Origin of the sequence: Streptomyces sp. NPDC093795, from assembly GCF_044764665.1 — a bacterium.
Classification (GTDB): domain Bacteria; phylum Actinomycetota; class Actinomycetes; order Streptomycetales; family Streptomycetaceae; genus Streptomyces.
The window spans coordinates 111510-168122 of sequence record NZ_JBIWIO010000004.1; the positions used below are offsets into that span (position 1 = coordinate 111510).

Annotated in this window: 48 protein-coding genes and 1 riboswitch (1 of these 49 cut by a window edge); of the genes, 30 read left to right on the plus strand and 18 right to left on the minus strand. The window is 73.5% G+C overall.

Annotated elements, in window-relative coordinates; genetic code table 11:
- Positions 1-145: 145 nt before the first annotated feature.
- The 4 genes from ACIRB7_RS12795 to ACIRB7_RS12810 all read left to right on the plus strand — a co-directional run bounded on the left by ACIRB7_RS12795 (position 146) and on the right by ACIRB7_RS12810 (position 7505).
- Positions 146-1993: an HSP90 family protein gene (locus tag ACIRB7_RS12795; protein ID WP_403596512.1), complete on the plus strand. Its 1848-nt coding sequence runs from the start codon at positions 146-148 to the stop codon at positions 1991-1993.
- Positions 1994-1995: 2 nt separating this feature from the next.
- Positions 1996-4932, plus strand: coding sequence for a hypothetical protein (locus ACIRB7_RS12800; RefSeq protein WP_403596515.1), 2937 nt, complete (start codon positions 1996-1998; stop codon positions 4930-4932).
- Positions 4933-5051: 119 nt separating this feature from the next.
- The gene (locus tag ACIRB7_RS12805; RefSeq protein WP_403596518.1) at positions 5052-5963 is read left to right on the plus strand and encodes a hypothetical protein; all 912 of its coding nucleotides are present in this window, start codon (positions 5052-5054) and stop codon (positions 5961-5963) included.
- Between the two features lie 165 nt (positions 5964-6128).
- The gene (locus ACIRB7_RS12810; RefSeq protein WP_403596520.1) at positions 6129-7505 is read left to right on the plus strand and encodes a tannase/feruloyl esterase family alpha/beta hydrolase; all 1377 of its coding nucleotides are present in this window, start codon (positions 6129-6131) and stop codon (positions 7503-7505) included.
- Positions 7506-7536: 31 nt separating this feature from the next.
- Here ACIRB7_RS12810 and ACIRB7_RS12815 read toward each other — a convergent pair whose 3' ends face one another.
- Positions 7537-8082 (minus strand): MOSC domain-containing protein, encoded by a 546-nt coding sequence (locus ACIRB7_RS12815; RefSeq protein WP_403596523.1) that lies wholly within the window; start codon positions 8080-8082, stop codon positions 7537-7539.
- 85 nt (positions 8083-8167) lie between these two features.
- On the minus strand, positions 8168-9256 hold the full coding sequence (locus tag ACIRB7_RS12820) for a fatty acid desaturase family protein (protein ID WP_403596525.1): 1089 nt from the start codon (positions 9254-9256) through the stop codon (positions 8168-8170).
- A 342-nt stretch (positions 9257-9598) separates the two neighbouring features.
- Between ACIRB7_RS12820 and ACIRB7_RS12825 the strand changes: the two genes are divergently transcribed.
- The gene (locus ACIRB7_RS12825) at positions 9599-12652 is read left to right on the plus strand and encodes a DEAD/DEAH box helicase (RefSeq protein ID WP_403596528.1); all 3054 of its coding nucleotides are present in this window, start codon (positions 9599-9601) and stop codon (positions 12650-12652) included.
- The gene (locus ACIRB7_RS12830) at positions 12649-14112 is read left to right on the plus strand and encodes an SWF or SNF family helicase (RefSeq protein WP_403596531.1); all 1464 of its coding nucleotides are present in this window, start codon (positions 12649-12651) and stop codon (positions 14110-14112) included. The genes ACIRB7_RS12825 and ACIRB7_RS12830 overlap by 4 nt, the downstream gene beginning before the upstream one ends.
- Here ACIRB7_RS12830 and ACIRB7_RS12835 read toward each other — a convergent pair.
- Both ACIRB7_RS12835 and ACIRB7_RS12840 read right to left on the minus strand, forming a co-directional pair.
- The gene (locus tag ACIRB7_RS12835) at positions 14093-15151 is read right to left on the minus strand and encodes a hypothetical protein (protein ID WP_403596533.1); all 1059 of its coding nucleotides are present in this window, start codon (positions 15149-15151) and stop codon (positions 14093-14095) included. The genes ACIRB7_RS12830 and ACIRB7_RS12835 overlap by 20 nt on opposite strands.
- Before the next feature lie 141 nt (positions 15152-15292).
- Complete coding sequence (locus ACIRB7_RS12840; RefSeq protein ID WP_403596536.1) at positions 15293-16147, minus strand: bifunctional 5,10-methylenetetrahydrofolate dehydrogenase/5,10-methenyltetrahydrofolate cyclohydrolase; 855 nt, start codon at positions 16145-16147, stop codon at positions 15293-15295.
- A gap of 28 nt (positions 16148-16175) precedes the next feature.
- Positions 16176-16283: riboswitch (ZMP/ZTP riboswitch) on the minus strand.
- A 269-nt stretch (positions 16284-16552) separates the two neighbouring features.
- Between ACIRB7_RS12840 and ACIRB7_RS12845 the strand changes: the two genes are divergently transcribed.
- Both ACIRB7_RS12845 and ACIRB7_RS12850 read left to right on the plus strand, forming a co-directional pair.
- A complete protein-coding gene (locus ACIRB7_RS12845) occupies positions 16553-17782 on the plus strand; it encodes a cytochrome P450 (protein ID WP_403596538.1) in 1230 nt (409 codons plus the stop codon).
- 5 nt (positions 17783-17787) lie between these two features.
- Positions 17788-18000, plus strand: a complete 213-nt coding sequence (locus ACIRB7_RS12850) for a ferredoxin (protein WP_403596541.1) — start codon at positions 17788-17790, stop codon at positions 17998-18000.
- Positions 18001-18041: 41 nt separating this feature from the next.
- Here ACIRB7_RS12850 and ACIRB7_RS12855 read toward each other — a convergent pair whose 3' ends face one another.
- From ACIRB7_RS12855 to ACIRB7_RS12870, 4 genes are all read right to left on the minus strand, one after another.
- Positions 18042-18377: an EamA family transporter gene (locus ACIRB7_RS12855; protein WP_403597655.1), complete on the minus strand. Its 336-nt coding sequence runs from the start codon at positions 18375-18377 to the stop codon at positions 18042-18044.
- A gap of 75 nt (positions 18378-18452) precedes the next feature.
- The gene (locus ACIRB7_RS12860) at positions 18453-19097 is read right to left on the minus strand and encodes an alpha-ketoglutarate-dependent dioxygenase AlkB (RefSeq protein ID WP_403596544.1); all 645 of its coding nucleotides are present in this window, start codon (positions 19095-19097) and stop codon (positions 18453-18455) included.
- A gap of 130 nt (positions 19098-19227) precedes the next feature.
- Positions 19228-20121: an SDR family oxidoreductase gene (locus tag ACIRB7_RS12865; RefSeq protein ID WP_403596546.1), complete on the minus strand. Its 894-nt coding sequence runs from the start codon at positions 20119-20121 to the stop codon at positions 19228-19230.
- A gap of 68 nt (positions 20122-20189) precedes the next feature.
- Positions 20190-20816 carry a flavodoxin family protein gene (locus tag ACIRB7_RS12870; protein WP_403596549.1) on the minus strand — a complete coding sequence of 209 codons (627 nt, stop codon included), beginning with the start codon at positions 20814-20816 and terminating at the stop codon, positions 20190-20192.
- A 229-nt stretch (positions 20817-21045) separates the two neighbouring features.
- Between ACIRB7_RS12870 and ACIRB7_RS12875 the strand changes: the two genes are divergently transcribed.
- The gene (locus tag ACIRB7_RS12875; protein WP_403596552.1) at positions 21046-22101 is read left to right on the plus strand and encodes an iron-containing redox enzyme family protein; all 1056 of its coding nucleotides are present in this window, start codon (positions 21046-21048) and stop codon (positions 22099-22101) included.
- 2 nt (positions 22102-22103) lie between these two features.
- The gene (locus ACIRB7_RS12880) at positions 22104-22589 is read left to right on the plus strand and encodes a flavin reductase family protein (protein WP_403596554.1); all 486 of its coding nucleotides are present in this window, start codon (positions 22104-22106) and stop codon (positions 22587-22589) included.
- A gap of 129 nt (positions 22590-22718) precedes the next feature.
- On the opposite strand, the gene ppk2 is transcribed toward ACIRB7_RS12880, so the two are convergent.
- Positions 22719-23738, minus strand: coding sequence for a polyphosphate kinase 2 (gene ppk2, locus ACIRB7_RS12885; protein WP_403597658.1), 1020 nt, complete (start codon positions 23736-23738; stop codon positions 22719-22721).
- Between the two features lie 116 nt (positions 23739-23854).
- Between ppk2 and ACIRB7_RS12890 the strand changes: the two genes are divergently transcribed.
- The gene (locus ACIRB7_RS12890) at positions 23855-24292 is read left to right on the plus strand and encodes a VOC family protein (protein WP_403596557.1); all 438 of its coding nucleotides are present in this window, start codon (positions 23855-23857) and stop codon (positions 24290-24292) included.
- A gap of 124 nt (positions 24293-24416) precedes the next feature.
- Here ACIRB7_RS12890 and ACIRB7_RS12895 read toward each other — a convergent pair whose 3' ends face one another.
- Entirely contained in the window at positions 24417-24611 is a 195-nt protein-coding gene (locus tag ACIRB7_RS12895; protein WP_351215515.1) for a CsbD family protein, read from the minus strand.
- 187 nt (positions 24612-24798) lie between these two features.
- On the opposite strand from ACIRB7_RS12895, the gene ACIRB7_RS12900 reads away from it, so the two are divergent.
- Positions 24799-25062, plus strand: a complete 264-nt coding sequence (locus ACIRB7_RS12900; protein ID WP_403596560.1) for a DUF6479 family protein — start codon at positions 24799-24801, stop codon at positions 25060-25062.
- Between the two features lie 36 nt (positions 25063-25098).
- Here ACIRB7_RS12900 and ACIRB7_RS12905 read toward each other — a convergent pair whose 3' ends face one another.
- The gene (locus tag ACIRB7_RS12905; protein ID WP_403596563.1) at positions 25099-28869 is read right to left on the minus strand and encodes a DUF4132 domain-containing protein; all 3771 of its coding nucleotides are present in this window, start codon (positions 28867-28869) and stop codon (positions 25099-25101) included.
- Positions 28870-29068: 199 nt separating this feature from the next.
- On the opposite strand from ACIRB7_RS12905, the gene ACIRB7_RS12910 reads away from it, so the two are divergent.
- Complete coding sequence (locus tag ACIRB7_RS12910) at positions 29069-29998, plus strand: TIGR03564 family F420-dependent LLM class oxidoreductase (RefSeq protein ID WP_403596566.1); 930 nt, start codon at positions 29069-29071, stop codon at positions 29996-29998.
- Between the two features lie 50 nt (positions 29999-30048).
- Here ACIRB7_RS12910 and ACIRB7_RS12915 read toward each other — a convergent pair whose 3' ends face one another.
- Complete coding sequence (locus ACIRB7_RS12915) at positions 30049-31242, minus strand: MFS transporter (protein WP_403596568.1); 1194 nt, start codon at positions 31240-31242, stop codon at positions 30049-30051.
- Positions 31243-31523: 281 nt separating this feature from the next.
- On the opposite strand from ACIRB7_RS12915, the gene ACIRB7_RS12920 reads away from it, so the two are divergent.
- Genes ACIRB7_RS12920 through ACIRB7_RS12945 form a run of 6 tightly spaced genes read left to right on the plus strand, consistent with a single transcriptional unit; the run spans position 31524 to position 36971 of the window.
- Positions 31524-33164, plus strand: a complete 1641-nt coding sequence (locus ACIRB7_RS12920; RefSeq protein WP_403596571.1) for an ATP-binding protein — start codon at positions 31524-31526, stop codon at positions 33162-33164.
- On the plus strand, positions 33161-33562 hold the full coding sequence (locus ACIRB7_RS12925; RefSeq protein ID WP_351215526.1) for a roadblock/LC7 domain-containing protein: 402 nt from the start codon (positions 33161-33163) through the stop codon (positions 33560-33562). Before ACIRB7_RS12920 ends, ACIRB7_RS12925 begins: the two co-directional genes overlap by 4 nt.
- Positions 33559-33912, plus strand: coding sequence for a DUF742 domain-containing protein (locus ACIRB7_RS12930; protein ID WP_351215528.1), 354 nt, complete (start codon positions 33559-33561; stop codon positions 33910-33912). Before ACIRB7_RS12925 ends, ACIRB7_RS12930 begins: the two co-directional genes overlap by 4 nt.
- The gene (locus tag ACIRB7_RS12935; RefSeq protein ID WP_403596574.1) at positions 33893-34504 is read left to right on the plus strand and encodes a GTP-binding protein; all 612 of its coding nucleotides are present in this window, start codon (positions 33893-33895) and stop codon (positions 34502-34504) included. The genes ACIRB7_RS12930 and ACIRB7_RS12935 overlap by 20 nt, the downstream gene beginning before the upstream one ends.
- A complete protein-coding gene (locus tag ACIRB7_RS12940; protein ID WP_403596577.1) occupies positions 34501-35730 on the plus strand; it encodes a cytochrome P450 in 1230 nt (409 codons plus the stop codon). The genes ACIRB7_RS12935 and ACIRB7_RS12940 overlap by 4 nt, the downstream gene beginning before the upstream one ends.
- Complete coding sequence (locus ACIRB7_RS12945; RefSeq protein WP_403596579.1) at positions 35727-36971, plus strand: cytochrome P450; 1245 nt, start codon at positions 35727-35729, stop codon at positions 36969-36971. The genes ACIRB7_RS12940 and ACIRB7_RS12945 overlap by 4 nt, the downstream gene beginning before the upstream one ends.
- Before the next feature lie 59 nt (positions 36972-37030).
- On the opposite strand, the gene ACIRB7_RS12950 is transcribed toward ACIRB7_RS12945, so the two are convergent.
- From ACIRB7_RS12950 to ACIRB7_RS12960, 3 genes are all read right to left on the minus strand, one after another.
- Positions 37031-37777, minus strand: coding sequence for a hypothetical protein (locus ACIRB7_RS12950; protein WP_403596582.1), 747 nt, complete (start codon positions 37775-37777; stop codon positions 37031-37033).
- A gap of 69 nt (positions 37778-37846) precedes the next feature.
- Positions 37847-38230: an FhaA domain-containing protein gene (locus ACIRB7_RS12955; RefSeq protein ID WP_403596585.1), complete on the minus strand. Its 384-nt coding sequence runs from the start codon at positions 38228-38230 to the stop codon at positions 37847-37849.
- A 53-nt stretch (positions 38231-38283) separates the two neighbouring features.
- A complete protein-coding gene (locus tag ACIRB7_RS12960) occupies positions 38284-38430 on the minus strand; it encodes a hypothetical protein (protein WP_351906808.1) in 147 nt (48 codons plus the stop codon).
- 103 nt (positions 38431-38533) lie between these two features.
- Here ACIRB7_RS12960 and ACIRB7_RS12965 point away from each other — a divergent pair, with 103 nt between their 5' ends.
- Positions 38534-39214, plus strand: a complete 681-nt coding sequence (locus ACIRB7_RS12965; RefSeq protein ID WP_403596588.1) for a hypothetical protein — start codon at positions 38534-38536, stop codon at positions 39212-39214.
- A gap of 98 nt (positions 39215-39312) precedes the next feature.
- Complete coding sequence (locus tag ACIRB7_RS12970; RefSeq protein WP_403596591.1) at positions 39313-39579, plus strand: DUF4235 domain-containing protein; 267 nt, start codon at positions 39313-39315, stop codon at positions 39577-39579.
- Positions 39580-39783: 204 nt separating this feature from the next.
- On the opposite strand, the gene ACIRB7_RS12975 is transcribed toward ACIRB7_RS12970, so the two are convergent.
- Entirely contained in the window at positions 39784-40881 is a 1098-nt protein-coding gene (locus tag ACIRB7_RS12975; protein WP_403596593.1) for a glutamate--cysteine ligase, read from the minus strand.
- 206 nt (positions 40882-41087) lie between these two features.
- Here ACIRB7_RS12975 and ACIRB7_RS12980 point away from each other — a divergent pair, with 206 nt between their 5' ends.
- Positions 41088-41726, plus strand: a complete 639-nt coding sequence (locus ACIRB7_RS12980; RefSeq protein ID WP_403596595.1) for a TOPRIM nucleotidyl transferase/hydrolase domain-containing protein — start codon at positions 41088-41090, stop codon at positions 41724-41726.
- Here the strand turns inward: ACIRB7_RS12980 and ACIRB7_RS12985 are convergent.
- Complete coding sequence (locus ACIRB7_RS12985) at positions 41696-42322, minus strand: TetR/AcrR family transcriptional regulator (protein ID WP_403596598.1); 627 nt, start codon at positions 42320-42322, stop codon at positions 41696-41698. The genes ACIRB7_RS12980 and ACIRB7_RS12985 overlap by 31 nt on opposite strands.
- Before the next feature lie 111 nt (positions 42323-42433).
- On the opposite strand from ACIRB7_RS12985, the gene ACIRB7_RS12990 reads away from it, so the two are divergent.
- The 4 genes from ACIRB7_RS12990 (at position 42434) to ACIRB7_RS13005 (ending at position 47091) form a co-directional block, all read left to right on the plus strand.
- Entirely contained in the window at positions 42434-43087 is a 654-nt protein-coding gene (locus ACIRB7_RS12990; protein ID WP_403596601.1) for a CatB-related O-acetyltransferase, read from the plus strand.
- A gap of 68 nt (positions 43088-43155) precedes the next feature.
- A complete protein-coding gene (locus ACIRB7_RS12995) occupies positions 43156-44352 on the plus strand; it encodes a macrolide family glycosyltransferase (RefSeq protein ID WP_403596604.1) in 1197 nt (398 codons plus the stop codon).
- 120 nt (positions 44353-44472) lie between these two features.
- Entirely contained in the window at positions 44473-45672 is a 1200-nt protein-coding gene (locus tag ACIRB7_RS13000) for a serine hydrolase domain-containing protein (protein ID WP_403596607.1), read from the plus strand.
- Between the two features lie 504 nt (positions 45673-46176).
- A complete protein-coding gene (locus tag ACIRB7_RS13005; RefSeq protein WP_403596610.1) occupies positions 46177-47091 on the plus strand; it encodes a S1 family peptidase in 915 nt (304 codons plus the stop codon).
- Positions 47092-47408: 317 nt separating this feature from the next.
- Here the strand turns inward: ACIRB7_RS13005 and ACIRB7_RS13010 are convergent, their stop codons facing one another.
- Entirely contained in the window at positions 47409-48887 is a 1479-nt protein-coding gene (locus ACIRB7_RS13010) for a glutamate--cysteine ligase (RefSeq protein WP_403596613.1), read from the minus strand.
- A 126-nt stretch (positions 48888-49013) separates the two neighbouring features.
- Between ACIRB7_RS13010 and ACIRB7_RS13015 the strand changes: the two genes are divergently transcribed.
- The 4 genes from ACIRB7_RS13015 to ACIRB7_RS13030 all read left to right on the plus strand — a co-directional run.
- Positions 49014-51146: a DUF4139 domain-containing protein gene (locus tag ACIRB7_RS13015; protein ID WP_403596616.1), complete on the plus strand. Its 2133-nt coding sequence runs from the start codon at positions 49014-49016 to the stop codon at positions 51144-51146.
- A gap of 8 nt (positions 51147-51154) precedes the next feature.
- Positions 51155-52717 carry a mucoidy inhibitor MuiA family protein gene (locus ACIRB7_RS13020; protein WP_403596619.1) on the plus strand — a complete coding sequence of 521 codons (1563 nt, stop codon included), beginning with the start codon at positions 51155-51157 and terminating at the stop codon, positions 52715-52717.
- 249 nt (positions 52718-52966) lie between these two features.
- Positions 52967-55156, plus strand: a complete 2190-nt coding sequence (katG, locus tag ACIRB7_RS13025) for a catalase/peroxidase HPI (protein WP_403596622.1) — start codon at positions 52967-52969, stop codon at positions 55154-55156.
- 208 nt (positions 55157-55364) lie between these two features.
- Positions 55365-56613: the 5' portion of a SpoIIE family protein phosphatase gene (locus ACIRB7_RS13030; protein WP_403596625.1), read on the plus strand. It continues 1070 nt past the right edge of the window; 1249 of the gene's 2319 nt are visible here — the first part of the coding sequence; its start codon is at positions 55365-55367; its stop codon lies off the right edge, out of view.

The window sequence follows — 56613 nt, forward strand, 5'->3', positions numbered from 1 at the left end:
GTGGCCCGGTGTCTAAGTGGGGCTATCGCTCAACCCGTCACCCCGCCCCCCCCCCCCCCCCCCCGGGGCCCCCCCCCCCCCCCCCCCCCCCCCCCCCCCCCAGATCCGCCCGCGCCCTGCCGCCTCTCCCACCCCGGACTGCCCCATGACTCTGCCCGACACCGCTGCCGACCCGGCCGGCGCCGACCGCACCTTCCAGGTGGATCTGCGCGGCCTCGTCGACCTCCTCTCCCACCACCTCTACTCCAGCCCTCGGGTCTACCTGCGCGAACTCCTGCAGAACGCGGTGGACGCGCTGACCGCCCGGCACGGCCTCGAACCGGGCACCCCCGCCGACTCCTTCGGCATCCGCGTGTACGCCGACGGCTCGGTGGTACGCGTCGAGGACGACGGCGTCGGTCTCACCGAGGCCGACGTGCACACCTTCCTCGCCACGATCGGCCGCAGCAGCAAGCGTGCGGAGCAGGTGGCGGAGCAACGCGCCGACTTCATCGGCCAGTTCGGCATCGGTCTGCTCTCCTGCTTCCTGGTGGCGGACGAGATCCACGTCCTGAGCCGCTCCGCCCGGACCCCCGACGCGCCGGCCGTCGAGTGGCGGGGCCGCGGCGACGGCAGCTACACCGTCCGCACCCTGCCCGCTTCCGCCCGGCCGCGGCCCGGCACCACCGTCACGCTGACGCCGCGCGCCGACGCGGGCGAGTGGACCCGGCCCGCGCAGGTGCACACGCTGGCGCGGCACTTCGGTTCCCTGCTGCGCCACCCGGTGACCTTCGACGACGGATCGGGCGGTCCGGACAGACCCGTCAACCCCGAGCCCGCACCGTGGACGCGTACGTACCCCACGCCGGGATCCCGCTCGCGCGCCCTGGCCGCGTACGGCACCGAGGTCTTCGGCTTCACACCCCTGGACACCATCGAGCTGGACCTGCCGGCCGTGGGCCTGAAGGGCATCGCGTGCGTGCTGCCCGAGGCGGTGCCGGCCGGGCGCCGCCACGGTCACCGCGTGCACGTCAAGGGCATGCTGCTGTCCGAGCAGGCCGAGGAGATCCTGCCCGAGTGGGCGTTCTTCGTCCGTTGTGTCGTCGACGCCGAGAGCCTGCGCCCAACGGCGTCCCGCGAGTCCCTGTACGAGGACGACACGCTCGCCGCCGTCCGCGACGCCCTCGCCGAGCGCCTGCGCGCGTGGATCGCCCGGGCCGCCGCCAGCGACCCCGACCTGCTCGCCCGCTTCCTCCAGGCCCACCATCTGGCCGTGAAGTCGCTCGCGGTGCACGACGACGAGATCCTGCGGATGCTGCTGCCCTGGCTGCCGTTCGAGACCACCGACGGGCACACCACTCTGGACGAGTTCGCGCGCACCCACCGCACGGTGCTCGTGACGTCGAGCGTGGAGGAGTTCCGGCAGGTCGCGGCGATCGCCTCGGCCGCCGGGCTCGGCGTCGTCAACGGCGGTTACACCTACGACCGTGAACTGGTCCACCGGCTGCCGGAGATCCGGCCGGAGGTGAGCGTCGCCGACCTCGACCCGGCGACTCTCACCGCCCATCTCGACCCTGTCGACCGGGAGACGGAACTGTCCGCGGCGGCGTACCTCGCCCTGGCGCGCGACGCCCTCGCCGTCTTCGACTGCGATGTCGCGCTGCGCACCTTCCAGCCCGCCTCCGCTCCCGCCCTCCTCGTCGACAGCCGCGAGGCCCGGCACGAGCGCACCCGCTCCCAGCTCGCCCGTGAGCAGGAGGGCGGTCTGTGGGGGGACATCCTCGGCGCCCTGCGCCAGGAGGCCCCGCGGGCGCAGCTGATCCTCAACCAGCTCAACCCGCTGGTCCGTACCGCCGTCGGCATCGACGAGCCCGAGCTGGCCCGCACCAGCGCCGAGGCCCTCTACGGGCAGGCCGCGCTGCTGTCCCGGCGACCGCTCAGGCCCGCCGAGTCGAGCCTCATCAACCGCTCCTTCCTCGACCTCCTCGCCCACGCCCTCCGCAAGGACAGCTGACGATGCCGACCGCACCCCATCCCCAGAACGCCGACGAGCTGTACCAGGCGCTCCGCGCGAACGACCGGCTCCCCTACGGCCGCACCCGCACCGTCACCGCCGAGGAACTGGTCGACACCGCCGAGCAGTTCGCGGATCCCGTGCCGCTCGTCCACGCGCTGCTCGAACTCCAGGAGGCGTACACCTACGGCTCCGAGCCCCGGAAGTCTCCCGTCGTCTTCGCCCGCCTGCTCACCCTCTTCGACGAGCAGCCCGACGTCTTCGACGAGCATCTGCGCCACATGCTGTTCTGGCGGTTCAAGTGGGTGGCCAACGCTCTGCGCGCGCTGCCCGAGGTCCCGCTGGCCGGCCTGCGCCAGTGGCTGACCGAGATGCGTGAGCGGTACGAGAAGGCCGGCCTCGGCCTCCAGCCCTACTACGGTCAGGCGTACCAGCTCGCCGCCCACCGCGGTGAGGACACGACCGTCGCCTACGAGCTGTGGGCGGGCCGGACCCGCACCCGGCTGAGCGACTGCGAGGCCTGCGAGATCTGCGAGCGCGCCCTCCACCACCTCGCGGGGGGCGACGACGAACGGGCGCTGCGCGCCTGGGAGCCGGTACTCGCAGGGAAGGAGTCCTGCCAGGAGGAGCCGGCCCGCTCCGTCTCGTACGCGCTGCTGCCCCTGCTGCGCACCGGCGGCACCGACCGGGCCCGCGAGCTGCACCTCGCCGGTTACCGCGCCTGCCGCCGCAACCCCTCGATGTCCGGGGAGGTCGGCCGGCACCTGGAGTTCTGCGCGCTGACCGGCAACGAGGCACGCGGCCTGGAACTGCTCGCGGAGAACCGGAACCTGTTCGACGAGGTCGCCTCGCCCCTGGACCAGCTCGACTTCCTCACCGGCGTCGAGGTCCTCCTGCGGCGTGTCGAGGCCCTCGGTCACGGCGAGCTGCCCGCCGCCGGATACCCGGGCCGCACCTGGACGGTGACCGGCCTGCGCGCCGAGGTGGGGGGCCGCGCCGACGACCTCGCCGCCCGTTTCGACGCGCGGAACGGCACCACGGCCCACGCCGACCGTCGCAGGGCCCGCCTCGACCGTGCCCCGCTCCTGGACGCGCTGGAACTGACCCTGCGTACCCGCGGCCTGGACGAGGTGGCCCTGGCCGCCCCCGTCGCCGCGCCCGCCCCACGCACGACCGCCGCCGAGCCCGAATCGCTGTCCGAACTCATCGTCCGGGCCAGGGCACTGGACGCGCAGGGCCACCCGGACGCGCGGGCCTGCTGGGAGCGCCTGCGTACCCTCGCCAGCGCCCGTGGATACGTCCACCCCGACGACCCGGCCGTCGGGCCGCTCGTACGGCTGCGCGCCGATCTGCTGGCCGACGAGGCGAGCCGGGCGGGCGACGACGAGGACTACGCTCTCGCCGCCGACCTGCACGAGGAGGCCGCGGGCCTGTACGAGGACGCGGGGGAGCCGGGTGACGCGGCGGTCTCCCGCGCCTCGGCCCTGCTCGCCTCCGCCGAGATCCCCGCGGAGGGCGCCGAGGAACCCGAGGCCAAGGTGGCCGCGCTCACCGCCGCCCACGAGGCCCTGGTCCGCCTGCACGAGGAGACGCCGGGCATCGCGCCGTACCAGGAGGCCCGTCTGCTGCGCGTACGGTCGACCGCGCTCGGCCTGCGCCTGCAGGCGTCGGGCAGCGAGGAGCACGTCGCGCCGGTCTTCGCCGAGGTGGACGCGCTGCACGCGTTCGCCACCCGGCACGACGTCGGCGGACAGGTCTCCGGCGCCCTGCTGATACGAGCCAGTACCTTCGCCCTCTCCGGCGACCTGCCCGCCGCGGTCACCGAGATCGACGGCCTCCTCGACCGGCTGAAGGCGCACGGCCCCGCCTGGCACCTGCCCCGTACGCTCGGGCTGCGCGGCCGGCTCCAGCTCGGCCTGCGGGACGCCGAGGCCGCGCGCGCGGACCTGGCCGAGGGCCTGCGCCTGGCCGCCGACTGGCCGGACGACGTGGTCGACACCGGCCGTCTCCACTCCGACCTGGCCGAGGCCTGCATGCACCTGGACCGCCCGGACGAGGCACTGCGGCACCTGACACGCTCCGCGGAGCTGGGGCTTCGCCGGGGCGACCGGACGGACGCGTTCTGCGCCTACGGCAACGCGGCCCAGCTCAGCCTGGACCTCGGCCGGATCGAGGACTGCATCGCCCTGCTCGACTCCCTCCTGGCCGAACCGGACGTCGCCGCCGGAGAGGTGGACGACCGGCTCGTCGCCCAGCTGCGCCTGACGCGCGCCCGTGCGCTGCACGCGGGGGAGGACCTCAAGGCCGCCACGGCGGAGTTCGTCGCTCTCGCCGCCGAGTCGGCCGGCTGGGACGACGACCCGGGGAGCCACGCCATGATCGCCGGGGAGACGGCCGTACTCCTCGGCGAGTCGGGCGACTTCGGCCGGGCCCGTGGGGCCGCGGACCAGGCGCTCGCCGCCCACGCCCGGGCCCCGCGCTACGAGCAGCTCAGCAACTGCCTGCGCGAACTGGCCCGCCTCCAGTGCCAGCAGCGGGGTCCCGAGGGGCTGCCGGACGCCCTCGCCTTCCTCGCCGACGCGGGCAAGGTCGCCGACGAGGCCCGTGCCACCGGCTACGAGGCCCGCGGCCGTTCCCTGGACACCGCCCTGGCCTACGAGTACGGGCGGGTGAACGCCTACGCCGGTGAGCACGAGGACGCCCTGACCGCCCTGGAGAAGGCCCTCGCCCTGCTCGGCGAGCCGGGGCCGGAGAACGACCGGGCGGGCGAGTGGGCCGAGTGCGTGCGGCTCGCGAGCGCCGTGGAGGGCGTCTCCCTGGAACGCCCCGCCCCCGCCCTGACCCGTCTCGACGCGGCGGTCTCCCGTCTGACCGCCCTGGGCCACACCGACGAGGCCGAGGCCCTGACCGCCCTGGCGGGCAGACTGCGCGACGAGTGAGGCTCCCCGCGCGGCGTGACGTGGACGTCCGCACGGCGACGCAGGTCACGGCGCCGGGCTATGGACAGGTCTCCCTCCTCACTGGTTAAGGTGCGCCGACAACCGGATGGGGAGGCAGCGTGGCTGGAAAGGACCCGATCGCCGAGGCCGTCGGCGACGCCGACGCGCTGTTCGTGCTGACGGCGGCGCTGCTCACGCCCGCGCGCTTCCCGAGCGTGCTCGGTGACGACTACCCGGCGGCCTGCGCGGCGCTCGGGCTCGAACCGTACGCGGACGGGTACGGGCTCGTGTTCGGCCAGGACGGGCTCGGGGCGCGCTGGACGGTCGTCGTCGACGACGTGTCGCTCGTCGCGGTGGCCATCTCGTCCTGGGACTGCGGCATGGCCTACGACCTCTCGCCCGCCGAGCACACGGTGGTGGCCGGGCTGCCCGGCTGGCCGCTCGACGTGGTGACCCGGGCGCCGGGTGTACCGGCTCCGCACGACCCCGACCCGGAGGAGGGCGATCCCGCCCCGCTCGTGCCGCCCTCCGGCGACGAGTGGGGACCCGCCCAGCGCCGCCTCGGCGCCGACCAGGTGGCCCTCCAGTGGGCGGCTTGGCGGGCCCAGGTGACCGACGGTTCAACGGCCGGGGAGCGGTCGGGGGGCCAGGCCGCCGACCCGGATTCCGTACCCGCCGGTGGTGCGGGCGTCCCCGCCGGTGGTGCAGGCATCCCCGCCGACAGTACGGCCGGCGCGCCGGGCGGGGACGGCCGTGACCCGTACGACGGCGTCCGCAGGGTGCTCGACGAACTCGGGGGCTATCTGGTGGAGCCGCCACCGGTCGGGCGGGTGCGGTCCGTCGCCGGTGCGGAAGGGGGCGGGCGGACGCTGCGCGTGGACGGCCCCGGCTGGTCGCTCGTGGCCCGGACGGACGACATGGCCTTCGTACTGCTCGACGAGCTGCCGAGCGAGGTGCTGCCGGTGGCCCGGGGCGCGCGGCTGCCCGCGCTCCTCGCGGGACTCGACGCCATGGCCGTACGCCCTTCCTGATCGACCGCTCGTCCGACGTCTTGTCCGGCGTCTTGTCCGACGTCCCGGGGGGATCCCCCATGGGACGAGGGTCCGAGGTGTGGTCCGGAACCATGGCCCGGTGGTGGGGGTGCGCCGCAGGATGTGGCGCCGCCCCTCGTTTCCCCGTCCCTCCGGAGGCCCACCATGCGCCTGTTCCCAGGCGTCTCCCTGTTCGCCGCGTTCCTGACAGGGGTCACCGTCCTCGCCCCCGCGAGTCCCGCCGGAGCCGAGGAGCGGACCGCCGCGCACTGTGCGCGCCAGGACGGGCTTCGGGTGCCCGGCGCAGAGCACCAGCGGTCGGTCTGCCTGGACGATCTGACGACCGCCGGACTCGCCGGCACCCCGTACACCGACACGGCGGACCAGGCCGGTCTCGCCGCCAAGGGGACCCGTAACCCGTCGGGGGTGCCGGGAGTCCAGGTCGACGGCTACTTCCCCGACGACTCGCGCCTCAACGCCACCCACGGCTGGGCCCATGACGCGCAGTTCGTCATCCGGCTGCCCGACCGATGGAACGGCGGGCTCGTCGTCACCGGCGCGCCGGGGACCCGGCGCCAGTACTCCACGGACGCGCTCATCTCCGACCAGGTCCTGGCCAGGGGCTTCGCCTACGCCGCCACCGACAAGGGCAACACCGGGCCGGACTTCTTCACCGACGGCCGGGGTCCGGGCGACGCGGTCGCCGAGTGGAACCGCCGGGTGACGGAGCTGACGCGGGCGGCCAAGCAGACCGTGCGCCGGCGGTACGGCCGGGCGCCGGAGCGCACGTACATGACCGGGATCTCCAACGGCGGCTATCTGACGCGCTGGCAGCTGGAGAACCGGCCCGAGCTGTACGACGGCGGCGTCGACTGGGAGGGCGTGCTGTGGACGTCGCGCGGCCCCAACCTCCTGACGAGCCTGCCGGTGACGGTGGCCAGGTCGCTCGGGCAGGCCTCCGACGAGGACATGGTCGCGGCGGGCTTCGCGCCGGGGTCGCGTTTCCTGTGGCCGTACCACGAGAAGGCGTACTGGGGGCTAACCCAGAAGGTCTTCCGGGCCGAGTTCGACCCCTCGTACGATCCGGCCTGTCCGGGTTCCACCGCCGGCGGGACCGTGGAGAAGATCTTCGCGCCCTGCGCCTCCGACGCCGCCTACGACTACGCCTCCCGGCCGGCGTCCGTGCACCGCGCGGTCGCGAAGGTCGCACTGACCGGGCGGATCGGCAGGCCGCTCGTCACGCTCCACGGCGACCTCGACACCCTGCTGCCCGTCTCCACCGACTCCGACGTGTACGCGCGGATGATCGACGCGCGGGGCCGGGGCGGGCTTCACCGGTACTACACGGTGCAGGACGGGACACACACCGACGGCCTGTACGACACGTATCCGGACCGGCTGCGTCCGATCCTGCCGTGCTACCGGTCCGCGTTCGACACCCTGACGCGCTGGGTCGAGGACGGTGTGGCACCGCCCGCCGACCGTACGATCGCGCGGCCCGCGAGCGGTGACCTCGTCAACTCCTGCGCGCTGGAGGAGTGAGCACGGGATCCGGTGGGCACGCGCGCGTGGCTCAGACCCTTTCCAGCGGGCGGTGCGGCCCCTCGGGCAGCTCGGCGCGGACCGGGTCGCCGGGTCGCACCTCCCCGCCGGTCAGGACCACTCCCATGATCCCGGCCTTGCGCACGATCTCGCCGTTCTCGTCACGGCCGAGGACCTGCTTGAGCAGACCGTGCCGGAAGTTGTCGATCTGTGCGCAGGGGTTGCGCAGTCCGGTGACCTCGACGACCGCTTCGGCGCCGAGGTACAGACGGGTGCCGGTGGGAAGCGCGAGGAGGTCGATCCCCCGGGTGGTGACGTTCTCGCCGAGGTCGCCGGGGGTGACGTCGAAGCCGGCGCCCGCCACCTCGTCGAAGAGCTCGGCGTGGATGAGGTGGACCTGACGCAGGTTGGGCTGGGTCGGGTCCTGGGCGACGCGCGAGCGGTGCTTGACCGTCACACCCGCGTGGACGTCGCCCTCCACGCCGAGCCCGGCGAGGAGGGTGATGCCCTCCCTGTTGGGCTTGGTGAACGAGTACGCGCCGTTGCTGCTGACCGTGGTGACCGTGCCGTCGCTCATACGAGGAGCTCCCCTTCTCCGCTTCCCGGCAGCCGGAGCCCCGGCCGCCGGACGTTGACCACCTCACGCGTGATCGTTCCCGAGCCTACTCGGCCCACTCGGAGCGCAGCGGCGCGCCCACCTCGTGCAGATGGCCGAGGGCCTGCCGGTACGAGTCGACGAATCCGGTCTCCGTGTACGGGACGCCCAGGGCGGCGCAGTGGGCCCGGACGGTCGGCTGGGCGAGGCGTAGATGGGGGCGCGGCATGCTCGGGAACAGGTGGTGTTCGACCTGGTAGTTGAGCCCGCCGAGGAACCAGTCGGTCAGGGCGCCGCCGCGGATGTTGCGCGAGGTGAGCACCTGGCGCCGCAGATGGCCCCAGCTGTCGCCGTCGGCGTGCTCGTCCGGCCGGTCCATGCCCTTGTGGTTCGGGGCGAAGGCCATGCCCAGGTGCACGCCGAACAGCATCTGGTGGACGAGGGCGAAGACCAGGGCCTGGGCGGGGGTGAGGAGGGTGAGGAGCAGGGCCGTGTAACCGGCGAAGTGGGCGAGGAGCAGCGCGCCTTCGACGAGCCGCTCGCGCCGGGTGCGGCAGGGGCCGTCCTTCGCCAGCAGGGCCTGGACCCCGTACACCTTGAGCGCGATGCCCTCCAGGGTCGTCAGCGGGAAGAACAGCCAGGCCTGGTGCCGGGTGAGGAACCCGCGCAGGCCTGTGCGGCCCGCCGTCTGGTGGTCGGCGAAGACGAGGATGTCGGCCGCGACGTCGGGGTCCTTGTCGAGGTGGTTGGGGTGGGCGTGGTGGCGGTTGTGCTTGTCGTTCCACCACTCGCGGCTCATGCCGAGGAGGAGGTTGGCGTGGACGAGCTGGACGGCCCGGCTGATCTTGCGGTTCGCGGTGATCTGGGCGTGGCCCGCGTCGTGGGCGACGAAGGCGACCCGGGCCGAGAGCAGCGCGAGGGGTACGGCGAGCGCGAGCGCCCACCAGGAGGGGCCGATCAGGGCGAGACCGGTCACCACGGCGGCGATGCCGAGGAGGTTGACGGCGATGCCGCGGGCGTACCAGCCGGGGCGGTGTTCGAGGAGGCCCTGTTCCCTCACCGTCCGCAGGAGCGGGGTGAACTCACTGCCGCCCCTGGCTCGGGCGGGCGCCGCGGCGGGGGCGGCGGCCGGGGGCAGGACGGTGGCCTGGGACATGGCGGGGGCTCCGGTTTCTGTCGGCTTTCGGCGGTCGGATCCGGTGAGGGTGGTGACGGGTCAGTCGGTGACAGTTCCGTCGGCGACGGCTCGGCCGGTGACGGTTCGGTCGGTGACCGTTCGGTCGGTGAGCGCCTGTGCCGAACGTACGGATTCGTGATCGTCCGGGGCCATGGCGTCACCACCCCGGCCGGTTGGGGGGCGGGCCCGGGGCCGGGGGTAGGGGGAGCCCCACCCCTCCGGGCCTGTGGCGCGGATCACGTGCTGCGGGTGCGCTCGGAATCCTTCCGCCGAGGTATCCTCGGCCGCTCAGTCTTCAGGTAGTCAAATTTGAGGAATGCGTTGTCGCTGTCGTACGGACCCGATGATTCCGCCCGCGTACCTGCTCGTGAAGCCACTCGGGAGCCCTTCCTCGGGCTCACCCGCCACTCCGCCGTCTTCCTTCCCGCAGAGCCGCCGCGCGCCGGCCGGATCGCCTTCTGGTCACCGGACGGCGAGACACTGCCTGACTTCGCCTCAGGCGCCGGGGATCTCGCCCCGGCCAGTGCCGAGATCACGGTCGTGGACGGCGCCGGCCTCCGCCCCGTGACCGTCCCCGCCTTCACCCTCTCCGTACGGGACGCTCTGCCGCTGCTCGCCCGCGCGCGGTTCTCCGCCACCGCGTCCCCCGCGACCGCGTTCTGGGGAGCCGCCTCGCTCCTCGCCCTGGACTTCGCCGCTCGCGGTCTGCTGCTGCCCGGCCTCACCTCCGACGACGTCGACGCGTGGCGCGCCGGTCCGCTGGGCCCCGAGGAGCTGGCCCCGCTGCGTACGCTCGCCGCCTCGATGCCGCCCGCGGCCCACGCCGTACCGCTCTCTCCGGACGAGCCGCTGCTGCTTCCGGACCCCGAGGCGCTGCTCCGGGCCTTCGCCGACGCGGTCGCGGACACCCTCCCCCGTACCCCCGCGGCTCCGCTCGCCGCCGACGGCCCCGCCTTCGCGGCCGACGAGCCGCAGCGGATTCCCGAGCAGCGGACGTGGGCGGCCGACGTGGCGGCGGTGCACGACGCGGGGATCCGGCTGTCGCTCCGGCTCGAACTCCCCGGCTTCACCGCCGAGTCGGAGGAGGCGCCGGCGTTCCGCGCGGTGCTGCAGCTGCACGCCGTCGCCGACCCGACGCTGGTCGCGGACGCGGCGGAGGTGTGGGCGGGCTCCGGCCGGACCGGCGCGGCCTTCGGCCCCCGGGTCCGGATGGACGTCCTGCTCGCGCTCCGGCGGGCCGCGCGCGCGTGGGCCCCGCTGGCGCCGCTCCTGACGGCCGCGGTGCCCGACACCGTCGAACTCGTCGACGAGGAGGTCGCGGAGCTGCTCGGCGCTGCCGGCCGGAACCTCGCCGCGGCGGGCGTCCAGGTCCACTGGCCACGCGAACTCACCGACCGGCTCACCGCCGCCGCGGTGATCGGCCCGGTGGGCACGGACGCGCCCGGAGGGAACGACGGCTCGGGTGGGTCCCGGTCCGGCGGGCAGCCCGAGGGGGCCGGGGCCGACGACCTCTCGGGCATCCGGTCCGCCGGGACACCCGGCGATGCCTGGTCGGCCGAGGGCGCCCTGTCCGCCGGGGAGTTCGCAGGCTCCCGCTCCGCGCTGCCCTCCTTCCTCTCCGCCGATGCCCTGCTCGGCTTCCACTGGCGCTTCGCCGTCGGCGATCAGGAGCTGACCAGGGCCGAGTTCGACCGGCTCGCCGAAGCCGGGCGGCCCCTCGTACGCCTGCGGGACCGCTGGGTGCTCGTCGACCCCACCGAGGTACGCCGCGCCCGTGACCAGCAGGACCGCAAGGTCACACCGGTGGACGCCCTCTCCGCCGTGCTCACCGGCTCCACCGAGGTCGACGGCCGGCTCGTCGAGGTGGCGGCGACCGGCTGGCTGGAGCGCCTGCGGGAGCGCCTCGCCGACCCCGAGGGCGGCCGTCCAGAGGTGTCCCAGCCGCCCGCGCTCGCCGCGAACCTCCGCGACTACCAGCTGCGCGGGCTCGACTGGCTGCACCGGATGACCTCCCTCGGCCTCGGTGGCTGCCTCGCCGACGACATGGGGCTCGGCAAGACGATCACGGTGATCGCGCTGCACCTGCACCGTCAGTCCGACCCGGCGGCCGCGGGGCCGACCCTCGTCGTCTGTCCGACCTCCCTCATGGGCAACTGGCAGCGGGAGATCGAGAAGTTCGCGCCCGGCACGCCGGTGCGCCGCTTCCACGGCGCCACCCGTGACCTGGAGGACCTCCCCCACGGCGGTTTCGTCCTCACCACGTACGGCACGATGCGACTCGACGCGGCACGACTCGCCGCGCGGAGCTGGGGACTCGTCGTCGCGGACGAGGCGCAGCACGTCAAGAACCCGTACTCGGCGACCGCCAGGCAGCTGCGGACCATCGGCGCACGCGCGCGCGTGGCGCTGTCCGGCACTCCGGTGGAGAACAACCTCTCCGAGCTGTGGGCGATCCTCGACTGGACGACGCCGGGGCTCCTCGGCAGTCTGGGCGCGTTCCGGACCCGCTTCGCCGCCGCCGTGGAAGGTGGCGGGGACCCGGCCGCCGCCGCGCGACTCGCCGCGCTCGTCCGCCCGTTCCTGCTGCGGCGCCGCAAGTCGGACCCCGGCATCGCACCCGAGCTGCCGCCGAAGACGGAGACGGACCGGGCCGTGTCCCTGACACCGGAACAGGCCGCTCTGTACGAGGCGGTGGTGCGGGAGACGCTGGCGGCGATCTCCGAGGCCGACGGCATGGCGCGGCGCGGCCTGGTCGTGAAGCTGCTGACCGGTCTCAAGCAGATCTGCAACCACCCGGCGCAGTACCTCAAGGAGGAACAGCCGAGGATCGAGGGGCGTTCGGGCAAGCTGGAGCTGCTCGACGAGCTGCTCGACACGATCCTCGCCGAGGGCGCGTGCACCCTGGTCTTCACGCAGTACGTGGGGATGGCCAGGCTCCTGGAGGCGCACCTCGCCGCGCGGGGCGTGCGGACGCAGTTCCTGCACGGCGGGACACCGGTCGCCGAGCGCGAGGCGATGGTCGCCCGCTTCCAGGACGGGGAGGTACCGGTCTTCCTGCTCTCCCTGAAGGCGGCCGGTACGGGGCTCAACCTCACCCGCGCGGAACATGTCGTGCACTACGACCGCTGGTGGAACCCGGCCGTGGAGGCCCAGGCCACCGACCGCGCGTACCGGATCGGGCAGGACCGGCCTGTGCAGGTCCACCGGCTGATCGCCGAGGGGACGATCGAGGACCGGATCGCGACCATGCTCGACCGCAAGCGGGAGCTGGCGGACAGCGTCCTCGGAACGGGCGGGGACGCGCCGTCGGAACTGACCGAACTGACCGATGCCGAACTGGCGGAGCTGGTGCGACTGCGAGGGGACGAACGATGAGCGAGTACGGACACGGGGACGAGGAGCGTACGTTCGCGGCGCTGCCGCCGGCGCAGGGTGGGGCCTTCACCCGGACCTGGTGGGGGCGGGCGTGGCTCAAGGCCCTTGAGGACACCGCGCTCGACGGCCAGCAGCTCAAGGCGGGCCGCAGGCACGCGCGCGCGGGGGCGGTGGGTGCCATGTCGGTACGCCCCGGCCGCATCACGGCGGTGGTCAAGGACCGCGACGGCACTCCGTACCGCGGTGACGTCCTGGTGCGGGAGTTCTCGGAGGAGGAGTGGGAACGGCTCCTCGACCTCGCCGTGGACAGCGCCGGCCACATCGCGGCACTCCTCGAACGGGAGATGCCGCCGCACCTGGTGGAGGACGCGGCGGCGGCCGGGCTCGACCTGCTGCCGGGGATCGGTGACCTCGATCCGGAGTGCGGCTGCGAGGCCTGGGACCACTGTCCGCACACGGCGGCGCTCTGTTACCAGGTGGCGCGTCTGATCGACGAGGACCCCTTCGTCCTGCTGCTCATGCGGGGGCGCGGCGAGCGCACGCTCCTCGACCAGCTGCAGTCGCGCAGCGCTTCACGTGCCGCGGGTGGTGGCCCGGAAGGGGACGACACGCCCGGCGAGGGGACTGACCAGGGTGTCGGCGGCATGCGCGGCGTGTCGGCCGAGGAGGCGTACGCGGCGGAGTTCCTGCTGCCGCCGCTGCCCGCTCCCCCGGTCGCGCCTGACGCGCCCGGCCGGTCACCGTCCCTCGACACGGAGACGGAGCCGGCGCCCGGGGTCGACCCGGCGGCACTGGAGTTCCTCGCGTCGGACGCGGCGGCCCGCGCGCACCGGATGCTCGCTGAGGCGCTGGGGGCTGCTCCGGCGTCGGTTTCGGGTTCGACTTCCGCGTCGGCGTCGGTTTCGGGTTCGACTTCCGCGTCGGCGTCGGTTTCGGCTTCCGCGTCGGTTTCGGCTTCCGCGTCGGTTTCGGCTTCCGCGTCGAGTTCGGCGTCGGCTTCGGTTACGGCGTCTCTGGAGCCGCGTCTGACGGCCGCTCAGGACGCCGTGCGGCTCGCGGTGGACTCCCCCGCACCCTGGATCGCGGCACGGCTCGCCGCGGGTTCGGGCCGCACGCGGGCGGAGCTCGACCTGGCCACGCGCGCGTGGCGGTTCGGTGGCGCCGCCGCCCTCGCCGTACTGGAGGAGGAGTGGACGCCGGACGCCGAGACCCTCGCCCGGGCCGGGGCCCGGCTCGTGGAGGCCTGGGAGGACGACGAACAGCCGGTGCTGCGGCGGGCGGGCGGCGCCCGGTGGACGGCCGTGGGCGCGGAGGCGCAGCTGCGGCTCGGCAAGGACGGGCGCTGGTGGCCGTACCTCAAGTCCGGTGCCCGCTGGTCCCCCGCGGGTCCGCCGGACCGTGATCCGGCGACGGCTCTCGCCACGGCCCTCGCCGCCGGTGCTACAGGAGCGGCCGACTGAGCTTGCCGCCGGTGGCGGAGGGAGCGGCCAGGCTGCAGGCGACGGTGTCCGAACCGAGGAGGTAGCTGGTTCGGTACGGGTACTGGACGAAGGTGGTCCAGCGCGTACCGAGCGGCTGCAACGCGGCCTTGCGGCGCAGCGGTTCGCGGCACAGCAGGGTGGCCGCTTCACGGACCGCCGAGTCGGTGGCGTGGACGCCGGTCAGCCGGAGCCGGACGACGAGTTCGGCGTTGTGCGGCGTGTCGCAGGAGCGCCGGAGGGCGGTGCCCGGCGCGTCGCGGTCGATGTCGAAGCAGTCCCCGACGCGCAGCGCCTCGAAGGAGACGGGCCGGGCCGGTGAGCCGCCGTGCGTCGCGGTGGCGGTCGGCCGACGTGTGGGGGCAGTGCTTCCCGTACGGGAGGGGGTCGGGGACACACCTGTGACGCTGCCGTCGGGGCCGCTGGAGGGGCGGGTAGTGGGGTCGACGGGCTCGGTGGGGGCCGGTGCGCCGGAGACGGTGGCGTCGGGCGTCGCGGTGCCGTCCGCCGGCGTGTCGTCCTTCGCCATGTCGTCCGCCGGTGTGCCGTCCGCGCGGGTGTCGGGTCCGCCGTCGGCCCCGCCCCGCGTGTCGGTCGCCGCTCCGTCGGCCGAGGGGGTGGTCGCCCCGCCGTCGCCCGCGGGCGACGGCACGCCTACCCGGTCGACGCCCGGCCGGCCGTCGGTGGCGAGTCCCTGCTCGGTCCCGCCCCCAGCCGCCAGGAACGCGCCCGCCACCAGGGCGCCCACGAGCAGCGGGACGAGCGGCACGCCGAACCACCGCGCGCGCGGCACGTTCGGCACGGGCCGGGGCGCGTCGAGCCGCTCGAGGCGCGACGACCACCCGGACTCGGAGCCGACGGGCGCGACGGAGGCGTCGCCCTTGACCGACGCGTCAGCGGCGTCGAGCACTTCGGGCGAGGCGGGCGGCCCGGACGTGTCGGACAGGTCGGGCGCACCGTGCGAGGCGGGTGCGCCCGGGCGGCGGTCCGGCGGTGGGGTGGTGGGTGACGGGTGTGGCACGGGGTCCAGATTCGCCCGTCGGCGGGCGCGCGGCCACCCTTTTTCGGGGGATGACCGCGGCCCGTACAGAACCGTGACAATCGCCGGCCCCGCTTCGGCCCGTCGCCACCGCCACCGCTGCCGCCCCGTCATGTGTTCTCCCTACAGACCGAGCTGACGCTCCGCGCCCTCGACCGTCTGGGCGAGGAGCACGGCGATGGTCATGGGCCCGACACCACCGGGTACCGGGGTGATGAGGGAGGCGCGCTCGGCGGCCGACGCGAAGTCGACGTCGCCGACGTTGCCCGGGTTGTAGCCGGCGTCGATGACGACGGCCCCGGGCTTGATGTCGGCTCCCTTGATGAAGTTCGGCTTGCCGACGGCGGCCACGAGGATGTCGGCCTCGCGGACGACGGAGGAGAGGTCCTCGGTGCGGGAGTGGCAGTAGGTGACGGTGGCGTCGCGGCCGAGGAGGAGCAGGCCGGCCGGCTTGCCGAGGATCGCGCTGCGGCCGACGACGACGGCGCGCTTGCCGCGGGGTTCGACGTCGTAGGCGTCGAGGAGGCGCATGATGCCGCCGGGCGTGCAGGAGACGAAGCCGGGCAGTCCGAAGCCCATGGCGGCGAAGGATGCCATGGTGACGCCGTCGACGTCCTTGGCGGGGGCGATGGCCTCGAAGGCGGCGCGCTCGTCGATGTGGGGGCCGACCGGGTGCTGGAGCAGGATGCCGTGGACCTCGGGGTCCTCGGAGAGCGCGGTGATCGCGGCTACGAGTTCCTCGGTCGTCGTGGCGGCGGGCAGCTCGACGTGGCGGGAGCGGATCCCGGCCTTGGCGCAACGGTTCTGCTTCATCTTCACGTACGTCACGGAGGCCGGGTCCGCGCCGACGAGGACGGTCGCGAGGCACGGGGTGACGCCGGTACGACGGGTGATCTCGGCGGCGCGGGCAGCGGTCTCCTCGACCGTACGGCGGGCGAGGGCCGTGCCGTCCATGAGGGTGGCGGTGCTGGTGGACATGGCGACTCCTGGGCTTCGTCTCTGACGGGTGGTTCGCCCAGGCGCACGGCATCGGTACGGGCCCGCCGCTGGGCGCACTCCCGCCGGACCGCTCCCCGGTGGTGATCCACCTCAAGCGCCAGTCACGGCCCGGGGCCACTCTACGTGAGGTTCGGGGGGTCACTTCCTGACGGGTGCACACCTGGACGACACCGCCTGACGCCATCATGGCTTGCAATGGCACCATCATGGTGCCACTATCTGTCCATCGGCTGCGCCACGGCGCTACGCGGATCGCATTTTGCCCCGGCTTGGGGCTACTTGACGCTTTTACCAGTGGCGCCACCCGTGGCGCCGCAAACGCCAGCACCCCTGACGGCAGGCGAGGACGGCGTTCCGCCCCTCGTCACTCTTCACGGAGGACACATGCAGCAGCACGACCCGTCGACCCGACCCGAGACCGCGGAACCCGTCACGCTCCCCACGCAGCGCACGCCCGGCTGCCCCTTCGACCCGCCCGCCGATCTCGGCGTGCTGCGCGAGCAGCGCCCGCTGGCCCGGATGACGTACCCCGACGGTCACGTCGGCTGGCTCGCCACCGGCTACTCCACGGTCCGCGCCATCATGGGCGACCCCCGCTTCAGCTCGCGGTACGAGCTGATGCACTACCCCTTCGCCGGCGGGCCCGACGGCCCCCTGCCGCCCGCGCCCGTCGGTGACATGACCGGGATGGACGCGCCCGAGCACACCCGTTTCCGGCGCCTCCTCATGGGGAAGTTCACCGTCCGCCGGATGCGGCGGCTCTCCGAACGCGTGGAGGAGATCACCACCGAGCATCTGGACGCCATGGGGCGCCGCGGCCCCGGAGCGGACCTCGTCGAGGCCTTCGCCCGCCCTCTCCCCGCCCTGGTGATCTGCGAGCTGCTCGGGGTGCCCTACGCCGACCGGGAGCGCTTCCAGAACCACGCCCACACCATCATGGACATGGACGCCGCGCCCGAGGAGCGGTACGCCGCCCACGTCGGACTCCAGGAGTACATGGCCGAGTTGGTCGCCGCCAAGCGCGCCGTACCCTCCGACGACCTGCTCGGCGACCTGGCCCGGGACTCCGATCTCCCCGACGAGGAGCTGATCGGCGTCGGGGGATTCCTGCTCGCCGCCGGGCTCGACACCACCGCCAACATGATCGCCCACGGTACGTTCGCGCTCCTCACCCACCCGGAGCAGGCCGAGGCCCTGCGTGCGGACCCGGACCTCGCCCCGGGGGCCGTCGAGGAGCTGATGCGCTATCTGACCGTCGCCCACACCGGCATCAAGTCCGCACTCGAGGACGTCGAGCTGGACGGCCAGGTCATCAGGGCGGGCGAGAGCGTCACCCTGTCCCTCGAGGCCGCCGACCGCGACCCGGAGCGGTTCCCGGATCCGGACGTCCTCGACCTGCGCCGCAAGGCGACGGGGCATCTGGGCTTCGGGCACGGCATCCACCAGTGCCTCGGCCAGCAGCTGGCCCGCGTCGAGATGACGGTCGCGCTGCCGGCGCTGCTGACGCGGTTCCCCACGCTGCGGCTCGACGTGCCGGCCGAGGAGGTCCCGCTGCGGACGAACATGAACATCCACGGCGTGCACCGGCTGCCGGTGACCTGGGACGAGGCCTGACCTCCATGGAGATCCGCGTCGACCGCGACCGCTGCCTCGGGGCCGGAATGTGCGCCCTGACCGCCCCGGAGGTCTTCGACCAGGACGAACAGGAGGGCCGGGTCCTCCTGCTCGACGCCCGGCCGCCGCGGGAGCTGGACGCGGCGGTCCGTATCGCCGCCGGTGCCTGCCCGGCCTCGGTCATCACCGTCACACCGCGGGCCCCCTCCCGCCATTGAAGGACCGTCTCGCGGGCCGACCGCACCCACGTGCCCCCCCCTCACGCACGCGGACGTGCGGCGGGCTCCTGGTCGGCCGTGGGGGCCCGCCGCTCCGCGTCGGGTTGCGTGGTGGCTCCCGGCCCCCGTCCGGCACGCCGTCGCTCGGCCCCTCCCCGCTCGATCATGCCGAGGGCCACCCCGGCGACGATGATCGCGCCGCCCGTCACCTGGGCGAGCCGGATCGACTCACCGTTGATGACGACGGCGCCGATGACGCCGAAGACAGGCACCAGGTTGAGGATGTCGACCGCGACGCTCGACGCCATCCGGCGCAGGCCGTAGTTGTAGAGCAGGAATCCTCCGACCGAGCACCCCACGGCCAGGTAGACCAGCAGGGAAGAAGGTCATCGGTCCGATGTGAGACCGGCGCGAGGGACCGTCCCGACCTCTCGCGGCGGGCCCTCCCGGCCTCAGGAAACGCCCCGCGGGCGGAACTGGACGCTGATGCGGGGCCCGACCGCGCGGCTCGTCTTCGGGATCGCGTGGTCCCAGGTGCGCTGACAGGATCCGCCCATCACGACGAGGTCGCCGTGGCCGAGCGGGAGCCGGAGCGCCACGGGTCCGCCGCCGCGGGGGCGGAGCGCGAGGTCGCGCGGGTCGCCGAGGGAGAGGATGGCGACCATCGTGTTCCGCGTGGAGGAGCGGCCGGTCCGGTCGCCGTGCCAGGAGACGCTGTCGCGCCCGTCGCGGTAGAGGCAGAGGCCGGCGGAGACGAAGGGTTCCCCCAGCTCGGACGCGAAGTGGGCGTCGAGGGCGGAACGGGCCTCGTCGAGGGCGGGGTGCGGGAGGGGCGCGCCCTCCCGGTAGTACGCGAGGAGACGGGGTACGGCGACCACGTCGTCGTACATCCTGCGCTCCTCGGCACGCCAAGGCACCCGCTCGACCAGCTCCTCGAACAGCGCGTCGGCGCCCTGGAACCAGCCCGGCAGATGGTCGATCCAGGCCCCGCCGTCGAGCGCGGTCCGCCTGATCCCGTCCAGCGGACCGGGCCGGGGGTCGTCGCCCTGGTCGAACAGGGAGCCCTGGAGGCCGGGGAGCGGCCGTGGTGCGGTCATGGTCCCAGCGTAACCGTAAACCGAACACACGCTCGAATCGCGGCTCTGGGTCGCGACGGGTCACGACGCCCTCGCGGTGCGCACGGTACGCACCGTCCGGGCGGCCCGCCGCGACCCGCCGACGCCGGGATCACGGCAGGGGCGTACCGCCTGTCGCGTTGACGATCTCGCCGGTGATGTAACTCGCCCGGGGCGAGGCCAGGAAGACGTACGCGGGGGCCATCTCCGCCGGCTGGGCGGCCCGGCCCAGCGGCGACTGGGCGCCGAAGTCCTTCGTGTCCGGCATCGTCGCCGGGATCAACGGTGTCCACACCGGGCCGGGCGCGACCGCGTTCACGCGGATGCCGCGCTCCGCGAGCATCTGCGCCAGACCGTGCGTGAAGGAGATGATCGCCGACTTCGTCATCGCGTAGTCGAGGAGGTGCGGGCTGGGCTGGTATCCCTGCACGGAGGTCGTGTTGATGATGGAGCCGCCGCGCGGGATATGGGGCACGGCCGCGCGGGAGAGCCAGAACATTCCGTAGAGGTTCGTCTTCATCACCCGGTCGAACTGCTCCGTGGTGATGGCCTCGATGCCGTCCGGCTGAGCCATCTGGTAGGCGGCGTTGTTGACGAGGACATCGATCCGGCCGTGTTCGCTCACCGTGCGGTCGATCAGGTCCGCGCACTGGCTCTCGTCACGGAGGTCGCACAGGACGGGCAGGGCCTTGCGTCCCGCCTCCTGGACCAGACGCGCGGTCTCCCTGGCCTCCTGCTCCTCCTCGGGGAGGTAGGTGAAGACGATGTCCGCGCCTTCCCGTGCGAAGGCCAGGCACACGGCCCTGCCGATCCCGGAATCGCCGCCGGTGACCACCGCCACCCGGTCGACGAGCACGTCGTGACCGCGATACGAGTCCTCGCCGTGGTCGGGGCGGGGGCTCATCTCCTCGGTCGAGCCGGGGTGGTCCTGTTCCTGGTCGGGGAGAGGGGGGCGGGGGTGGCCGGTCACCGGGTCGGGGCCATGTGCTTGTTCCTGAGGGGGCATCGGGACCTCCGTGGTGCTGTGCTGTGCCGCTCTGCGCTGTGCCGTGCTGGTGTCGTGCGTCGATCGCCTCAGGAGGAGGCCGGGTACGGCACCGACTTCAGGCGGCGGGCGAGGTGGGCGGTGTTGGCCGCCAGGGTCGCGGTCGTGGCCTCGGTCTTCTCCGGGGTCTTCTCGAGGTCCAGGTAGTCGGTCCCCTGCATGGCTTCACCGACCCAGTAAGTGACGGCGTTCGGGGCGAGGGAGAAGCCGACGTCGTTGAGCCCCTGGAAGAGGTCGGCGCTCACCTTGTGCGCCCCGTCCTCGTTGCCCACGACGCAGACCGCCGCGACCTTGCCGTAGGTGAGCATCCGGCCTTCCTCGTCGGTCTCGGAGATCTCGGCGTCCAGCCGTTCCATCACCCGCTGGGCGATGCTCGACGGATGCCCGAGCCAGATCGGGGTCGACAGGACGAGGATGTCGCAGCCGAGGATCGTGTCCCTGATCTCGGGCCAGGCGTCCCCTTCACCCATGTCGGCCTTCACGCCGGGGCGTACGTCGTGGTCGGCGATCCGGATGATCTTGCCGCTCACGCCGTGGTCGCTCAGGGCGGCCATGGTCTGCTCGGCCAGGAGCTGCGAGCTGGAGGCAGCCGGGGAGGGGGAAAGGGTGCAGACCAGGGCGACTGCGCGCAGAGGGGTCGTTTCAGTGGTGTCCATGGCCACCCCTCTACCCCCGACCCGCGTCCCTATCTCACCTTTCTGCGTACTCCGGTCCGGAGGGCGATGCCGGGGTGGGCCAGGCGGCCGTCTCCTGGGCGCGCGCGGGGCGCGGTGGCCGAATAGTGCCGTATAGAGCGGGTAGGCGATTTGTTGCTCGTCGCCCGGACAGACGGGGTGTCGGGCGGGGCATCCGCCACCGCCATCGCCCCGAGGACAGGAGCCTTCGATGACCCCGCTCAGCACGAGCACCCCGGAAGCAGCCACCGCCGGCCCTCGCCTCGTCGCGGGGCGCGGTGACCTCTCGGGCGCCGTGGAGAGGGCCCTGCGGACCGGCCGGCCGCCGGCGTACACCGAGGGGAGCGTCCGGCGGGCGGACCCCTGGGGCGAGGATCTGCACCTCGCGCTGTACCTGCTGTACGAGCTCCACTACCGGGGCTTCGAGGGCGTCGACGACGACCGCGAGTGGGATCCGGACCTGTTGCGGCTGCGGCGGGAACTGGAGGAACGTTTCCTGCACGCGCTGCGCGGCGCGCTCGCCGACGCGCCCCGATCCGTCGAGGAGGCGTTCGCGCCGCTGCTCGTCGAACCGGTCGATCCGGCCGAGAGCGTCAGCCGCCACCTGGAGACCGCGGGCGAGCTCTGGCAGCTGCGCGAGTACGCGGCGCTGCGCTCCCTCTACCACCTCAAGGAGGCGGACCCGCACGCCTGGGCCATCCCGCGGCTGACCGGACGGGCCAAGGCCGCGATGGTGGCCGTCGAGTACGACGAGTTCGGCGCCGGTCACGCCGACCGCATCCACGCGCGGCTCTTCGCGGACCTCATGACCGACCTCGGCCTCGACACGTCCTACGGCCACTACCTGGACCACGCCGACGCCCCGCTCCTCGCGACCGTCAACCTCATGTCCCTGTTCGGCCTGCACCGGGCCCTGCGTGGGGCGCTCGTCGGCCACTTCGCCTGTGTCGAGGTCACCTCCTCGCCCGGCTCCCGCCGGCTCGCCAAGGCCATGCGGCGCTGTGACGCGGGGCCGGCCGCCGAGCGGTTCTACACCGAGCACGTCGAAGCCGATGCCGTCCACGAACAGATCGTGCGGCGCGAGGTGATCGGTGGGCTCCTCGTCGACGAACCCGCGCTCGAACCGGACATCGCCTTCGGGTGCGCGGCGACCGTCCTGCTCGAGGACAGGCTCGACGCGCACATCCTCGATGCCTGGACGGCGGGCCGTTCCGCTCTGCGCTGCCCCTTGCCGAGCCTGGACCCGCACCTGGACCCGAGGGGCTGACGGTGGCCGGCCTCGACGCCTTCGCCGACGTGCTCGACTACCCGATGTACGTCGTGACGACGGCGGCCGGGGGCGAGCAGGCGGGCTGCCTGGTGGGCTTCGCCTCGCAGTGCTCGATCGACCCGCCCCGCTTCATGGTGTGGCTCTCCAAGGCCAACCGCACCTACCGCGTCGGGCGCCGTGCCTCCCACCTCGCGGTCCACACCCTGCGGCCCGAGCAGCGGGGGACGGCCGAGCTGTTCGGGGGGCGGACCGGCGACGACGTCGACAAGTTCGGCCGGGTGGCCTGGTGGCCGGGGGAGGGAGCCGTCCCCGTCCTGTCCGACTGCTGCGCCTGGTTCGTGGGCCGGGTGCGGGAACGCGTCGACGGTGGGGACCATGTCGGCTTCCTGCTGGCTCCCGTCGCGGAGAGCCCGTCCGGCCCGGTGCGGCCACCACTCCTCCGGTTCGGCGACGTCGTGGACCTCTCCCCCGGCCACCCGGCCTGAGACCACCGTGGGTGGCGACCCGGGTGTTGCCGTAGGGCAGGTCGCTGTGGACAGCGGCCCGGGGGTTTGCCGTCGGGCAGGCCCCCGTGGTCAGCGGCCCGGGGGTTTGCCGTCGGCAGGCCCCCGTGGTCAGCGGCCCGGGTGTTCCCCAGGGTGCTCTCCCGGGTGTTCGCCCGGGCCGTCCCGCAGGGGGGCCAGTGGGGTGGGTGAGAGGTCGGTCGTCTCCTCCCCCGGTTCGAGCAGGGTGTCCGCCGCGCCGACGATGAGCGGATCGGGCGTGCCGACCGCCTGCGGGTCCTTGCTCGCGTAGTCGATCCGGGCCAGCAGGCTGCGCATGGCCTCCAGCCGGCCCCGCCGCTTGTCGTTGCTCTTGACCACGGTCCACGGCGCGTGCTCGGTGTCCGTCTCCCGGAACATCGCGACCTTGGCCGTGGTGTAGTCGTCCCAGCGGTCGAGCGAGGCGAGGTCGGTGGGCGAGAGCTTCCACTGCCGTACGGGGTCGACCTGGCGGATGGCGAAGCGGGTGCGCTGCTCGGAGCGGGAGACGGAGAACCAGAACTTCACGAGGTGGATGCCGTCCTCGACCAGCATGCGTTCGAACAGGGGGCACTGGTGGAGGAACAGCTGGTACTCCTCCTCCGTGCAGAAGCCCATCACCCGCTCGACTCCCGCCCGGTTGTACCAGGAGCGGTCGAAGAACACGATCTCGCCGGGGGCCGGCAGCGGGGCCACGTACCGCTGGAAGAACCACTGCCCGGCTTCTCGCTCGGTCGGCTTGTCGAGGGCGACGATCCGGGCGCCGCGCGGATTGAGCCGCTCGGTGAACCGCTGGATGGTGCCGCCCTTGCCGGCGGCGTCCCGGCCCTCGCACAGCACCACGATCCTGGCGCCGGTGTCCTTCGCCCAGCGCTGCAGCTTGAGCATCTCGATCTGCAGGATCCGCTTCTGCCGCTCGTACTCGGCACGGCGGACCTTCCTGGGGTACGGGTAGTTCTCCCGCCAGGTGCGGATGGGGTCGCCGGTGGCGCTCAGCAGGACGGGCTGCTCGGGCCTGCTGATGTCCACGCTGAGGCCTGCGAGCAGGTCCTGCTCAGGGACCTGGGCCCGATTCTCCTCCGGGACATCGCCGTCGCCGCCGGCACCGTTCATGTCCACCATCCGTCGCCCCGCTCCACTCGCCCGCTCGGTCCGACATCCTCGTACCCACGGATCCCGCGCTCACCGCGTCCGGGCGTGACCGGGAGTACGCGGGGCAGACGGGATACATGACTGTGCCCAAGTCTCTCGTCCTCGTCCTCGACTCCACCGACCCGGAACCCCTGGCGCGGTTCTACGCGGCGCTCCTGGACGCCACCGTGGAGCCCCACGGCGGCGACCCCGACCTGCTGCTCGTCTCCGGCCCTTCCGGTGCGATGCTCGGGATCCGCCGTGACCTCGGGCAGGCGCCCCCCAGCTGGCCCCGTCCCGAGGACGCCCAGCAGGCCCACCTGGAGATCCTGGTGGCCCCCGACGCCCTCGACGAAGCGGAACGCGAGGCGGTCTCGCTCGGCGCGCGGCCCGTCGCGGCCGTGCGCGACGGCACCCGGACCGACCGGCGCACGGACCTGCGCCGCTACACGGACCCGGCAGGTCACTCGTTCGTCCTGGCCACGACGTCCCCGGTCCAGGCCGTTCCGCCTGTCCCCCGCCAGCGGCGGTCCTGAGCGCGGGCGGAGGCGCGGCGACCCTGAGCACGGGCGGAAGGCGTGGCGCCCTGCCTCCTCCTCGTGGGGGAGGCAGGGCGGCCGGCTCCGACGCCGAGACACTCGTCGGGTCTCGTCGGGCTGCCTACCTGTCGCGCTTGTCGGGGTCCAGGGAGTCGCGGACGCCTTCGGCGCGCTCACGGGCCGAGTCGGCCGCCTCTCGGGCCTTGCCCTTCATCTGGTCCGTCTTGCCTTCCGCCTCCAGGCGCTTGTTGCCCGTGGCCTTGCCCGCGGCCTCCTTGAGCTTGCCCTTTGCCTTGTCCGAGCCCTTGCCTGCCATGACGTAATGCCCCTTTCCTGTGGATGGGTTCCAGGTGACACGCTAGGCAGACTCCGTGGATCCCGCGCGTCGACCGGTCACCCTCCGCACGCGTTTGAGGCGGCCGGGACGGGACAGACGCTGAGCGCGTCACAGCGCCCCGTCGGCCGAGCCGCCGGGTGCGTCCCGATCCGCGAGAAAGGCGATCATGATCACATCCACCTTGGCAGCCGCGCCCGTCCTCACGCCCGGGCCCGCTCTCGCGTCGGCCGGATCCAACGCCGTGTGGTTCGCCGTGGCCATCGGCGCGGTGGTTGTCCTCCTGCTTCTCGCCGCGTTCTGGTGGGGCAGCCGCCGGGTCGCGCGTCGGCGCCGCTCCGTGGGTGACCCGACCCAGGCGGCGGGCCGCCCGGGGAGTGACTCGTGGACCACACCGGAGCACGACCGGGACCTCGGCGACTCGCAGCGCTGACGTCGGGCGCGGAGCCGGTGAGGGCAGGGCGGCAGGTCACGCCGTGCGCATGCCGGCTCGGAGTCGACCACACTCCACGGCCGACCAGAGGACGCCGGTGAGGCCGTCCACCAGCCGGTCGGCCGTGACCTCGGGGAGGAACTCCCGTACCACCGCGCCGAGTTCGTCCCACACCCGCACCGTGGTGTCGTGCACCCCCCTGGCTCCGCTCCGGCTTCCGGCCAGGAAGTCGAGGCCGGAGTGCGTCTCCGCTCCCACGGCCGCGAGCATGCGCTCGGCGGTGGGAGTGTCCATGGCCCGTAGCCGTGCGGAGCCGACCGCGTCGCGCGGGCGCAGGGCGTGCCACCAGCCCGGCGGTGGGGTGAACGGGGAACCGGCGGTCCATCGCGCCCTGTTGAGGCCGAACACCCCGTGCCCCGCGAGCGGCCAGGCCGCCACGACGGCGCCGTCCGGGGCGCGCAGTTCGCCGTACTCCCGGGCGGCGCCGGTGACGCGGTGCACCGTACGGGGCACCGCGTCGCCCGGGAAGAGCACCGGTTCCCGCTCGGCCGGCTCGGCCGGGGATCCGAGGCGCCTTCTGCCGTCGAAGGGCACCGTCTCGAAGGCGCCGTCCCTCCAGACCAGGCCCGTCGGCCAGGGCTTCCGGTAGTCGTACGTCTCGTCCTCCCAGTGGACGACGACGCCTTCGAGTCCCAGGGCGGTGGCGCGGCCGCGTCCGGCCAGGAGGAGGGCGTCGCCGCCGTCGCGGACCTCCGTCCACTCTCCCCGCTGCCAGGCCTCCCCTTCACCGGGCAGCCCCAGCTCGTCGGGGAGTCCGGCGCGCAGTGTCCTCGTCAGCGCCTCGGCCGGGTCCAGGGCGAGGATGCGCTCCGCCTCCTCATCGAAGTGCCGGCGGAAAGCGGGCGCGGCGAACGGCTCCAGGTCCCGCAGGGCGGTGTGCAGCGGCAGTACGCCGCCCTCCGTGACCCGTCGGCCGTGTTCGCCGAGGAACCCGGCGACGAACTCGCGCAGGGCCGGCCGGGTGGTGAGCGTCTTGAGGCGTCCCGTGTCCCCCGTCAGGGGGTTGGGCGGCCGGTGGCCGATCTCCCGGGCGGCCGTCGGGTCGGACAGTCCCGCGAGCAGCCGGGGTGTGAAGCGGCCGTCCCGGATGACGTGCGGCAGGTCGTCACCCTTCGCCCGCCCGAGCCAGCTGAGGAAGCCGAGCGGTTCGGTGTCGTCGGCTTCGACCGGCACGCCCGCCGCGAGGAGGGCGTCGAGCAGCCCCAGATCGACGCACCGGTCCCGTGCCGAGGCCTGGGTGTCGGGCATCCGCAGTGACGGGAGCGCCCGGTGGGTGGCTCCTTCGGCGCGCAACCGGGCGGCTGCCCGGGCGAGCAGCTCGTCGAGTCCGACGACCGGCGCCCGCAGTCCTCGGTAGCGCTGTGCGAAACGGTTGAGCCAGGCCCGGACGTCCTCCACGTCGACGGCGGATTCCGCGCCGCCGACCGTCGCGGGGTCGGCGCTCTCAGCCTCCTCCCCGACCGCCACGGCGCACGTACGCGCGACCTCCTCGCCGACCGTACGCGCGACCTCCTCGTCGGCCGCCACGACGCCCGTACGCCCGGCCTCCCCACCGACCGTACGCGCGACCTCCCCACCGGCCGCCACCACGCCCGTACGCCCGGCCTCCCCACCGGCCGCCACCACGCCCGTACGCCCGGCCTCCCCACCGGCCGCCACCACGCCCGTACGCGCGTCCGACGCGGTCGCTCCGTCGAGCAGCGCGTCGGCGCCCGTTTCCCGCAGGAGCCTCACCCAGCCGGCCGCGGCCTCGGTGAGCGCGGCCCGGCCACCGCCGGCCGGTGCGGCTGTCAGTGCGAGCAGGGCCTTGCGGGTGACCCGGCCCTCGGCGAGGAGCGCGAGCAGGACCGGCGTCCAGCCGTCCCAGACGTCCGGCGTGGCATCGTCCATGCCGCCGTGCGCGAGGAGGCCGGCGAGCAGCAGCCGGTGCTCCTCGTCCACGGGGGCGGTGCCCGGCGCGAGGTCGAGGACGGCGCCCGCGAACTCGGGCCGGGACGGCAGCCCGGCGCGGTGCCAGGCCAGGACGAGACGGCGGTAGTGGGCGGCGGCCTGCGGGGCTGGCAGCCTCGCGACCAGGGCGTCGTGGTGGGCGGCCAGGGCGCGCCTGGAGACGGCTCCCACCGCCGCGCTCCCGACGAACGACTCGATCACCTCGTCCTCGTCGACGGCGAGGCCGCTGTTGTTCTCGACCTCGCGGGCCCGCGCGAACAGCGGTTGTGCCATGCCGGGGCTGCCCGCGCCGGCGATGATCCGCGCGCCTTCCTCCAGTACGGCCGTCATCAGCCGCGGGGCCTGCTTCTCCAGCGGGGCGACGGCCGCTTCGAGCGCCTTGGCCGCCCTCCCCGGTTTGCCGGCCGCGGTCGTGGCGCAGGTGCGGAGCAGCCCGAGGAGGCCGATCGCCCGGCTGGCGGCGGAGGGTTCGGCACGGGACACGCGGGCGAGGAAGCCCAGCGGGGCCGGCCGCACCCGGCCCACGACCTCGCGCCCCGGCCCGTCGGCGGGGACGGGCGTGAGGCCGAGGGCGCGAGCCACGGTGTCCTCGGCATCGGCCGCGCGTCCGGGCACCAGCCGTACGAGACAGGCCCCTCCGTCGAGCCCCGCCCAGTCGTACCGGCACACGGTGAGGACGTCCTCGTCGTCGGCGCCCGGCACTGCGCCGGGGGCCACGGCGCCCGCGTCGAGCAGTTCCCTCTCCCCCCAGACCTGCGGCACCGCCCTGTCCGCCGCGCCCGGCTCGCCACCCGCGCCGGTGTTCTCGGCGCAACGGGTGAGGAACCGCTGGTAGGCGGCGGACGCGTCGGGGCGCTCCTCCTGGCGGTAGCCGCCGTCGCGCGCGTCGTAGAGGTGTGCGGCGGTCCGCATCCCCTCGGACCAGGCGACGAGCGGGATGTCGTCGAACGCCCCCGGCCCTTCGCGGCGCCGGTCGCGGGAGCCCCAGTGCACGTCGTCCATGAGCGTGCTCGACAGGGGACCCTGCCAGCGCAGGCCGATGCGCATGGGGTGCCGCGCGGGGCCGGCGTACACGTCGAAGTGGGCGGTCTCCCCCCGGATGCGGCCGCCGAACCGGGACACGGCCCGCTCGAAGCGCGCCCCGCTGTCGAACTCGGCGCCGTCGAACGCGTCCACGCCCTGCCAGGAGTGCCGCTGCGCGGGCGCCGCCCGGGGCCGCCACCACACGGTCCTGTGCAGCTGCTCCACTCCCTGCTCGCCGCCGTGGTCGTCGAGGAGACGGCGCCAGCGCTCAAGGCGCCCGCGCCCGTCCGGATCGAGCAGTACGGGATGGGGCACCGTCACCAAAGGTACGTCGAGCGTCAGTTCGCCCTCGGGGGAGACGACACGCGGCCCGTCGGGCGTACCGGCGTCGACGAGCAGCCCGGCGCGTGTCACGTCGGCCGACCCGTCCGGCTCGTACGGCGCGATGACCAGGTGACGCAGCGCGCGCTGCCAGTAGGGGTCGGGCCAGACGGCGCGCAGCAGGCCGGCCGGAACGGGCAGGGAGCGCGTCATCCACCGCTCGGCCTCGGCGGCGGCCCGCGCGGTGTGGTCGGCCAGCCAGTCGGCGAGGGCGAGCAGCAGCTCCGCCCGCTCGTCCTTGCGCGCCTGCGCGGGGACCTTCTTGAGGATCTTGCCCGACGCGTTCCGGCAGATCAGCGTCGGGCGCGGTTCCGCGTACGCGTCGAGTGCCAGCTCGTAGGCCGGCCGTCCCGAGCCGTCCTGTTCGGTGCCGTCGACCGCGACCCAGTCCATCCCGTCCCCCGCTGTTCCGAGCGTCGTTCCCTTGAGCGTCCGACGGCGTGTCAGACCGTCGTGATCACTCTAGGTGACCCCACTGACAACCCCTCGTCCGCGTCCCGCCGCCGACCGCGCCCGCGAAGCCGCGAAGCCGCCACACGCTTGTCACATACGGATCGGAATGCCGTCCGCGCCCGCGCCGGTTGTCGCAGGCATGACTATCGGTGTGACGCTGAGTACGACCTCTCGACAGCTCTCGATCGACGCGACCGTCCGGCTGGCGAAGGAGGCCCGGGCCGCCGGTCTGACCTCCGGGTGGTTCGGGCAGAGCTTCGCGTACGACTCTCCGCTGCTGGCCGCGGTCGTCGGCCGGGAGGTTCCGGGGCTTCAGGTGGGGACGTCCGCGATCCCCGTCTTCGGCCGCCATCCCCTGCTGGTCTCCAGCCAGGCCCAGACGGCGCAGGCGGCGACCGGAGGCCGCTACCACCTGGGGCTCGCGCTGGGGACGCGGCATCTGACCGAGAACGGCTTCGGCATCCCGTACGAGCGTCCTGTGGCGCTGCTCAGGGAGTTCCTCACCGCACTGCGGCCCCTGCTCGCGACGGGGCAGGCCGACTTCCACGGCGAGCTGCTGACCGCGCGGACCCCGCTGCCGGCGGCGGTGCCCGGCGGCGCGGAACCGCCGGTGCCGCTGCTCGTCGCCGCCATGGGGCCGCAGACCCTCCGGGTCAGCGGCGAACTCGCCGACGGGATCCTGCCGTTCCTTGCGGGCCCACGGGCTCTCGCCGAGCACATCGTGCCCGCCGTCACGGCCGCCGCGGAAGCGGCGGGCCGGCCGGCGCCGCGGATCGTGGCCCTCGTCCCCGGGGTGGTGACCACGGACACGGAGTCGGTCCGGGAGGCGGCGGCCTCGTCGCTCGCGCTGTACGACGCCATTCCCTCGTACCAGCGCGTGATCGGTCTCTCCGGCGGTACGCGGGCCGCCGACCTGGCGGTGATCGGCGACGAGGAACACATGGCGGCAGAGGTACGGCGCTACCGCGAAGCCGGTGCGACGGAGGTGGTGTTCACCGCGACCGACCTCGGTGGTGAGGCCGACCGGCGCCGTACCTGGGCCCTGCTCGGAGAGCTGGCGCGCGCCTGAGCCCGGGCGCCCCTCCGCTCCCCCGCCCCGTCGCCCGCTCCCCCGCCCGGTCAGTTCGGCTTCGCGCCGACCGGGCGGCGCAGCAGGTAGACGGCGGCGGAGGCGACCAACGCCAGCATGCAGGCGATGAAGACGAGCCCGGCCCCTTCGAGTCCGAGCGGGTCGGCGAGGAGTCCGACGCCGATGACCGGGATCGAGATGCCGGTGTACGCGACCACGAACAGGGTCGAGATGACCGCCGCGCGCCGGTCCCCCGGCGCCGCCGCCGCGACGGAGGAGAGCGCGGCGCGGAAGGCGAGGCCCTGTCCGACGCCGCCGACGACAGCGGCGAGGACGATGAGGACCAGGAGGTCGGTGTAGAGCGCCGACGCGAGGAGGACGAGTCCGACGAAGAGGACGGCGCAGCCCAGGGAGAGGGAGCGGGCCACGCCGACGCGGCCGACGGCCAGTTGTCCCGCGGTGGAGGCGAAGAAGGCCAGGGCGACGACCAGGCCGCTCACGGCGTGGTTGTCCACGTGCAGGTAGCGGGCGAGGAACGCGGGGCTGACCGAGGTGAACACCCCGAACAGCGCGAATCCCACGAAGCAGGCGATCGCCGCCGGCACGAAGGCCGCGCGCACCTGGGGCGGCAGGGCGGGCCGCTGCGGCCGTACGGCGGTGAGGGGCCGTCGCTCCCCCACGGTCTCGGGGAGCCGGAGCAGGACGACGGCGGAGACGACCACCAGGGCGAGGTGGACGGCGAACGGCAGCAGCAGGGGTTCGGGCGCGTACTCCGCGAGGAGGCCGGCGAGGAGCGGCCCGCACCCCAGGCCGCCCATGTTGGCGGCGGTGGCCACGAAGGTCGCCCGGGACCCGCCGCCGGGCGGGGCCAGCTCCATGACGTACGCGGTGGCGGCCCCGGTGAACAGACCGGCCGACAGACCCGAGAGGAGCCGGCCCGCGTACAGCCAGGCCAGGCCGTCGGCGCACAGGAAGCAGACGGCGCTCGCCGCCGCGAAGCCCAGGCCCCAGAGCAGGGCGGGCCGCCTGCCGACGGTGTCCGAGGCGTTGCCCGCGAGCAGCAGCACTCCGATGACCCCGAAGGCGTACACGGCGTACACGACGGTCACGGTCAGTTCGGAGAACCCGAACTTCTCCTGGTAGAGGGGGTAGAGCGGCGTGGGCAGTGTGGTGCCGGCCATGCACACGACGAACACCGCCCCGGCGAGCAGACACCGGAGCCACCCCTGACGGTCATCTTCCATGCCGCCGACCGTAAGCCCGCCGGCCGCCGATCCCGGGGCACGAACTGCGGCAACGGGACAACGTCACCCCGACTGCCGGGTCGGACGGCTTCCGAACTGAGGCCGGGTCAGAGAGCGCATGAATAGCGACTTTCGTGCCACTTTCGTGTGCGTAAGGCTGGAAGATTCCTTCACCCTGTGCATATCAATCCGCTCAAGAGCGTTCCGAACTGATCAAGAACGCCTCTATAGTTCCGTCGTTCAACCTCCTTCCCCCGTGCCTGCTCCCGAGAGTCTGGTTGATGTCGGCGTCACCCATCCCGTTCCGCCCTGCCCTGACCGCCGCGTTGCTGACAGCCGCCGCGAGTGGCGCACTCGCCGCGGCGGCGACGACCGCGGCACCGTCCGGGGTACGCCCCGCGCTCGGCTGGTTCGCCCTCTGCGGCGTCCTGCTGCTGTCCGCCGCGGCCTTCTCCGTCACCTGGTACGCGCGCACCGCGCGGGCCCTTGGCCGGCGGGCCGAGGTCCTCTCCGCCGAACTCGCCTCCCGCGACGCCTACGTCAGCCGGTTCAAGGCCACCGCCGAGCGGGAGACGGCCGAGCTGAGGGAGCGTCACGAGGCGGAGGTCGCCGGCCACGCGGCACGGGCCGAGGAGCTCGTCCGCGCCCACCGGGCGGAGACGGCCCGGCTCGCCGAGGAGCGGACCGCCGACTTCGAACGCCTCGAAGGGCGGCTGCGCCGGGCGGAGTCCGCCCGGTCCGCTGCCATGGCCGCCGCGGCCAACGCGGCCGGCCGCATGCAGGCCCTTGCCACGAGCATGATGGCCGACCTGCGGGAGATGGAGCACCGGCACGCCGACGAGGACGTGCTCACCGACCTCCTCCACCTCGACCACCGCACCGCCCAGGCGGGACGGCTGGCCGACTCCGTCGCGGTGCTGACCGGGGCCCGGTCCGGTCGGCGCTGGGCGCGGCCCATCGTCATGGAATCGATTCTGCGCGGTGCCATGGGCCGGATCGGCGGCTACCAGCGGGTGCGGCTGCACTCGGGCAGCGACGCCGCGGTCGCCGGTCACGCCGCCGAGGGCGTCATGCACGCACTGGCCGAGCTCCTGGACAACGCCGCGAACTTCTCCCCGCCCAGCGCCGAGGTGCACGTCTACGTGGAGGAGGTGCCTGCGGGCATCGTCATCACCATCGAGGACAGCGGTCTGGCGATGAGCGACGTGCAGCTGAGGCGCGCCGAGGCCGCCGTCGGTTCGGCGACCCAGGACCTCGCCGGGCTCTCCGGAACCCGCCTCGGCCTCCACGTGGTCGGCCGCCTCGCGCGCAAGCACGGTCTGACGGTGTCCTTCCGTCCCTCCGCGCGCGGAGGCACCGGCGCTCTCCTGATGCTGCCTCAGGAACTGATCAGCCACGGCGCCTCTGAGCCGCCCCGCGCGTCCGGTGAGCCGCTGCTCCCCGTGTCGGGCCGTGGCGTGACCTCCCCCGCCGCCCACCGGACGGCCGTCACGCAGTCCACGGCCGCCCCGGCCGTCCGGCCGACGACCGGGCCGGGCGAGCCCGAGACCGTGCACGAGACCGCGTCCGACGGCGGCGCGCCGGAGATGGAGGCGGAGGCGGACGGAATCGTCCTGCCGCGCCGTCGCCGCGGCGAGACCCTCGCCTCCCAGCTCAAGAGCGCCGAGCCGCCCTCGACGGGCCGCCCGGCGGCGCGGCGCACGGGTGCGGCGGCGCCCGGGACCCCGCCGCGCTTCGGCAGCTTCCAGCGGGCCGTCCGCGCGGCCGCCGCCCAGCCGGAGGCCGGACCGGACAGAACAGGCCCCAGCACCGACGGCCGCCCGGCCGCCACACCCGTACCGTCCGACCCTCAGGACCCGACGGTCGCACCGCACCCGTCGTCGTCCTCGAACCCCCCGTATTCGGAAGGCAATCCGCGATGACCGGCACCACGACCGACGAGAAGCTCAGCTGGCTCCTGGAGAACCTGCTGGAACGCACCCCGGCCACCCGTCACGCGCTGGTGCTCTCCCGGGACGGCCTCAAGCTCTGCCGTACCTCCGGGCTCTCCGTGGACCAGGCCGACCAGCTCGCCGCCATCGCCGCGGGCATCCAGAGTCTGTCGCACGGCGCCTCCGTCGAGTTCGGCGACGGCACCGGCGGGGTCCGCTCCGCGATGGCCGAGTTCTACGGCGGCATCCTCTTCATCGTGGAGGCCGGGGACGGCGCCCATCTCGCGCTGGTCGCCGACGAGGACGCCGACGCGGGCCTCGTCGGCCACAACATGTCGGAACTGGTCGAGCAGCTGGGCGAGCACCTCGTCGCCAGGCCCCGGGGATGAGCCGGATCAGGCCGGGCCGGGACGACTCCCCCGACCGCCTCTACACCGTGACGGGCGGTCGCAGCCGTGCCGGATCCGACGCCTTCGACGTGGTGACGCTCGTGGTCGCCGAGAGCGACCCCGTGCCCGGCATGCAGTCCGAGCACGCCGCGATCCTGCGCATGTGCCGGTTCCCCATGGCCGTGGTGGAGGTGGCGTCCGAGCTCGGCCTGCCGGTGTCGATCACGCGGATCCTCCTGGCCGACCTGCACGCCACCGGCCGGATCAGCGCACGCCACCCGCGCCCCACGTACCGCCTTCCCGATCACGACATCCTGGAGCAGGTGCTCGTTGGACTCCGTAGCCTCTGAACAGCGCCAGACCCTGCACAGCACCGCCGACAACGGTCTGAAGATCGTCGTCGTCGGCGGGTTCGGAGTCGGCAAGACCACCCTGGTCCGCTCGGTCAGCGAGATCCGTCCGCTGAACACCGAGGAGACGATGACGCAGGCGGGCGAGGACATCGACGACACCGTCGGCGTCGCCGCGAAGACGGCCACCACCGTCGCGTTCGACTTCGGCCGGATCTCCCTCGACGCCCGTAACGTCCTGTACCTGTTCGGCGCCCCGGGCCAGGAGAGGTTCTGGTTCCTGTGGGACCGGCTGTTCTCCGGGACGCTCGGTGCCGTCGTGCTCGTCGACACCCGGCGGCTCGCCGACTCCTGGTACGCCGTCGACCGGCTCGAACACCACGGGACCCCGTTCGTCGTCGCCTGCAACGACTTCGGCGGACCCGCCCACACCCAGATCCGCGAGGCCCTCGACCTCGCCGACGAGGTTCCCCTGGTCTTCTGCGACGCCCGGTCGCGCGAGTCCAGCAAGCAGGTCCTCATCTCGCTCGTCGAGCACCTGCGGACCCTCGTCGCCCCGGACCCGCAGCCGATACCGGAGCCCACCCCGTGACCCACCCCGAGCCCCAGCCCGTCCCGCTGAGCGGCCCCCGGTTCCAGACCGACCCCGTCGAGCTGTACCGGCGGATACGGCGCGAGCACGGCGCCGTCGCCCCGGTCGTACTCGACGGCGACGTGCCCGCCTGGCTGGTCCTGGGCTACCGCGAACTGCACCAGGTCACCAGCGACCCGGTCCTCTTCTCGCGCGACTCCGAGCTGTGGAACCAGTGGGACACCATCCCGGCGGACTGGCCGCTGCTGCCCATGATCGGCCGCAAGCAGCCCTCCATCCTCTACACCGTCGGCGAGCGGCACCGCGAGCGGGCCGGGGTCATCTCCGACGCGCTCGAGGCCGTCGACCCGTTCGTCCTCAAGGAGCGGGCCGAACGCTTCGCGGACGAACTCATCGACGCCCTCTGCGGCAAGGGCACCTGCGACATCATCGCCGAGTACGCGATGCTGCTGCCGGTACGGGTCCTCGCCAGCGTCTACGGCTTCGCGGACGAGCAGGGCCCCGGTCTGGTCACCGCCCTGAACGACATGATCAACGGCCAGGCGGGCGCCCTGGAGGGCCAGCGGCACCTGGCCGAGTCCATGTTCGCGCTGCTCGCCGCCAAGGCCGAGACGCCCGGCGACGACGTCGCCTCGCGGATGGTCGCCAACACCGCCGGCTTCACGCTGGAGGAGGTCGCCCAGGACCTCATGGTGATGATGGCGGCCGGCCACCAGCCCACCGCCGACTGGATCGGCAACTCGCTGCGCCTGATGCTCACCGACGACCGGTTCGCGGCCTCCCTCTCCGGCGGCCGGCACAGCGTCGGCGAGGCGATGAACGAGGTCCTGTGGGAGGACACCCCCACCCAGAACGTCGCCGGGCGATGGGCCTCGCGCGACACCCGGCTCGGCGGACGCCGGATCGGCCGCGGCGACCTGCTCCTGCTCGGCCTCGCCGCCGCCAACTCCGACCCGCACGTACGGGCCGACTCCGGCGCCTTCACCGGCGGCAACAACGCCCACCTCTCCTTCGGACACGGCGAGCACCGCTGCCCCTTCCCGGCACAGGAGGTCGCCGAGACCATCGCCAGGACCGGCATCGAGGTGCTGCTCGACCGGCTGCCGGACGTGGACCTCGCGGTGGCGGAGGACGCCCTCACCCGCCGCCCGTCCCCCTGGCTGCGGGGCCTCACCGCGCTTCCCGTGACCTACACCCCGACCCCCGCCCTTGGAGCCTTCGCATGAGCTGCCCGTACGACCACACCGCCGCTTCCGGCACCGATGTGATCACGCTCGACCCCTTCGTCGGTGACCTCGACGGCGAGAGCGCCCGGCTGCGCGAGGCCGGTCCGCTGGCCCGTGTCGTGCTGCCCGGCGGGGTGCCCTGCTGGGCCGTCACCCGGCACGCCGAGGCGCGGAAGCTGCTCACCGACTCCCGTCTGGTCAAGGACATCGACGTGTGGGGGGCCTGGCAGCGCGGCGAGATACCCCTCGACTGGCCGCTGATCGGCCTCGCCAACCCCGGAAAGTCCATGCTGACCGTCGACGGCGACGAGCACCGGCGGCTGCGCACCCTGGTCGCGCAGGCGCTCACCGCGCGCCGGGTGGAGCGGCTGCGCGCGGGCATCGAGGCCCTGACCGAGGGCATGCTCGACCGGCTCGCGGAGCGCCCGGCCGGCGAGGTCGTGGACCTGAAGGCGGAGTTCGCGTACCCCCTGCCGATGAACGTGGTCGGCGAGCTGATGGGCGTCGACGCGGCCGACCACCCGCGGATGAAGGAGCTGTTCGACAAGTTCTTCTCGACGCAGACCCCGCCCGAGGAGGTGCCGCGGATGATGGCGGACCTGGGCGCCCTGTTCGCCGGGATCGTCGCGGGCAAGAAGGAGCGTCCCGGTGACGACCTCACGAGCGCGCTGATCGAGGCGTCGGAGGACGGCGACCGGCTGAGCACGGAGGAGATCACCAACACCCTCCAGCTGATGGTGGCGGCCGGGCACGAGACGACCATCAGCCTGATCGTGAACGCCGTCGTCGCCCTGGAGACCCACCCCGAGCAGCGCGCCCTCGTGCTCAAGGGCGAGGTGCCGTGGGAGAACGTCATCGAGGAGACGCTGCGCTGGTCGACGCCGACCTCGCACGTGCTGATCCGGTTCGCGGCCGAGGACATCGAGGTCGGCGACCGGGTGCTGCCCAAGGGCGAGGCCCTGATCGTGTCGTTCGGCGCGATCGGGCGGGACGAGACGCAGTTCGGTCCGACGGCGGGCGACTTCGACGTGACCCGTACGCCGAACCGGCACATCTCCTTCGGTCACGGTCCGCACGTGTGCCCGGGAGCGGCGCTGTCCCGGCTTGAGGCGTCGGTGGCGCTGCCCGCCCTGTACGCGCGCTTCCCCGAGCTCCGCCTCGCCGTGCCGCGCGAGGAACTGCGCAACAAGCCGGTCGTCACGCAGAACGACCTCTTCGACCTGCCGGTCCTTTTGGCCTGACCGGCCGCGCGCCCTGGCTTCCCCGCGTCGGGGAGGCCAGGGCGTACGCATGGCGCCCGTCAGCCGACTCCGTCGGTTGCCGTGACGCGGTGGGCCTCAAGGCCGGGGGCGGCGAGCAGGTCGGCGATGAGTTCCTCGGAGCCGCCGACGTACGTGCTCACCAGGTCGACGTCGCCGCCCACGCACCAGGCGCGGTCCTGCGGCCACCACAGGTCGGGCAGTTCGTCGAACTCGTGCAGGAGCGCGGGGGACACGGCGTCGGCGAGCGGTCCCGACAGCAGGATCTCGTCCCGTGCCGGGGTCGGGAAGGTGGGGACGCCCTGCCACTCCCAGCGGCCGTATCCCTCCCACAGGCCGTACCGGCATCGCTCCGGTGTACCCGTGTGCCGCGCCAGGACGGGGATCAGGGCCCGCGCGACCCCGACGGGTGTCGGCCCTTCGGCCGGGTGCTCGTCCCAGACGCCGGCCAGGCCGTACTCCTGCTCGTTCTGGTAGAACTGGTCCACGCCGATCACCTCGTGCCAGTCCGTCAGCGCTGCGACCTGTCGCCCGTAGGCGGCGGCGACGGTGTCCCAGCGGACCGGGCGCTCGTCGAGCGTCGCGGGATGCAGCACGCGCGCGTACGCGGGGAATCCGGGCGCGGCGACGCCGGTCACGGTGCCGAAGTCACCGAAACCGGGGCGGCGTTCGGTCAGCCAGTGCGCCGGCCCGAGGTCCGCCGTCTCGACGCGCAGACGCCCGTACCGCGAGGGGGTGGGTTCTCGGTCCGACTGATCTGGCTGGTCCGACCTGTTCCATGGGTCCATCCGTCCAGTCTGCCCGGGGTCACGCGGGCTCCGCCGGTCGGGCACCCTGAGCGAAGGGGCCGTCAGCCGTCAGCCGTCCGTCGGAAAGGCATCGGCCCGTACGTGGGGCATAGGGCTGCTGCTCACCCGGTACGGGTCGCCGGGCGGACGCTCCGCCGGGGTGACGCGGACCGTCAGCGGCCCGGCCCACTCGTAACCCTTCCGCTCCCCGTGGCGGGCCAGGTCGTCCGTCAGCGCCTCCCCCACGTCACCGCCGCCGCGGCGCGTCAGTTCCTCGGCGACCCGGGTGTCCAGTTCCACCTCGTAGGCGTTCGGCACGACCACTCTGCTCTCGCTGCACACCACGGCGTGGTCGTCGCACTCGTGGTGCAGGGCGGCCACCAACTCGACGTGCTCGCGGTGACGGACCTTGGAGAGCAGGGCCTTCTGCCAGCGTTCCAGGGCTCGTTCCACCCGCGAGAGCCCGCCCCCGGCCGAGCGCCCTCTCCCGGCCGCGTGCCCGCCCGTCACCGTCGTCCGCGCAGCCGCCCCAGCAGCCTGCGCGCCTGGTCGCGCTTGCGGGGGTCGGCGGCGGCGCGCCGGGCCGAAGCGATCGTCCGCTGTCCCTGCGGGCTGCGGGTGAACTGCTTGATGCGTGCGATGAGTCCGGACATGGGTCCTCCTTGGGGCCGTGTGCGGTCCTCCTACCCTGGGATGCCGTAAAAATGTGCGGGCATCTCACGACGAGTACCCGGCACGAGAACACCTGGGGGACGCATGACCATTCACCGGCCCGGACTGCCGCAGGACCTGCCTCGGGGCGAGGCGCTGTGGGCCCGCTGGGCGCTGCTCGCCGCCGTCCGGGCGACCACCGAGGAGGAGGAACGCGGCAGCGGTTACCGCACCGGCCTCTGGATCGACGCCGAGAGGCTTCACCACGACGACTCCGGCTGCACCTGGTGGACCATGTCCCGGATGGGCGAGGGCCGGTACGTGCTCTACGGCGAGGACGAGTCGAGCGGCGTGAAGTGGAACGAGCCGCCGATCGACATGCTGGCGGGCGGCCCGGACTGGCTCCCGTACGACGAGCTGCGCGACCGGCTCACGGGGTACGAGCTGGGCTGCGTCTACTGGTACGAGAACGGGGTGTGGGCCCGCGCGCCCTACCCGGACGGCCTGCGTGACGACGGTCTGGACTGCGGCATGAGCGGCTTCGTGGAGCGGGGCCGGGTGCTCGGGGAGCTGTCGGACTACGTCGACGACACGGTCGGCGGGGTGGACGCGGACGGTCTCCTGGCGGACGCGGAGGCGCACCGGCTGGAGGCGGGGCTGCTCCTGGAGCGGCTGCGGCCGACCGATCCCGACGACGAGCCGCTGGACCCGCCGGCCGTCGCCAGGGCCCTGGCGCTCGCGGGCCTCACCCGGGCGGAGGCATGCGGGTCCGCCGCCGGGACCTGAGCGGAGGCATGCGGGTCCGTCGCCGGGACCTGAGCGGAGGCATGCGAGTCCGTCGCCGGGGTAGCCGGGGCATGAGTCCGAGGGAAGGTGAAGAGGTCATGCAACGATCACGTCTCGTGTTCAAGCCGGTGTCGCTCGCCCTGGGCACCGGGGGCGGTCTGCTCGCGGCAGCCGCGTTCAAGAAGGCCTGGCAGGTCCTGGGGCACGACGACGACGCGCCGAACGCCACCGACGAGGACAGGCGCTGGCGCGAGATCCTGATCGCCGCCGCGCTGCAGGGTGCGATCTTCGCCGTGGTGAGGGCCGCCGTCGACCGCGGCGGGGCCACGGCGGTGCGACGCGTCACGGGCGTCTGGCCGGCCTGACCGCCCGGCGCGGGGCGCCGCCTGCGGCCCCCTGCTCACACGAAGGCCCCCGTCTCACCAGGCGGGGGCCTTCAGGTGAGCCGCGCCACGAGATCCCACCCGCACGAAGGCCCCCGCCTCCCCGGCGGGGGCCTTCGTGCGGGGCGCCTCGCTCCGAGGACCCCCGGGGCTGAGGCCCCGAGGGAGCCTCACCCCCGAGGGACCTCACGTCGTCGCGGTCGTGATCCGGGCGCAGGCCCGTACGACCTCGTCGAGGGGCAGGCCCTCGTCGAGCAGGGCGCGCTGGCGGTCCGCGCCGCTTCCGCCGGCCAGGTGGGCGGCGATTCCCTGGCGGGCCGCGTCGAGGTCTCCGGCGTCCCGCAGTGCCTCCTCGGTGTACCGGAGGAGGGCCTCGAAGGCCGCGTCGGCGCCGGTCTCCTCCATGGTCACCGGGTGGACGAGCGGCCCCTTGAGCCCGGACCGGGCGGCGCGCCACGAGGCCAGTCGCAGCAGACCGGCGGAGATACGGGGAGCGGGCTCGCCGTTGCGCCAGGCGCGGGCGGCGGTCTCCACGAGGCCTCGGGCGAGGGTGGCGACGAGCACGGTCGTGCCGGGTTCCAGACAGACGTCGGCGACCCTGATCTCGACGGTCGGGAAGTTGGCGGAGAGCCGGGCGTCGAAGTAGATCATGCCGGGGTCGCGCAGGACTCCGGTCGCCAGCATGTCCCGCACCTCCTCGTGGTACCGCTCCGCGCTCCCGAAGAGTTCGTACGGTCCCGCGGACGGCCAGCGGTTCCACACGCGGCTGCGGTAGCTGCTGTAGCCGCTGTCCTGCCCCTGCCAGAACGGCGAGTTGCCGCTGAGTGCGTTCAGGAGGTAGAGCCAGGGCCGGATCCGGTCGAGGACGGCGACCCCTTCCTCGTCGGAGTCCACGGCCACGTGCACATGGCACCCGCACGTCAGCTGTTCCCGGGTGGTGAGGGCGAACTGCTCGGCCATCCACCGGTACCTGAGGCCCAGCTGACGGGAGGGTTCCACGGGGAGCGGGGAGGTCGCGAGGGCCGCGACGAGCGCGCCGGCCCCGCGCGCGTACCGCAGCGCCTCGCCGCGCAGGCGGACGATCTCGTCCCGCAGCTCGCCCATGTCCTTCATCGGCCGGGTGGAGAACTCCAGCTGCTCCTGGTGCAGCTCCTTCTCGAAGCTCTCCCCCGCCTCGTCCCCGGTCAGGGCCGCTGACGCGAGCACCGCCGACGAGACGGCGAAGGGCTCGCCCGTCTTCGCGTTGACGAGCATCAGCTCCTCCTCGACACCTACTGTGCGCATGGACGCTCCTGTACGAAAAAAACGGGACGTCCCGCCCCGCCGGCCGCCCCCGGTGGAGGCCCCCAGCGGTTGCGAGACCGGGACGTCTCGCGTATGCCCACTTCGGCGAGGGCGAAGCCCCCGTACGAAGGGGGCGCGGGTCGGATCGCGGTTCCCGCACCGGATAATGCCTGGTCCGACGGTCGGCGGGCGGGCAGACTCGCTCCATGGTGGACATGTGGGCGTTCCGGGACGCGGTCGATCGCTGGGCGGCGGGCGGGCCCGGCGAACCGGCGCGTGATCTGGCGGCGCGGCTGGGACTGCGGACGGCGGTGCTCCTTGAGGGGCCGAGCGACCTGGCGGCCGTCGAGGCGCTGGCCGCGCTGCACGGCGGGGACCTCGCCGCCGAAGGGGTGGCCGTGGTGTCGATGGGCGGGGCGATGAGCGTGGGGCGCTATGCCGACCTGCTCGGGCCGTCCGGTCTCGGCCTGCGTCTGACCGGCCTGTGCGACGAGCGCGAGCAGCGCTACTACGACCGTGCTCTGCGGCGGGCCGGGGTGTCGTCCGGGGGGTTCTTCGTGTGCGTGGCGGATCTGGAGGACGAGTTCATCCGGGCGCTGGGGACGGCGAGGGTCGAGGAGATCATCGGGGCGGAGGGCGATCTGCGTGCCTGGCAGACGTTCCTGAACCAGCCCGCGCAGCACGGCCGGCCCCGGCACCGGCAGCTGCGCCGCTTCCTCGGCACGAAGAAGGGCCGCAAGATCCGCTACGGCCTTCTCCTGGCGGAATCCCTCGCCCCCGAGCAGGTTCCGGCGCCGCTCGTCGAGCTCCTCGATCACACGCTCTCTTCCCGACGGACGGCGTAGGCACCCGCGGCGGCCGCCAGCACCGCCGCCGCCGCGGCCTGTTCCGGGAGACGCGGGTCGGGATCGGCGCGCAGGAGTACCAGCTGGTGGTAGAGCGGCGCCGTGGCGGCGATCAGCAGGCTCCGTGCGTCGATGGGCCGTGCGGGGAGTTCGCCGCGCTCGACGGCGCGCTCGACGAGGATCTCGCACTGGGCGTACCGGTCCGCCCACAGCTGCGTCTGGGCCCGCGCGGCCTGTTCGGAGTGGAACGAGGCGGCCATCAGGGCGACGGCGAACGACGGTCGTACGACCAGGGACTCCTGGATCTCCTGGTTGAGGGCCGTGAGATCGCCGCGCAGGGAGCCGGTGTCCGGTGGCTGCCAGTCGATCTCGCCGGCGGCGTCGATGACGTCGACGAGCAGGCCGCCCACATCGCGCCAGCGCCGGTAGACCGTGGCGCGGTGCACTCCCGCGCGGGTGGCGACACCCTCCATCGTGAGTCCTTCGTGTCCGCTCTCGGCGAGTTCGGCGCGCACCGCGTCGAGGACCTGGGCGCGGATGCGGGCGGTGCGACCGCCCGGACGGCGGTCCGGCGGCGTGGCCGTCGTGTCTGTCATCGGGAATCCCGTATCCGGTTGATCGACGTGAGGGGCTGTGCCAGCATCTTAAAGCAGCAAGTGTCGCAATAGCGGCCCGGCTCCGCACTTTCGAGAGGAACCACCTTCCCGATGCCGCTCGTTCCCGCCGATCCCACCGTGCTCCACCCGATGCCCGAGCACCCCCGCGTCGTCCTGCTCAAGCCGTTGGTGAAGTCGCCGTTGATCGAGGTCGGTGACTTCTCGTACTACGACGATCCGGAGGACCCGACCGCGTTCGAGAAGCGCAACGTGCTGTACCACTACGGGCCCGAGCGGCTTGTCATCGGCAAGTACTGCGCGCTGGGCACAGGCACGCGGTTCCTCATGAACGGCGCCAACCACCGGATGGACGGCCCGTCCACGTTCCCCTTCCCCACCATGGGCGGCTCCTGGGCCGAGCACTTCGACCTGATCACCGGCCTGCCGGGCCGCGGCGACACCGTCGTCGGCAACGACGTCTGGTTCGGGCACGGCGCCACGGTGATGCCCGGCGTACGGATCGGCCACGGCGCGATCATCGCCGCCGGCGCCGTGGTCACCGGCGACGTCCCCGACTACGGCATCGTCGGCGGCAACCCGGCCCGGCTCATCCGTACCCGCTACGACGCCGCGGACGTCGCCCGGCTCCTCGCCGTGGCGTGGTGGGACTGGCCCGTGCGGCACATCACCGAGCACGTACGGACGATCATGTCGGGGACCGTCGCCGACCTGGAGGAGGCCGCCGCGCGGATCGACCGGCCCTGACACCACGTCCTCGTCTCACCGCGTCACACCGCCCGCCCCCGTCCTGCGCCAGAAACGAGTGATCGCCCATGCCCCCTCGCCGCGCCCATATCGCGATGGTCGGCGTCCCCGTCGTCAGCCATGTGCTGCCCAGCCTCGCGCTCGTCCGTGAGCTGGTGGCCCGCGGGCACCGCGTCACCTACGCCAACGACCTGTTCGTGGCCGACCTGGTCGACTCCGCCGGCGCGGAACTGGTGCCCTGCGCCTCCACGTTGCCCGTCGCCGACAACGACTGGCCCGCCGATCCCATCGCCGCGGCGAGCCTCTTCCTCGACGACGCCGTCCAGGCACTCCCGCGACTGCGCGCCGCCTACGACGACGATCCGGCCGACCTGTACCTCTACGACATCGGCGCCTATGCCGCCCGCGCGCTCGCCGAAGCGCAGGGCCGCCCGCTCCTCCAGTTGTCCCCGACGTTCGTCGGCTGGGACGGTTACGAGAAGGAAGTCGCGGCGCAGCTGTGGAAGTTGCCGGGCGCCGCCGCCTACCGGGAGAGGTTCGCGCGGTGGCTCGAGGAGTGCGGGGCGACGACCACGGACGTGGACGCCTTCTCCGGGCCGCCCGCCCGGGCCCTCGCCCTGATCCCGCGGGCGATGCAGCCGCACGCCGATCGAGTCGACCCCGACACGGTGACCTTCGTCGGCCCCTGCTTCGACGCCCGCGCGGACACGGACGGCTGGACCCGGCCGGTGGCCGCAGACCGTGTGCTGCTGATCTCGCTCGGCTCGGCGTACACGCACCGGCCCGCGTTCTACCGCCAGTGCGTCGCCGCCTTCGGCGACCTGCCCGGCTGGCACGTCGTGCTCCAGATCGGCAAGTACACCGATCCCGGGGAACTCGGTGCCGTACCGGCCAACGTCGAGGTGCACTCCTGGGTCCCGCAGCGGGCGATCCTGGAACAGGCCGACGCCTTCGTCACCCAAGCCGGGATGGGCGGCTGCGGCGAAGGGCTCCTGGCCGGTGTCCCCATGATCGCCGTGCCGCAGGGGGCCGAGCAGTTCATGAACGCCGACCGGCTCGTGGAACTCGGCGTCGCCCGCCGTGTGGACACCGCCGACGCCACCGCCGAGACGCTTCGCGCGGCACTTCACGACCTGGTCACGGATCCGGAACGCGTCGAACGGTCCCAGCGATTGCAGGCCGCCGCCCGGGCCGAGGGCGGAACCCGGCGCGCCGCCGACCTCATCGAGGACATGCTGGCCGCGGCCGAGGGCTCCGCGCTCTGAGCGCTGTCGCATCACTCGGCTTCCTCACGGGAACAGGGACGGGCCGGCCGTGCGCGCCCTTCCCTCCGGTCCGACCAGTCGGTATGTTGCTCGCGACCGTCGAGCATCCCGGAGGACGTCATGCCCGAGCCAGCAGAGATCCGCGGCCGCGCCAAGGCCGCGGTCGAGCCCACGGTGGAGGGGCACTGCGACCCTCGCTTCGGCGCCGTACGGGAGGCCTTCGAGGCCAACTTCCGTACGCGAGAGGAGCTCGGCGCCGCCGTGACCGTCCAGGTCCACGGCGAGACCGTGGTCGACCTGTGGGGCGGCTGGGCGGACCCCGCCCGTACGCGGCGCTGGGAACGCGACACCGTGGTCAACGTCTGGTCCACGACCAAGGGCGTGACCGCCCTCTGCGCCCACCTCCTCGCGGACCGGGGGCTGCTCGACCTGGACGCGCCGGTGGCCTCGTACTGGCCGGAGTTCGCGGCCGCCGGCAAGGAGAAACTCCCCGTACGCCATCTCCTGTCCCACCGCGCGGGCCTCGCCGGCCTGCGTGAGCCGCTCTCGCTCGCGGAGTTCTACGACTGGGAGGTGACGACCGCCCGGCTCGCGGCGACGGAACCGTGGTGGGAACCCGGCACCCGCTCCGGCTACCACGCCATGACCTACGGGTTCCTGGTCGGTGAGGTGATCCGGCGCATCACGGGGCGGCTGCCCGGCGCGTTCCTCCGCGACGAGATCACCGGGCCCCTCGGCATCGACCTCACCATCGGCCTCCCGAAGCGGGAAACGGACCGGGCGGCCGAGCTCGTCCACCCCCGCGCCTCGAGCGCCGGCGAACAGGCCGCGATCTTCGCCCAGTTGGAGCCCGCGGCGCGGGCCGCCCTGGCCAATCCGCTGGTGGGCGCCACCCAGGCCAACAGCCCCGAGTGGCGCGCCGCCGAACTGCCCGCGGCCAATGGTCACGGGACGGCCCGCGCGGTCGCCCAGCTGTACGGGATCTTCGCCGGGCGGGGCCGGTCCGGCGAGCGCCGGATCCTGTCCGAAGCCGCCGCCGAACGGGCCCGCGAGGGGCAGGGGGCAGGCCGAGACCTGGTCCTGGGCGCGGGCTTCGCCCACGACACGGAGTGCGCGCTCGGCCTCTGGCTCAGTGGACCCAACGCCTCCTACGGCCCCAACCCGCGGGCATTCGGCCATGACGGCTTCGGGGGCTCCTGCGGCCTCGCGGACCCGGAGTCGGGTGTCTCGCTGGGCTATGTGATGAACCGTATGGGCCCCCGGATCGCGGACGATCCCCGCAAAATGGCCCTCGTCGAGGCCGTGTACGCGGCGCTCTGACCCGCCGGCGACGGAATCCGGACATCCGTTCGCCCAGGACGGAGGGAACGATCGCGACATTGAGGGGCGGCCACCCGTGCCCGGCGGACCCGTGGACGGCCCCTCTCCCGCACAGCAAGGGCTTTCCGTACGCCCCAAGGCCACGGCCGGATCTGTGCACCCGCTACGCCTCCGCCGTACGACCGCAGGCCCCCACCCACCGGGTCAGGTGGCCTTCCTGAAAAACAGTCAGCAAATTCCGGCAAGCGTTTGCGCCGTTCCGTCTCCTCGCACCGGCCACGGCCGACGACTCCGGTGCGATGCGCTCCCGTCGCACCCCGGGCCGCGCCGACGCGCGTAGATCGGCTGAAAGGCGTTCTTGCCGTCAGGAGCGCCTGCTTCGAGGATTCCCCCTGTCGAGATTGACAGGTTCATGGCGGGCTCGGTGCCGTCGGGAACCCGTCCGCTCGCCGCCACGGGGTCGCCCACCCAGCGATTCCCCCCACTCCCCCACCGGAGGATCCAGTGAACCTCAAGCGACTCTCCCCCCTCGGCGCAGTCAAGGGCGCACGGCTGATCGCCGTGGCCTCCGCGCTGCTCGCCGCCTCGGCGCTCGCCGTACCCAGCTCGTCCGCGGCCACGGCCGGGGACGGCCGGGCCACCGCCACCCAGCTCGCCGCCGCCGACCAGGCCGTACGCGGGGCCGACGTGCCCGGCACCGCGTGGTACACCGACCAGGCGACCGGCAAGATCGTGCTCACCGCCGACTCCACCGTCTCCGCCGCCGAGATCGCCAAGATCAAGCAGGCGGCAGGCGACCGCGCCTCCTCCCTGGAGATCAAGCGGACACCCGGCACGTTCAACAAGCTCATCGCGGGCGGCCAGGCCATCTACGCCGGCGGCGGACGCTGCTCGCTCGGCTTCAACGTCCGCAGCGGCTCGACCTACTACGCGCTCACCGCGGGTCACTGCACCAACATCGGCAGCACCTGGTACACCAACTCGGCCAACACCACGGTGCTCGGCACCCGCGCCGGTTCCAGCTTCCCGACCAACGACTACGGCATCATCCGCCACTCCAACGCCTCGGCGGCGGACGGCCGGGTCTACCTCTACAACGGCAGCTACCGCGACATCACCAGCGCGGGCAACGCCTCCGTGGGCCAGTCGGTGCAGCGCAGCGGCAGCACCACCGGCCTGCGCGGCGGCACGGTCACCGGACTCAACGCGACCGTCAACTACGGCGGCGGCGACATCGTCTACGGCATGATCCAGACCAACGTCTGCGCCGAGCCGGGTGACAGCGGCGGCGCGCTCTTCTCCGGCAGCACCGCGCTGGGCCTGACCTCCGGCGGCAGCGGCAACTGCTCCAGCGGCGGCACCACGTTCTTCCAGCCGGTGACGGAGGCCCTGAGCGCGTACGGCGTGAGCGTCTTCTAGCCAGCACGCGACCCACAGAGGCCGGCGGTCCCCTCGGGGCCCGCCGGCCTCCTCAGTGCGTGGCCGGCCGGCCGGCGCCGGCGGCCACGAGCCCGTCCGTCAGCGTCATCAGCCGCTCACGGGCGTCCGCGTCGTAGGCCTGCTCATGGGCGCGGGACGGTGGGTGCGGTACGTGGGTTCATGACGCCATCGTGTCCGCGGCGCCGGTCCGGTGGGGAGCGGCAGTTGCTCCTGGTGTTGTCACCACCAGGGCCGCCACCGGGGTCCCCGGGTCACCACCGGGGGCACGACCGAAGTCGCCACCAGGGCCGTCGGAGTCACTCGACCGGCCAGGTGTGCGCCGGAGCGTTCAGGTGCATGTACTCGATGTACTGCTGTGTCATCCGACGCAGGGCCTGATGCCGGTCCACGTGGACGGTGTCGTGGAGGTGGTGGAACATCTCGGACTGCCACACCGCGCCGTTGCGGCCGCTGACGCACCGCTGCTCGATGATGCCGAGCAGCGGCTCCCGGCGGGCCACGTCCATGCCGAGCCGTTCGAGGCCTCGGTTCGCCAGCGGCAGCAGGCGCCGCAGCACCAGCTCGGTCACCGGAACTTCGCCCATGCCGGGCCAGTACAGCTGCGCGTCGATGCCGTGCCGTGCGGCGGTGTGCAGGTTCTCCTCCGCCGCCGCGAACGACATCCGGGACCAGACGGGCCGGTCCTCTTCGACGAGGGCGCGGACGAGACCGTAGTAGAAGGCGCCGTTCGCAAGGACGTCGGCCACCGTGGGGCCGGCGGGCAGCACCCGGTTCTCCACGCGCAGATGCGGAACGCCGTCGACGACGGCGTAGACGGGGCGGTTCCAGCGGTAGACCGTCCCGTTGTGGAGGGTGAGTTCGGCGAGACCGGGGACGCCGCCGCGGTCGAGGGTCTCCTCGGGGTCCTCGTCGTCGCACAGGGGCAGCAGCGCCGGGAAGTACCGCGCGTTCTCCTCGAAGAGGTCGAAGACGGAGGTGATCCACCGCTCCCCGAACCAGACCCGGGGCCGTACCCCCTGCACCCTGATCTCGTGCGGCCGGGTGTCGGTGGCCTGTTCGAACAGCGGGATGCGCGTCTCGCGCCACAGCTCCTTCGCGAACAGGAACGGCGAGTTCGCCGCCAGGGCCACCTGCACCCCCGCGACGGCCTGCGCGGCGTTCCAGTAGTCCGCGAACTCGTCTGGCGCGACCTGCAGATGGAACTGGGTGCTGGTGCAGGCCGCCTCCGGCGTGATGGTCTCCACGTAGGTCCGGAGGCGCTCCACCCCGTCCACCGAGATCAGGAGGTCCTCGCCCCGCGCGGCGAAGATCTGCTCGTTCAGGAGGTGGTAGCGCGGGTTCTCGGAGAGCGACTCCGGGCCCACGTCCGACAGCTCGAGCGTCGGCAGGATCCCGACCATGACGAGATGCGCGCCGATCGCCGAGGCCTTCTCCTCGGCGTGGTTGAGCGCCTCGCGGATCTCCTGCTCCCAGGAGTCGGGGCCGCCCGCCGTGAGGCGCCGCGGCTCGATGTTGATCTCCAGATTGAACCGGCCGAGCTCGGTCGACCAGGACGGATCCGCGAGCGCCTCCAGGACCTCCGTGCTGCGCATCGCGGGCTCGGCGTCGGCGTCCACGAGGTTCAGTTCGATCTCCAGGCCCACCTGGGGCCGCTCGAAGTCGAACCGCGACTCCCGCAGCATCCGCGCGAACACGTCGAGGCAGGTGTGCACCTTGTTCCGGAACCGGCGACGGTCGTCGCGGGTGAACTCAGACGCCGGGACATCACGCCCCATCGGTCCCTCCCGAGTCTCGTCGGCACGGACCCCCACCTCACAGCGTCCCACTCCGGGGGCGGCCCAACCACCGGACGGCTCGGGCGTAGGCTTCGCTCAGCATGGACACGACGGGGGGCGGGGCTCATGACGGCTGATACGGCACCGAGGTGGGGATCGACCCTCGATTCGGTCGTGGTGTACGCGCAAGGCGCGCTCTGCCACCGGCTCGCCGGGGGCGTCGTGCCTCCGGACGGCCGGGTACGGGTGACGGGGCTGCCCCGGACGCTCGACCCGGGCTCACTGCGCGCCCGAGTCCTGGGCGCGACCGGGGTGCGGGTCACCGAGGCCCGGGTGGAGGTCGAGGCGCCCGGCGCCGACGACGGTGACGCGTCCGACGCCTTGCGGCGCGAGGTCGAACGGCTGCGCGACGCGTACGCGGCGGCGGAGGGGCGCCGGGACCGGCAGCTGGGTCTGATCGCGGAGGTCAGGGGTCTGCACCCGGTGCCGCCGGGCCGCAAGCGCGACGATCCGCACCGCCGTACCCCGGTCGACGCGTGGCTGGAGCTCGCCGACTTCGTCGACGAGCGGCTGACCGCACTGCACGCGCGTCTCGCCGAGCTCGAGCGTGCGCTGCTCGACGCCGAGCACGAGCTCACCGTCGCCGCCGACAGGCTCGACCGCGCCTCCACGGACGCGCCGGCGGCGCACGTGAACACCACGGTCTCCGCGCTCGTGACGCTCGCGGGGCCCACTGGCACCGCGGACGCCGCTGACGCCGAGGTGCGACTCGACCTCGAGTACGGGGTGCCGGGCGCGGTCTGGGTCCCGACCTACCGTCTCACCCACCGTCAGGGCGACGACACCGGCCGTCTGGTGCTGCGTGCCTCGGTCGCCCAGCGCACCGGCGAGGACTGGAGCGGGGTGCGCATCGCCCTGGCCACCGCCGACCTCCGACGCCGCACCGACCTGCCGCGGCTCCGTTCCGTCCGGATCGGGCGGCGCCAGGCCGCCCCGGCGCCCTCCGGCTGGCGCGAACCCCCGGCGGGGCTCTCCGACCTCTTCGCCGGGTACACGGCCGCCAAGCCCCGCCCCACCCCGCGCGCCGCGGCCGGGCGGCGGGCCGGGGGCGCCCCCGGCTCCGCGGCCGGATCCGCGGCCGCCGGCGGGGCCGTACCGGAGGACACCCTGTACGACGAGATGGCGCCCCCACCGTCGGTGGGGTACGGCGGGCCGGTTCCGCCGCCCCCGTCGGCGCCCCAGGGCTACGGTGCCCCGCCGCCGATGTCGGGCGGCGGGTACGCCTTCGGACCCGGGCAGCCGGGCGCCGAGCCGCGTGCCGCCGCTCCGTCCTTCACCGGGGCGCCTGCCCCCGCCTCCATGCCCCCCGCGTGGCCCGCCGCGCCTGGCCGCGCCGCGCCGCCACCCCCGCCGGTGGCCGGTCCGCCGCAGCCGAGCGGCGACGAGCTCGACTACGCCGCCCTGGTCCTCAGCGGCCCCGACGAGCCGGGCGCTCGCCGGGGGCGCCTGTTTCCCTCGTCGCCGTACGACGCGGTGGCGGCCGAGTACCGTCGCCGCGCCGAGGCGGTGACCTCACTGCGGCTGCCCGGGCACGCCGTGCGCCCGCGCGAGTCGGCGGGCTCGTTCGACCACCGCTTCGACGCGGCCGCCCGCGCCGACGTGCCGTCGGACGGGACCTGGCACACCGTCACCGTCGCCGAGATCCCGGTCGGTCTGCGCACCGAGTACCTCTGTGTGCCGTCCGTGGAGCAGACCGTGTACGCGACGCTCGTGCTCTCCAACGCCACCGACCAGGCGTTGCTCGCCGGACCCGTGGAGGTCACCGTCGACGACGACTTCCTCCTCACCACCGCGCTGCCCACGCTCGCCCCCGGGGGTGTCCGCCGGGTGGGCCTCGGCCCTGCCGAGGGCATCCGGGTCACCCGCCGTACGAACCTGCGCGAGTCGACCGCGGGGCTGCGCAACAACATCACCGTGCTCGACCACCACGTCCACGTGGAGCTGGCCAACCGGCTCGCGCGACCCGTCACCGTCGAGGTGCGCGAGCGCGTGCCCGTCGCCTCCGATGCGGACGTCCGCATCGAGGAGCGGGCCGGCTGGACGGCGCCCGCCGACGGCGCCGGGGCCGAGCAGCACGCCCCCGGCACCCGCGTCCGGCGCGTGGAGCTTCCCGCCGGTGGCACCACCGCCCTCGACGGCGGCTACGAGATCCGTATCCCGGCCGGCAAAGCCCTGGTCGGCGGCAACCGCAGGAGCTGAGACACCCCATGTCCACGGCCGCGAAGACGATCGCCGTCCCCGTCACCGCCGTCACCCTCCTGGAGGACCGCGCCCACATCGAGCGCACCGTCGCACTCGACCTGGAGGCCGGCGTCCAGCGGCTGCGCCTCGGCCCGGTCAGCGCGCTGGCCGTCGACCGCACCCTCCACGCCGAGCTGACCTCCGGACACCCGGCCACCGTGCTCGACGTACGCGTCGTCCGCGACTGGACGCCACGGGGACCCCGCCGGCCGGCCGAGGCGGACTCCGCCCTGCGCCACCGCGCGCACGCCCTGGAGGAGGAGCGGCTCGACCAGGAGAAGCGGCGCGAGCGGCTCCAGGCCCGGCTCGACCTCCTCGGCCGCCTCGCCACCGACGTCCTGCGGGAGATCGGTGAGGGCGCCGGCTCCGGGGAGACCGAAAGTGCCCGCTGGGCCCGCGAACTCGACCGGATCGACGCCGAGCGCGACACGTACGGCGAGCAGCTCCGTACCGTGGCCGCCCGGCTGGCCGCGCTCGTCGCCGAACTCCGTGAGGTCCAGCGGGCCATGGACGTCACGGAGGAGGAGCCCGCCGAGCTGGTCGGGCACATCGAGCTGACCGTGGAGGCCGCGGCCGCCGGGCCTGCCGGGTTGCGCCTGAGCCATCTCAGCCCGTGCGCGCTGTGGCGGCCCGCCTACCGGGCCGTCCTCGACGGGGACTCCGTGACGCTGGAGACGGAGGCGGTCGTCTGGCAGCACACCGGCGAGGACTGGTCCGACGTCCGGATGACGCTGTCGACGGCCCGGTCGGCGCTCGCCACCGAGCCACCGCGTCTCACGGAGGACCGGCTGACGCTCAAGGACCGCACGGCGGCGGAGCGCCGGACGGTCGACGTCGAACTCCGCGAGGAGGAGATCCGGGACCTGGGTCCGGCCCCGGTGCTCGGCCTGCCGGGGGTCGACGACGGTGGCGAGGCGCGGGTGCTGCACTCCCCCGCGCCGGTCTCGGTGCCCTCGGACGGGCGCGCCCACCGGGTGCCGCTCTCCGCCTTCACCACGGCCGCGCGCAGCGAGTACGCCTGCTCGCCCGAGCTCTCCCCGCTGGTCACCCAGGTGGTGCGGTTCGACAACCTGTCCGGGCACGTGCTGCTCGCCGGCCCCGTGGACCTCGTCCGTGGCAGTGGCTTCAGCGGTCGCGGCACGTTGGACTTCACCACCCCCGGCGCCCCGGTGGAGCTGGCCTTCGGCAGCCGCGACGACCACCGGGTCGTCCGGGAGACCGAGGAGACCCGCGACACCGCCGGGATCACGCAGCGGACCGTGGTGACCCGCACGGTCCGGCTGAGTCTGTCGCGGTTCTCTCCGCCCGGGGAGCTCGGTGAGCGGGTGGTCGTCCTGCGGGAGCGGATCCCTGTCTCGGAGGTCTCGGCCGTGGAGGTACGTCTGCGCGAGGAGGCCTGCTCGCCCGCTCCCGACGCGGTCGACGCCGAGGGCATCGCCCGCTGGGACGTCCCTCTGCCGCCCGGGGGCCGCCGCACGGTCACCCTGGTCTACGAGCTGTCGGCGAGCGCCAAGGTCGCCGGGCTCTGAGCGCGGGGTTCCGAGCGCGGGGTTCTGAGAGTGGGGTTCTCAGCGCCGGGCTCTGAGCGCGGGTTCTGAGCGCGCGGTTCGGAATTCGACAGCTTCTTGCGCGGTGGTGCCCTGCGTGTTCTCTCAGCGGGTAGGTGCGCGGTGCGCGACCATTTGGTCGCCGAGCCGCAGTCTTGACCCCGAGCAGCGGACGAGGTCAGGAGCAGGCGGCCAGCAGACGGAAACACCGCGACAGGAAGAAGGACGGACGTGTCCGGCAGCGAAAGCGAGAACCCGGCAATCCCCTCCCCGGCTCCCACGCCGACCCGCCCCAGGACGAATCGGGACTGGTGGCCGAATCAGCTGGACCTCCAGGTGCTCCACCAGCATTCGCCCCAATCCGATCCGATGGACGAGGACTTCGACTACGCGAAGGAATTCGCGACTCTGGACGTCGACGCGCTGAAGCGGGACGTCTTCGAGGTGATGACGACGTCGCAGGACTGGTGGCCCGCCGACTACGGCCATTACGGGCCGCTCTTCATCCGGATGAGCTGGCACGCCGCGGGGACGTACCGCATCGAGGACGGCAGGGGCGGTGGCGGCGACGGCGCCCAGCGTTTCGCTCCGCTGAACAGCTGGCCGGACAACGCGTCGCTCGACAAGGCGCGCCGGCTGCTCTGGCCGGTCAAGCAGAAGTACGGCCGGAAGATCTCCTGGGCCGATCTGCTGGTCTTCGCCGGTAACTGCGCGATGGAATCCATGGGGTTCAGGACGTTCGGTTTCGGTTTCGGCCGGAAGGACGTCTGGGAGCCCGAGGAGATCTTCTGGGGACCGGAGGACACCTGGCTGGGAGATGAGCGGTACAGCGGCGACCGGGAACTCACCGGGCCTTTCGGCGCCGTGCAGATGGGGCTCATCTACGTCAATCCGGAGGGTCCCAACGGGAATCCGGATCCGATCGCCGCCGCCCGGGACATTCGCGAGACGTTCGGGCGCATGGCGATGAACGACGAGGAGACGGCCGCTCTCATCATCGGCGGCCACACGTTCGGCAAGTGCCATGGCGCGGTCGACCCGGAGTACATCGGTCCGGAGCCGGAGGCCGCCCCCATCGAGCAGCAGGGCATCGGCTGGCGGAACACGTGCGGCCGCGGCGTCGGGGCCGACGCGCTCACCAGTGGACTCGAAGGTGCGTGGACGTCCGAGCCGACGAAGTGGGACAACGGCTACCTGGACAACCTCTTCCGGTACGACTGGGAACTGACGACCAGTCCGGCCGGCGCGAAGCAGTGGACGCCCACGGATCCCTCGGCCCGGGACACGGTGCCCGACGCCCATGACCCGTCGAAGCGGCACGCTCCCATGATGCTGACGACGGACCTCGCGCTGAGGATGGATCCGGTCTACGGGCCGATCGCGAAGAGCTTCCACGAGAACCCGGACAGGCTCGCGGAGGCGTTCGGCAAGGCCTGGTACAAGCTGTTGCACCGCGACATGGGGCCCGTGTCGCGTTACCTCGGCCCGTGGATCCCCGAGCCGCAGCTGTGGCAGGACCCGGTTCCCGCGGTCGATCACCCGCTGGTCACGGACGCGGACCTCGCCGACCTCAAGGGCAGGATCCTCGCCTCCGGGCCGACCCTCTCCCAGCTGGTCACCACGGCGTGGGCGTCGGCGGCGAGCTTCCGCGGCACCGACAAGCGCGGCGGGGCCAACGGCGCACGGATCCGGCTCGCGCCGCAGCGGGACTGGGAGGTGAACGACCTGCCCGAGGTGGCCGGGACCGTGCAGGCCCTCGACCAGATCCGGCAGGAGTTCGAGGCCTCCCGGTCCGACGGCGTGAAGGTGTCGCTCGCCGACCTGATCGTCCTGGGCGGCTGCGCGGCCGTCGAGCAGGCCGCGCGGAACGCCGGGTACGACATCACGGTCCCCTTCGCGCCGGGGCGTACGGACGCGTCGCAGGAGCAGACCGACGTGGAGTCGTTCGCCGTGCTCGAACCGAGGGCGGACGGGTTCCGCAACTACCTCCCGGCCGGGGAGAAGCTGTCGCCGGAGACCCTGCTGCTCGACCGGGCCAACATGTTGACGCTGACCGCTCCCGAGATGACGGTCCTGGTCGGTGGTATGCGGGCCCTGGACGCCGGCTTCCGGGGAGCCCGGCACGGTGTGTTCACCGACCGGCCGGGGGCGTTGACCACCGACTTCTTCGTGAACCTGCTGGACATGGGCACGGAGTGGAAGGCGTCGACCGAGAACGAGAACGTGTTCGAAGGCCGGGACCGTACGACGGGTGAGGTCCGGTGGACCGCGACCGCCGTCGACCTCGTCTTCGGCTCCCACTCCCAGCTCCGCGCCCTGGCGGAGGTCTACGCGTCCCAGGACGCGGGGGAGAAGTTCGTGCGTGACTTCGTGGCGGCGTGGGACAAGGTGATGAACCTCGATCGGTTCGACCTGACCTGATCCCGGGTTCCGGTCGGCCCGGCGGTATCCGGCGCGGGTCGCGCCGATGCCGCCGGGCCGCGGGGCCGGTCGCGGCAGGCGGGGGCCTGGTCGCGCCGGGCCGCGCGGAGGGCCTCGCGGGTAGAATTCGTACGCGTACGCGTGTCTGCTCCCTCTTCGTACGCGCAGCTGCTCCACCTCGCTGCGCGCGGGCGGATCGGAGGTCGCCTTGACGGGTTCCGGGGGTTCCTCCGGGGTGTCCGCCGCCGAACCGGCCTCGGGCTTCGCCGGGCTCGCCGCGGAGAACCGGCGTCTGCGGGAGCGGGCGGCGCGCCGTCATCTGATCGATCTCGCCACCGGGATGCTCGCCGCCCAGCTGGGACAGTCCACGGCCGGAGCGGCCGACCATCTGGAGGATCTCGCCCGGGCGACGGGTGTGTCCCCGGAGGACCTCGCCGCCGACATCGTGAACGCCGTCGCCGCACCGGGCGACCCGCGCGTCGGCCCCGGGCCGGCCCCGCCCCTCCCCGCCCGTCGGCTGCGTCGTACGGCCACCGCCGCCGAGACGGCGGACAGCGTCGGCGAGGCGGCCCGCACGCTCCTGGAGGGCGGTCTCGCCCCGCTGGGCGCGGACAGTCTGTGGCTGTGGCGGTGCGCCGACGCCGGGCACCTGCGGCTCGCCGGGTGCGCCGGGGTCTCCGCGACGGAGGCGGCGCCCTGGCGCGGGATCCCCCCTGCCGCCCCCGCACCCCTGCGGACCGCCCTCGTCGAGAACACGCCCCTGTGGCTGGGCGGCGGCCCGGCCGACGCCGCCGCACTGCCGGGGGCCTCGGCGGTCGCGGCCCGCGCGCTCGTGCCGCTGCGGAGGCGTGGCGCCACGATCGGCCTGGCGCTCGTCGGCTGGCCGGAGCCCAGGACGTTCGACACCCGGACCCGGCGGGCCGTCACCCAGCTGCTTACGGTGGCGAGTACCGTCCTCGACCGCCCGGACTCCCCCGAGCCCGGAGCCCCGGTGCTCGTGGACATCCTCGACGCGCTGACCCACCCGGCGGCGCTGCTGCGCACGCACGGCCCGTCCGGGACGCCGACGGTGGAACACGCCAACGAGGAGGCGGTGGCCACGTTCGGCGGTCCGCTCCCCGCCGACGACAGGTCCCTGACCCGCCTCTTCCCCCTGGCGCACCGGGAGCTCGCCCGCCTGGTACGGCGGGTCCGCCGCACCCGGCGGGTCCAGCACGCCGCCCGGCTCCCGGTGACGTCCGGGGCGGGAGCCGGGGCAGGGGCCGACTCAGCGGCGAGAACCGGAGCCGGGCCGGGCGAGGCTCCGGCTCCGCTCCTCGACGTGCGGGTCCTGCCGGCGGGCGAGGAGCTGGCCGTCGTCCTGTGGCACGCCTCCGGCGACCACCGGCTCGCGGTGGGCCGGGCGGTGGCGAGGCTCCAGACGGTCGCGACCTTCCAGGACAGCCTGGACGGCGGCG

Bases quoted from the DNA above. Each gene is read 5' to 3' on its own strand.
- ACIRB7_RS12795 (WP_403596512.1), top strand. From the start codon at position 146: ATGACTCTGCCCGACACCGCTGCCGACCCGGCCGGCGCCGACCGCACC.
- ACIRB7_RS12800 (WP_403596515.1), top strand. From the start codon at position 1,996: ATGCCGACCGCACCCCATCCCCAGAACGCCGACGAGCTGTACCAGGCG.
- ACIRB7_RS12810 (WP_403596520.1), top strand. From the start codon at position 6,129: ATGCGCCTGTTCCCAGGCGTCTCCCTGTTCGCCGCGTTCCTGACAGGG.
- ACIRB7_RS12815 (WP_403596523.1), bottom strand. From the start codon at position 8,082: ATGAGCGACGGCACGGTCACCACGGTCAGCAGCAACGGCGCGTACTCG.
- ACIRB7_RS12820 (WP_403596525.1), bottom strand. From the start codon at position 9,256: ATGTCCCAGGCCACCGTCCTGCCCCCGGCCGCCGCCCCCGCCGCGGCG.
- ACIRB7_RS12830 (WP_403596531.1), top strand. From the start codon at position 12,649: ATGAGCGAGTACGGACACGGGGACGAGGAGCGTACGTTCGCGGCGCTG.
- ACIRB7_RS12840 (WP_403596536.1), bottom strand. From the start codon at position 16,147: ATGTCCACCAGCACCGCCACCCTCATGGACGGCACGGCCCTCGCCCGC.
- ACIRB7_RS12845 (WP_403596538.1), top strand. From the start codon at position 16,553: ATGCAGCAGCACGACCCGTCGACCCGACCCGAGACCGCGGAACCCGTC.
- ACIRB7_RS12850 (WP_403596541.1), top strand. From the start codon at position 17,788: ATGGAGATCCGCGTCGACCGCGACCGCTGCCTCGGGGCCGGAATGTGC.
- ACIRB7_RS12860 (WP_403596544.1), bottom strand. From the start codon at position 19,097: ATGACCGCACCACGGCCGCTCCCCGGCCTCCAGGGCTCCCTGTTCGAC.
- ACIRB7_RS12865 (WP_403596546.1), bottom strand. From the start codon at position 20,121: ATGCCCCCTCAGGAACAAGCACATGGCCCCGACCCGGTGACCGGCCAC.
- ACIRB7_RS12870 (WP_403596549.1), bottom strand. From the start codon at position 20,816: ATGGACACCACTGAAACGACCCCTCTGCGCGCAGTCGCCCTGGTCTGC.
- ACIRB7_RS12875 (WP_403596552.1), top strand. From the start codon at position 21,046: ATGACCCCGCTCAGCACGAGCACCCCGGAAGCAGCCACCGCCGGCCCT.
- ppk2 (WP_403597658.1), bottom strand. From the start codon at position 23,738: ATGAACGGTGCCGGCGGCGACGGCGATGTCCCGGAGGAGAATCGGGCC.
- ACIRB7_RS12890 (WP_403596557.1), top strand. From the start codon at position 23,855: ATGACTGTGCCCAAGTCTCTCGTCCTCGTCCTCGACTCCACCGACCCG.
- ACIRB7_RS12895 (WP_351215515.1), bottom strand. From the start codon at position 24,611: ATGGCAGGCAAGGGCTCGGACAAGGCAAAGGGCAAGCTCAAGGAGGCC.
- ACIRB7_RS12900 (WP_403596560.1), top strand. From the start codon at position 24,799: ATGATCACATCCACCTTGGCAGCCGCGCCCGTCCTCACGCCCGGGCCC.
- ACIRB7_RS12905 (WP_403596563.1), bottom strand. From the start codon at position 28,869: ATGGACTGGGTCGCGGTCGACGGCACCGAACAGGACGGCTCGGGACGG.
- ACIRB7_RS12910 (WP_403596566.1), top strand. From the start codon at position 29,069: ATGACTATCGGTGTGACGCTGAGTACGACCTCTCGACAGCTCTCGATC.
- ACIRB7_RS12915 (WP_403596568.1), bottom strand. From the start codon at position 31,242: ATGGAAGATGACCGTCAGGGGTGGCTCCGGTGTCTGCTCGCCGGGGCG.
- ACIRB7_RS12920 (WP_403596571.1), top strand. From the start codon at position 31,524: ATGTCGGCGTCACCCATCCCGTTCCGCCCTGCCCTGACCGCCGCGTTG.
- ACIRB7_RS12925 (WP_351215526.1), top strand. From the start codon at position 33,161: ATGACCGGCACCACGACCGACGAGAAGCTCAGCTGGCTCCTGGAGAAC.
- ACIRB7_RS12930 (WP_351215528.1), top strand. From the start codon at position 33,559: ATGAGCCGGATCAGGCCGGGCCGGGACGACTCCCCCGACCGCCTCTAC.
- ACIRB7_RS12945 (WP_403596579.1), top strand. From the start codon at position 35,727: ATGAGCTGCCCGTACGACCACACCGCCGCTTCCGGCACCGATGTGATC.
- ACIRB7_RS12950 (WP_403596582.1), bottom strand. From the start codon at position 37,777: ATGGACCCATGGAACAGGTCGGACCAGCCAGATCAGTCGGACCGAGAA.
- ACIRB7_RS12960 (WP_351906808.1), bottom strand. From the start codon at position 38,430: ATGTCCGGACTCATCGCACGCATCAAGCAGTTCACCCGCAGCCCGCAG.
- ACIRB7_RS12965 (WP_403596588.1), top strand. From the start codon at position 38,534: ATGACCATTCACCGGCCCGGACTGCCGCAGGACCTGCCTCGGGGCGAG.
- ACIRB7_RS12970 (WP_403596591.1), top strand. From the start codon at position 39,313: ATGCAACGATCACGTCTCGTGTTCAAGCCGGTGTCGCTCGCCCTGGGC.
- ACIRB7_RS12975 (WP_403596593.1), bottom strand. From the start codon at position 40,881: ATGCGCACAGTAGGTGTCGAGGAGGAGCTGATGCTCGTCAACGCGAAG.
- ACIRB7_RS12980 (WP_403596595.1), top strand. From the start codon at position 41,088: ATGGTGGACATGTGGGCGTTCCGGGACGCGGTCGATCGCTGGGCGGCG.
- ACIRB7_RS12985 (WP_403596598.1), bottom strand. From the start codon at position 42,322: ATGACAGACACGACGGCCACGCCGCCGGACCGCCGTCCGGGCGGTCGC.
- ACIRB7_RS12990 (WP_403596601.1), top strand. From the start codon at position 42,434: ATGCCGCTCGTTCCCGCCGATCCCACCGTGCTCCACCCGATGCCCGAG.
- ACIRB7_RS12995 (WP_403596604.1), top strand. From the start codon at position 43,156: ATGCCCCCTCGCCGCGCCCATATCGCGATGGTCGGCGTCCCCGTCGTC.
- ACIRB7_RS13000 (WP_403596607.1), top strand. From the start codon at position 44,473: ATGCCCGAGCCAGCAGAGATCCGCGGCCGCGCCAAGGCCGCGGTCGAG.
- ACIRB7_RS13010 (WP_403596613.1), bottom strand. From the start codon at position 48,887: ATGGGGCGTGATGTCCCGGCGTCTGAGTTCACCCGCGACGACCGTCGC.
- ACIRB7_RS13015 (WP_403596616.1), top strand. From the start codon at position 49,014: ATGACGGCTGATACGGCACCGAGGTGGGGATCGACCCTCGATTCGGTC.
- ACIRB7_RS13020 (WP_403596619.1), top strand. From the start codon at position 51,155: ATGTCCACGGCCGCGAAGACGATCGCCGTCCCCGTCACCGCCGTCACC.